Here is a 56,127-nt window from a genome sequence, read left to right as displayed (position 1 = left end):
ACAGCACCCAGACCGGCGTGGTCCCGTCGAACAGCGCGAACGCCGCCAGCCCGACCGCGACCAGCAGCATGCCGCCGGTACAGGTGGCACGCGCGCCGAAGCGGTCGACGAGCAGCCGGGCCCGGGGCGCGAAGATCATCTGGGTGGCGGCCAGCGGCAGCAGCATCGCGCCCGCCTGGAGAGCGGTCCAGCCGCGCACGCTCTGCATGTAGAAGGCGGAGAAGAAGGTCACCCCCATCAGCGCGAAGAAGACCAGCGCTATGGCGGCGACGGCCGCGGCGAACGAGGGCTCCTTGAAGTACGCGATGTCGAGAGCCGGGTGGGTGCTGCGCTTCTCGTGCCAGACGAACCCGGCCAGCACGAGCAGCCCGCCGAAGCTCGACAGCAGCACCACGGGGTCGGCGAAGTCGGCGAGCTGGCCGCCGCGGATGATGCCGTACACCAGCAACACCAGGCCGATGATGGAGAGCACTACGCCGATCGGGTCGGTCCGGCCCGGGTTCGGGTCCTTGGAGTCCGGCACCAGCAGCATCATCGCGATCAGCGCCACGATCACCACGGGCACGTTGACCAGGAAGATCGAGCCCCACCAGAAGTGTTCGAGCAGCAGCCCGCCGGTGATCGGGCCGATCGCGATGGCCACACCGACGCTGCCGGCCCACAGGCCGATGGCCCTGGGCTGTTCATCGCGCTCGAAGACGTTCATCAGGACGGCCAGGGTGGCGGGCATGACGAACGCGGCGCCGAACCCCATCAGCGCGCGCCAGGTGATCAGCTGGGTGGGCGAACCGGACATGGCGGCGAGCGCGGAGCCGGTACCGAAGATCAGGATGCCGAAGAGCAGCGTCTTCTTGCGGCCGATGCGGTCGCCGAGCAGCCCGGCGGTGAAGAGGAGTCCGGCGAAGACGAGGGTGTAGGCGTTGATCGCCCACTCCAGCTGGCTCTGGGTGGCACCCAGGCCGGTGGGTGCGGGGCTCGCGATGGTCTTGACCGCGACGTTCAGGATCGAGTTGTCCAGTACGACGATGAGCAGGCTGAACATCAGGACGACGAGGATCGCCCAGCGGCGACGGTGGACCGCCTCCGGAATCTGGGGCGCGGCGGCGCGAGCACCGGACGGCATCGACATGAAACGGAGCTTATCCGATTTCGATACGAGACCGTCTCGTATTGGAAAGCCGTTTGGGGAACCCTTTACGGGCGTGTGCGGGGCCCACTTCCCGTGGACCACCGCGGGATGCCACCATGGAACCGGTCCGGGGACGCCGTCAGGGCGCCTCGAGATGACGAAGGAGCCGTTGGCAATGTCGCTTCAGGCTGCGCAGAATCAGTCCGCAACACCCCCCACGGGTACCCGCACCGACAGCAGCAAGGCGCTGTACGGAGGCAAGAGCACCCGCCGCATCTCCATCCACGACATCGCCGCCGCCACCGAGCGCGGCGAGAAGTGGCCCATGCTCACCGCCTACGACGCGATGACCGCGTCCGTCTTCGACGAGGCCGGGATCCCGGTCATGCTCGTCGGCGACTCCATGGGCAACTGCCACCTGGGTTACGAGACCACCGTGCCCGTCACGATGGACGAGATCGCGATCCTCTCCGCGGCGGTCGTACGGGGCACCAAGCGTGCCCTGATCGTCGCGGACCTGCCCTTCGGGGCGTACCAGGAGGGCCCCGTCCAGGCCCTGCGCAACGCCACCCGGCTGATCAAGGAGTCCGGCGTCGGCGCGGTCAAGCTGGAGGGCGGCGAGCGGAGCCACGAGCAGATCAAGCTGCTCGTCGACGCCGGCATCCCGGTCATGGCCCACATCGGTCTGACGCCGCAGTCCGTCAACGCGATGGGCTACCGGGTGCAGGGCCGCGGCGAGGAGGCCGCCCAGCAGATGCTGCGCGACGCCAAGGCCGTGCAGGACGCGGGCGCGTTCGCCGTCGTCCTGGAGCTCGTACCGGCCGAACTGGCCGCCGAGGTCACCCGCACCCTGCACATCCCGACGGTCGGCATCGGCGCCGGTCCCGACACGGACGCCCAGGTGCTGGTCTACACCGACATGGTCGGGCTGACCGGCGGCAAGGTGCCGCGCTTCACCAAGCAGTACGCGAACCTGCGCCAGGTGCTGGGCGACGCGGCGAAGGAGTTCGCGGAAGAGGTCGTGGGCGGCGCCTTCCCGGCCGCCGAGCACACCTTCCACTAACTCCACCGGTCCCACCGGTTCGTTCCGTCCGAACCACTGCCGGCACCACCGACAGCCCGCCGACATCCCCCATCGGCGGGCTGTCGGCCTGCTGTCGGCGGACTGTCGGTGGCGGCTGGTCCCATGGTGGACATGACGCGAATCGACAAGAACCCCAGGAGCGGCTCGAACGCCGTCGAGGTCCGGGGGCTGGTCAAGCACTACGGCTCGACCAAGGCTCTGGACGGCGTGGACCTCGATGTCCGCGAAGGCACCGTGCTCGGTGTCCTCGGCCCCAACGGAGCGGGCAAGACCACTCTCGTACGCTGCCTGTCCACCCTGATCGTCCCCGACGCCGGACACGCCACCGTGGCGGGCTACGACGTGGTGAAGCAGCCCCGGCAGCTGCGCCGCACCATAGGTCTGACCGGGCAGTACGCCTCGGTCGACGAGAAGCTCTCCGGCTGGGAGAACCTCTACATGATCGGGCGGCTGCTCGATCTGTCCCGCAAGGCCGCCCGGTCCCGGGCCGACGAGCTGCTGGAGCGGTTCTCGCTCACCGACGCGGCGAAGAAGGCCGCGATGGACTACTCCGGCGGCATGCGGCGCCGGCTCGACCTGGCCGCCTCGATGATCGGCAACCCGGCCGTGCTGTACCTGGACGAGCCGACGACGGGGCTGGACCCCCGGACCCGCAACGAGGTCTGGGACGAGGTGCAGCGGATGGTCGCGGAGGGGGCGACCGTGCTGCTCACCACCCAGTACATGGAAGAGGCCGAGCAGCTCGCCAGCGAGCTGACCGTCATCGACAAGGGGAAGATCATCGCCCGGGGCGGGGTCGACGAGCTGAAGGCGAAGGTCGGCGGCCGCACCCTGCAGATCCGGCCCTCCGACCCGGCGCAGCTGGCCGCGATGGCGCAGGCGATCCGCGAGGCGGGGCTCGATGGGGTATCGGGTGCGCAGGCCGTCCCGGACGAGGGACTGCTGTACGTACCGATCCTCAGCGACGAGCAGCTGACCGCCGTGATCGGCCTGCTCGGCACCCGGGGCTTCCCGCTGGCGCACGTCGCCACCGCGCTGCCCAGCCTGGACGAGGTCTTCCTCGCCATCACCGGCGAGAAGTCCGCTTCCGCCACCGACACGATCCCCGAGGAGGTCGCGGCATGAGCACGGCGACTCTGACACCCACGCCCACGCCCACCGAGTCCGCCCGGGCGAGGACGGTCCACGACGAGGGCCGGATAGGGCTGCGGAACAACCTGCGCCACATCGGGGCGCTGGTGCGGCGCAACATGCTCCAGATCAAAAAGGATCCGGAGTCGATGTTCGACGCGCTCCTGATGCCCGTCATCTTCACCCTGCTGTTCGTGTACGTCTTCGGCGGATCGGTCGGCGGCAGCATGGGCGGCGGCCGGCAGGAGTACCTGAACTACCTGATCCCCGGGCTGATGGCGATGATGGGCATGAACATCGCCATGGCGGTCGGCTCCGGTGTCAACGACGACTTCCGCAAGGGCGTCATGGACCGGTTCCGGACGATGCCGATCGCCCGTTCCTCGGTGCTCATCGCGAAGATCGTGGTCGAGCTGGGCCGGATGATGGTCGCCACCCTCATCCTGCTGGCCATGGGCTTCGCGCTCGGCATGGAGCTCCAGGAGTCGGTGCTCGGGCTGGTCGGGGCGATCGCGCTGTCGGCCGCGTTCGGCGCCGCGATCATGTGGATCTTCATCCTGCTCGGACTGACCATGAAGACGGCCCAGGCGGTTCAGGGAATGGGGATGCTCGTGCTGATGCCGCTCCAGTTCGGTTCCTCGATCTTCGCCCCGACCAAGACGATGCCCGGCTGGCTCCAGACGTTCACCGACTACAACCCGCTGTCCAACCTGGCCGACGCCGCGCGCGCCCTGATGATGGGCGGCCCGCTCGCACACTCGGTCCTGGTGACGCTCGGCTGGACCGTGGTCATCACCGCGGTGATGGCGCCGCTCGCGGTCGCCAAGTTCCGCAAGAAGTCCTGACCGGCCGGGTCACTCCCGGTACGCGTCCACGAGGGCGGTGGCCTCCTCCAGACCGAGGCCGCCGCCCTCGGCGTACGCGCTCTCGTAGGCGGCCCGGCCGAGCACGGCGACGGCCAGTTCCTCCACCCGTGCCCAGTCGTCGCGCTCCATCGACGTCGGTACGTGCCCCAGGGGCAGCAGTTCCCGGCCCGCCCCCAGCAGCCGGGCCGCGGTGGTGGCCCGCCGCTCGCCGCCGATGCCGGCCAGCGAGCGGGCGAGGGAGACGAGGTTGATGACGGACATCTGCGGGGCCACCAACTGCGACAGCCGGTCGTGGGACCGCTCCAGCGCCACCAGGCCCCGGGGCAGGGCTTCCGCGTACCGCCCGTCCTGGTTGTCCAGCCAGGCCATCGCGCCCAGCACGACCCCGTCGAAGATCGCCATGGTCTCGGAGTGGAACTCCTCGCGCAGTACGGTGAGTTGCTCGCGCGCCTCGCCGGTGCGGTCGGTGCGCCCCAGCCACATGGCCAGATGGAGCCGGGCGATGGACCTCGTGTCGTGCCGCCCGGCGATCACCTCGCGCAGGATCGCCTCGCCCTCGGCACCGCGGTCCATCTCGGTGAGCACGGCCGCGTATCTGGTGCTCAGGACCGCCACCTGGGAGGCCGCGCCCAGCTCCTTCGCGTACCCGATGGCGACCTGGAAGTCCTCGGCAGCGCGGGCGTACTCGCCCCGGCGCTCGTTGGCCTCGCCCCGCGCCGAGAGCGCTTCGGCGACGCCCCAGTCGTCACCGATCCGGCCGAAGAGCTCCAGGCTCTCGTCGGCGTCCGTGCGCGCGTCGCCCGCCCACTCGGGCCGGTTGGCCAGCACGTTGGCCCGCATCTGGAGGGCCCCGGCGAGCTCCCATTCGTAGCCGAACTCCCGGCAGGCGCGGACCGTTTCGTCCAGCAGCTCGCGCAGCCTGCCGGTCTCCCCGACGAGCATGACCGCGAAGAACCAGAGCGATGCCGGGACCCGGCAGGTCTGCGGCTGGCCGGCCCGGTAGGTGTTCGCGATGACCCGCAGCCGGGCCATGCTCGCCTCGTCGGTCCACCGCTCCGCAGCGTGGTCCATGCTGACCAGCCGGATCAGCCCCGCCTGGCGGCGTGCCTCCTGGAGCAGTTCGGGCCGCATGGGCGGCGGTGCGTCGGTGCAGCGTTCGTGGATGGAGGGCGCGGGCTCGGCGGGCGGGGCGAAGGGGTCGGGGCCCAGCGCGGCGGCGGCGTCGGCCCAGTGCAGCGCGTCGCCGCTCAGGTTGCGCATCTGCCAGTACCAGCACAGCGAGAGCACCATGCAGAGCGCCTCCTGCTCGTCGCGGGCGGCGACGGCACAGCGCAGGGCGGTGCGGATGTTCTCGTACTCGCGCTGGAGCAGTTCGATGGCGGACCGCTGTCCGGCGCCGCGGAGCCGGGGCTCCGTGGTGCGGACCAGTTCCCGGAAGAACACCAGGTGGCGCCGGACCACGGGGTCGCGCTCCGCCGCCTCGTCGAGCCGGGCGGCGGCGTACTCCCCGACGGTCTCCAGCAGCCGGTAGCGCATCTCGCCGTCCTCGGCGGGCGCGGCGACGACGAGCGATTTGTCGACGAGGGAGCCGAGCAGCCCGGCGACCTCGCGCGCGCCCTGCGGCCCGTCCGCGCAGACCGCCTCGGCTGCGGTCAGGGTGCAGCCGCCCGCGAAGACGGAGAGCCTGCGCAGCACGGCGCGTTCGGCTTCGTCGAGCAGGTCCCAGGACCAGTCGACGACGGCGCGCAGGGTCTGCTGCCGGGGCAGTACGGTGCGGGCTCCGCTGGTGAGCAGACGGAACCGGTCGTCGAGCCGGTCGGCGATCTGGCGCGGGGTGAGCATCCGCAGCCGGGCGGCGGCGAGTTCGATGGCGAGCGGCAGTCCGTCGAGGCGGCGGCAGATCTCCGCCGAGGCGGCCGCGGTCTCCTCGTCCGTGTCGGTCCGGAAGCCCGGCCGGGCGGCGGCGCCGCGTTCGGCGAACAGGCGCAGCGCCATCGGGTCGGGCAGCGGTTCGACGGGGCGGACGAACTCGCCCGGCACGCCGAGCGGTTCACGGCTGGTCGCGAGCACAGTGAGCTGCGGGCAGTGGGCGAGCAGGTGGTCGGCGAGGGCGGCGGCCGCGTCGACGAGGTGTTCGCAGTTGTCCAGGAGCAGCAGCATGCGGCGCCGGGAACAGTGCTCGGTGAGGCGGGCGAGGGGGTCGTTCGCGCTTCCCTCGGCGACCCTGATCTCCTCGGCACCGGCGCCGCGCAGCACGGTCTCGCGGGCGCCGAGCGCGGTCAGTACGGCCTCCGGGACCGCCTCGGGGTCGTCGACGGGGGCGAGTTCGGCCAGCCAGACGCCGTCCGGCCAGGCAGGCCCGGCGGATTCGGCGGCCTCCTGGGAGAGCCGGGTCTTGCCCGCGCCGCCGGGGCCCAGGAGGGTGACGAGCCGGGCGTGCGAGAGGTCCTCGCGCAGGGTCTCGATGTCGTCCTCGCGCCCGACGAAACTGGTGAGCCTGGCCCGGAGGTTGCCGTGCCGTGCGGCGGAGGGCGCGGTGCGGGGAGCCGTCAACCGCGCGGCCGGGGCGTCGGGCGCGGGCGGGCGGACCGGGTCCTGGCGGAGCAGTTCGGCGTGGAGCGAGCGCAGTTCGGGTCCGGGGTCGGTGCCGAGGCGGTCGGCGAGCGAGGTGCGGACCTCGTCGTAGGCGGCCAGTGCCTGGGCGGTGCGCCCGGCGCCCCGCAGGGCCCGCAGCCGCAGTGCCTGGAGGGGTTCGTCGATCGGGTGCTCGGCGCACAGGGCGACCAGTTCGGGCAGGGCCTCGTCCGCGCGGCCGAGCGCCAGGACGGCGCGGAGCCGGTTGCGGCGGGCGTCCAGCCGCCGGGCCTCCCAGCGGGCCGAGACGGCGTCGCGGTCGGGCAGATCGGCCAGGACCGGGCCGCGCCACAGGCCGAGCGCGTCGTCGAGCACCGTCCTGGCCTTCGCCGCGTCGCCCTCCTCCAGCGCCCGCGCGCCCTCGCCCGCGAGCCGTTCGAAGCGGTACAGGTCGACGGTGTCCGGCTCGGCGGCCAGCCGGTAGCCGCTCTCGGCGGAGACGACCGCGTCGTGGCCGACGGCGCGCCGGAGCCGGCCGACGAGCGCCTGGAGTGCGCCCACCGCGTCGGCGGGCGGTTCGCCGTCCCACACCTCGTCGACGAGCACGGCGGCGGGGACGGTGCGGCCGGGGCGCATCGCGAGGACGGTGAGCAGGGCGCGCAGCCGTGCCCCGCCGACGGCGACGGCCGTGCCGTCGTCGCTCAGTGCCCGGGTCGTTCCGAGGATGCAGTAGCGCACCGGCCCATTCTCCGTGACCGGGATCGGGAAACGCACACCTGTCCGCGCGTACCCCTGTGCGGTGTGCTCCGGATCGCTCGTCATGCCCCCACCCTGTCCGGAACCACCGCCCCGGCGCGAGACGTTTGTGACGTGTCGGCGGTACGGTCGGGCTCGCCGCCCGCCGCACCGTCCCCCTTCCGGCCGTCCGTCAGGAGTTCGCCGATGACCACCGCAAGCGCCCGCAGCGACCGGCGGATCAGCCCGGTCTTCCTCGGGATCGCCGCCGTGACGGCGGTGTCGGGCTGGGCGGTGTGGACGGACACCGGGTATCCGTACGGGCTCGCGGTCTTCGTCTTCGTCACGGGGGCGTGGGTGGTCTCGCTCTGCCTGCACGAGTACGCGCACGCCCGCACCGCGCTGCACAGCGGGGACCTCTCGGTCGGTGCGAAGGGGTACCTCACCCTCAATCCGCTCGCCTACACGCACGCTCTGCTCAGCATCGTGCTGCCGGTGCTGTTCGTGATCATGGGCGGGATCGGGCTGCCCGGCGGCGCGGTCTTCATCGAGCGGGGGCGGATCCACGGGCGGTGGAAGCACAGCCTGATCTCGGCGGCGGGCCCGCTGACCAACGTGCTGTTCGCGCTGGTGTGCACGGCGCCGTTCTGGCTGCACGCGCTGGACGGTGTCCCGAGGGAGTTCCGGTACGCGCTGGCGTTCCTGGCCCTGCTCCAGGTCACCGCGGCGATCCTGAACTTCCTGCCGGTGCCGGGGCTGGACGGGTACGGGGTGATCGAGCCCTGGCTGTCGTACCGGATCCGGCGCAAGGTGGAGCCGTTCGCGCAGTTCGGGCTGATCGCGGTGTTCGCCGTGCTGTGGATCCCGGGGATCAACCACGTCTTCTTCGACCTGGTCCAGGGGGTGCTGGACTCGCTGGGCGTGAGCGGCCTGGGTACGGAGTGCGGCCGCGCCGCCTACCGGTTCTGGGAGAACTGGAACGAGGAGTATCCGGTCTGCGCCTTCGGCCCGTGACCGGCGGACCGGGCGGGACCGGCGGCCGGACCCGGAGGCGGTCGAGTGGCCTCCGGCAGCCTCAGCCCGCGGTCTGTGCGCGGTGCCGGCGCAGGTAGAACCACGCCATGTTGGACGAGAGCCCGGCCAGCAGCACCCAGACGATCCCGAGCAGGCTGCCCTGGACGAACGAGATCACGGCCGCGACGACGGCCAGGGCACAGACGGTGATGGCGTAGAGAGCGAGTCGGGGCATGGGGGGCGGCTCCTGTCGGGGGTGGTGCACGGTCCCGTCCAGTGTCCCCCATGCCCCTTTTCGCTTGCCGCAGGGTGGGCCCGGGAGCGGCTCGGACCCGGACGGCCGGTGGCGGCCCGGGCCCGGACCCCGGTGACGGTCCGGCTCAGACGTCGGTCGTGCGGAGTCCCGCGTGCGCCTTGTAGCGGCGGTTGACCGAGATCAGGTTGGCGACCAGCGACTCGACCTGGTGCGCGTTGCGCAGCCGGCCGGCGAAGATGCCGCGCATGCCGGGGATCCGGCCCGCCAGCGCCTGCACGAGGTCGGTGTCGGCGCGGGCCTCGCCCAGCACCAGCACATCGGTGTCGATCTCCTCGATGGACTCGTCCTGCAGCAGCACCGCCGAGAGGTGGTGGAAGGCGGCGGTGACCCGGGAATCCGGCAGCAGGGCGGCGGCCTGCTCGGCGGCGCTGCCCTCCTCGGGCTTCAGCGCGTAGGCGCCCTTCTTGTCGAAGCCGAGCGGGTTGACGCAGTCGATGACGAGCTTGCCCACGAGCTCGTCCCGCAGCGACTCCAGGGTCTTGGCGTGCCCGTCCCACGGCACGGCGACGATCACGACGTCGCTGCGGCGCGCGCACTCCGCGTTGTCCGCGCCCTCGACGCCGTGGCCCAGCTCCTCGGCGGCGCCCTTCGCACGGTCGGCGGCCCGGGAGCCGATGATCACCCGCTGCCCGGCGCGGGCGAACCGGTAGGCCAGGCCGCGCCCCTGGGGTCCGGTGCCGCCGAGCACGCCGACGGTCAGCCCGGAGACATCGGGAAGGTCCCAGGGGTCCTTGGCGGGGGGCTTGGCCGCGCTGTCACTGCCATTCGTAGTCATGGCTCCGACATTACTGCCCGCCACGGAACGGGACCCGGTGTCATCCCTTGTTCCCGTACTTGCTCTCGCCCTTGTTCCCGTTCGGCTGGTTCGGGGCCGTTCTCCGGCGCCGGGCAGGGGCCCTCGGGCAGGATGCCGGGCCATGGATGCCGTACGCGTCGCCCTGCTCCGTGAAGTGCTCGCCGGGACCGAGTGGCCCGCCGCGACCCGGCGGTTCGCCGGGGCGCTGCGGTCGTCCGTCGTGCCGCACGGCGGCGGCCTGCTGCTGGTGGGGACGGCGGCGTACGAGCCGTGGCATCTGGCGGCCCATCTGGTCGACGAGTCCACCTGGTCCGGGCTGCCGGAACTGGCCCCCACCCTGGTGCGCCACCGGGTGGAGCCGGGCGGCCCCGCGCATCTGGCCGTGGGCCTCGGCCGGATTGAGGCGGCGGGGCGGGGCGAGACGCTGCTCCTGGTGGCCCCGGAGCGGCCCGGCGCGGGGCTGCTGGAGCGGGTGCACGACGCGCGGCGCGCCGGGGCCACGGTGCTCTCGCTGAGCGACGGTGATCCGGAGGTGCGCGGGCTCGCCCACGAGACGCTCGCGGTGACCGGCGCGGACGACGTGGACCTGGACACCGTGCAGCATCTGGTGAGCGCGGCGGCCGGGGAGAACAGCGCCCCCGCGCCGCGCGGCCGCCGCGGCTTCCGGGACCGGCTGTCCCGGCTCGCCGACCAGCTGACGGCGCCGCCCCCGGCCCGGTGGTGACGGGCTGCCGATCACGGGCAGCGACGCCCGGGGCCGCCGTCGCCGCGGAAATCCCGTTGCGGCACTTCCCACGGCGCCGGAGCATGGCCTCCTGTGACCTCTGCTCCGTCCCCGGCCGCCCGGCTGGCCGCTCTGCTGCCCGACCTCACCCCCCTTCGCGCCTCCGCCGACTTCCGGCTGCTGTGGTTCCAGGGGGTGGTGACGTACTTCGGCAGCTTCATGGCGATGATCGCGCTGCCGCTCCAGATCAAGGAGCTGACGGGTTCACCGCTGGCCGTCGGGGTGATGGGCGCGGTCGAGCTGGTGCCGCTGGTCGTCTTCGGCCTGTACGGCGGGGCGCTCGCGGACGCCGCGGACCGCCGCAAGGTGATCCTGGCCACCGAGGCCGGGCTCGGGCTGCTCGCCCTCGTGCTCCTGGTGAACGCGGCGCTGCCCGGCCCGATGCTCTGGCCGCTCTACCTGGTCGCGGCCGGGGTCTCCGCGCTCGCCGGGCTCCAGCGGCCCGCGCTGGACTCCCTGATGGCCCGGATCGTGCCGCACGAGCAGCAGACCGCGGCCGCCGCGCTGAACTCGCTGCGCTGGCAGTTCGGCGCGATCACCGGTCCGGCGGTGGCGGGGCTCGTGGTGGCCTACGCCGGGCACGCCACGGCGTACGCGGTCACGGTGGCCACGTTCGCCGTCTCAGTGCTCCTGTGTCTGCGCCTCGCGCCGGCGCCGCCCGCCCGGGGCAGCAAGAAGCCCTCGCTGCGCGGCATCGCCGAGGGAGCCGGGTACGCCTGGAGCCGGCCGGTGCTGCTGGGAACGTACGCGGTCGACCTGGCGGCGATGTTCTTCGCCTTCCCGAACACGATCTTCCCGTTCCTCGCGGACGAGCTGGACGCCGACTGGTCGCTGGGCCTGATGTACGCGGCCGGGTCGGTCGGCTCGCTGGTGCTGGGGCTGACCAGCGGCTGGACGTCGCGGGTGCGGCGCCATGGGCTGTTCGTGGTGTTCGGGGCCGCGGTCTGGGGGCTTGCGATCGCGGCGGCCGGCTGGTTCGGCAACGTGTGGCTGGTGCTGGTCTGCCTGGCGGTGGCGGGCGCGGGCGACATGCTCAGCGGCCTGGGCCGCTCCACGATCTGGAACCAGACGATCCCGGAGGAGCTGCGGGGCCGGCTGGCGGGCATCGAGGTGCTCTCGTACAGCGTCGGCCCGCAACTGGGTCAGGTGCGGGCCGGTGCGATGGCGGGCTGGACGGGAACCCGGTCGGCGATCTGGAGCGGCGGTGTGGCGTGCGTGGCCTCGGTCGCGCTGCTCACGGCGGCGCTGCCGAAGCTGCTCACCTACGACTCCGAGACGGACGAGGACGCGCTGCGCAGGCGGGCGGCCAGGGAGGCCAGGGAGGCCAGGGAGGCCAGGGAAACCGCAGCCGGCGAATCCAGCCCCTCCGCGCCCTCGGCCGCCTGAGGAACGCCGGGGACGGGCCCCGGGGACGGGGCCCCGGCGCCCCCGGTCATGCCTGCTGGTCGGGCGGGGTGGCGCCCCCGTCGTGCCACTTGGGGTCGTTCTCCCACTCCAGGTTCCGCTCCCGCGCGGTGTCCATCGCGTGCTGCGCCTCCTCACGGGAGGTGTACGGCCCGAACCGGTCCTTGGCCGGGCACTCGGGGCCCTCCTCGACCTTGTGGTGTTCCAGGCAGTAGTACCACTCGCCCGGCTTGCCGACCGTGCGCTTCTTGAACAGGGCCATCATCGGCTCCTTCCCTCGGAGCCATGCTGCCCCAAGCGCGCTGGTTAGACTCGCTGACATGTCTGGCCAGTCGCTGCTCGTACCCGGGGAGATCACTCCCATTCGCTCCGTACCCGGAAACATCCGGCGCCCCGAATACGTGGGCAAGCCGGCCCCCACCCCGTACACCGGTCCGGAGATCCAGGACACCGACACCATCGAGCGCATGCGCATCGCCGGCCGGATCGCCGCGCAGGCGATGGCGGAGGCCGCGAAGCACATCGCCCCGGGTGTCACGACGGACGAACTCGACCGGGTCGCCCATGAGTTCATGTGCGACCACGGCGCCTACCCGTCGACGCTCGGCTACCGCGGCTTCCCCAAGTCGCTCTGCACCTCGCTCAACGAGGTGATCTGCCACGGCATCCCGGACTCCACGGTGCTGCGCGACGGCGACATCGTGAACCTCGACGTCACGGCGTACATCAACGGTGTGCACGGCGACAACAACGCCACGTACCTCTGCGGCGACGTGGACGAGGAGTCTCGGCTGCTCGTGGAGCGCACCGAGGAGTCGCTGAACCGGGCGATCAAGGCGGTCCGGCCGGGCCGGCAGGTCAATGTGATCGGGCGGGTCATCGAGTCCTACGCCAAGCGCTTCGGCTACGGCGTGGTGCGGGACTTCACCGGGCACGGGATCAACTCCTCGTTCCACTCCGGCCTGATCATTCCGCACTACGACAGCCCGCACGCGACCACCGTGATGCAGCCCGGGATGACGTTCACCATCGAGCCGATGCTGACGCTGGGCAGTCACGACTACGACATGTGGGACGACGGCTGGACCGTGGTGACGAAGGACCGCAGGCGCACCGCCCAGTTCGAGCACACGCTGGTGGTGACGGAGACGGGCGCCGAGATCCTCACGCTCCCGTAACCGCCCGGACCGTTCCTCCGCGAAAGCGGCCGCCCTCCTGGGTGGCCGCTTTCGCGTATCCCGCACGCGGAACCAGGCGTATCGTTTTTACCGACAGGTTGTCGGGAAGCTGTTGACTTAGGTAAGCCTAAGTAGGAAGATCGGAGTTGTCGACAGCGCCACCGCACCACGCGGTCGCTGCCGATTTTTCCGTCTCTTTCAGGACTTCCCGTCCCCTCTCGGTCCCAGGAGGCCCGCCTTGGACGCCACCGCCACCACGCCCTTCTCGACGCTCATCCGTACCGCGTCGCACGAGCAGCACACCGAGGCGGAGACCTCGACCTTCATGAGCGACCTGCTCGGCGGGCGCCTCGGAGTGGAGGCGTACACGCGGTACACGGAGCAGCTGTGGTTCGTGTACCGGGCCCTGGAGGAAGGCGCGCAGGCGCTGCACGGCGACCCGGTCGCCGGTCCCTTCATCCGGCCCGAACTCATGCGCACCGCCGAGCTGGAGCGCGATCTGGCCCATCTGCGGGGTGCGGACTGGCGCGAGGGCCTGGAGCCGCTGCCGGCCACGGCCGTGTACGCCGCCCGGGTCGTCGAGTGCGCCCGCGACTGGCCGGCCGGATACGTCGCGCACCACTACACCCGCTACCTCGGCGACCTCTCCGGCGGCCAGATCATCCGGGACAGGGCGGAGCGGACCTGGGGCTTCGCGCGCAAGGGCGACGGGGTCCGGTTCTACGTCTTCGAGGAGATATCCAACCCCGCCTCGTTCAAGCGGGACTACCGCGAGCTGCTGGACGCGGTGGACGCGGACGACCTGGAGAAGCAGCGCGTCGTCGACGAGTGCAAGCGCGCGTTCGCGCTGAACACGGCGGTGTTCCGGGAGCTGGGCGAGGTGTTCCCGCTCAGCGCGTAGTGGTGCCTCGGGCCCGGTTCAGCGCCGGGCCCGTACGGCGGCCAGTGCCACCCGGCCGCCGACCTCCACCGTGCCGTCGGGCGCGGGGGCGGTGAGGATCTGGGAGCCGCGGCCCTGTCTGATGTTGAGGGCGCGCCCCAGCTCCGCGCTGAGCAGCAGCGCCGCCGCTCCGGTCGCCTCGTCCTCCACGATGTTGTCGTCGCGCCGGGGGAACGCCCGCGCCCTGACCCGGCCGGCCGCCTCGTCCTCCCAGGCCCATACGTACAGCCAGCCCTCCCCCGGCGGCGGCCCGTCCAGCGCCTCGACCTCGGCGACGGACCCGTACCGCTCCAGCGTGCGCGGGGGTGCCCACTCGGGGCGGGCGGTGATCCAGGTGAACTCGCCGTCCTGGCGGGCGAAGATCTCCCCGACCGGAAGCTCCAGGATCTCCAGGTCGAGCAGCCAGGCCGTGCCGACGAGCGGATGCCCGGCGAACGGGAGGCGGAGTCCCGGGGTGTAGATGTCGACCTGTCCGCGCTCGGGGTCGTCGACGAACACCGTCTCGCTGAAGCCGAGCCGGCCGGCCAGCGCCTGCCGGGACGCCTCGTCCGGGTAGGTCCGGCCGTCGCGCACCACGCCGAGGGCGTTGCCGTGCCGCCCGTCGGGGCCGCAGAACACGCGCAGTACGTCGATGCCCTCGGGTACGTCGAAGTCGATGTCGCTCATGTGGGCATTCAAGCACCGCCCGGGTGGCGGCCGTTCGGCCGGTCCACCCGGGCGGTGCCGTCACGGGACCCGGACGGGTCAGACGGTACGGCGACGGCGGGCCGCGATCACGACTCCGGCGCCGGCCGCCACGACCACGCCCGAGGCGGCGAACAGGGCGCCCGCCGGAATGCCGGAGCCGGTGGCGGCGAGGGAGCCCGAACCGCCGACCGAGCCGCCACCGACACTGCCGCCGCCCACGGTCGCTGAGCCGCCCGTCGATCCGGAGCCGCCGGCCGATCCGGAGCCGCCCGCGGAGCCGGAACCGCCCGTGGCGCCCGGGAGTTCGGCGTCCTTGTCGAGGGCGACCGCGACGGTCAGCGCGTCGAGCTGCTCGCCGGCCTTGTACATGCCGCCGAATGCCTTGGTGCCGTCGGCGGTGAGGGTCGCCGGGACGGCGGAGAGGTTCACCACACCGTTCTTGACGGCGAGCTGCCCCTTCGGCAGCTTCAGGTCCGCGACGGCCAGACCGGTGTAGGTGGAGACCTCCTTGGTCTTGCGGTCCTTGCTGGAGACGTCCGCGATCAGGGTGCCCTTCGCGCCGTCGACCTGGATCTCCATGCCGCTCAGGGAGAGGTCGAGGGTGTACGCGCCGTCCTCCTCATGGCCCAGGAAGCGGACCTTGCCGTGGAATTCGGCGTTCAGGCTCTGCTTCGCGGCGTCGAAGTGTCCGCTCGCGTCGGGGAACCGGTAGCCGTCGCCGGACGCGGTGGCGCCTGCCGTCGTCTCGACCCTGCCGCCCGCGATCGGGCCCGTGACGTACGAGCGGAAGGACTTCTTGACGCCCCAGTCCAGAGTGCCGTCGACGATCTCGCCCGGGGTGGCGGCCGGCTTGTCGGTGGCCGTGACCGAGGGGGACGGGGATGCGGGCTTGGTGGGCTTCGTGCCCGGTCCGGTGGACGGGCTGCCGGTGGGCTCGGTGGAGGGCGTGCCGGTCGGTTCGGTGCCGGGCTCCTCGGTGGGGTCGGTGGACGGGGGCGTGACCGCCTTCACCGAGAGGGTGGCCGGGTCGAGCGCGTCGCCTTCCTTGTACTGGCCGTCGAACGCCTCGGAGCCCGCCTTGGTGAGCGTCGCCGGGATGTCCTTGAAGACCATCGCGCCGCCCTCGCCCTTGCCCGGCTTCACCGCCGAGAGGTCGAGGGCCGCGAACTCGACGTCGTCGCTGGTGCCCTTCGGGGTCGTGACGTCGACGGTGATCGCCCCGCCGGTACCGGTCGTGGCGAGCTTCACGTCGGAGAGCGTGATGTCGAGGACTCCCCCGTGGGCGTAGAAGTTCACGCCGCCCCCGAAGGCGGTGTCGGTGCCGTGCGTGGCCGTGTCGTACGTGCCCTTGCCGCCGGAGAAGGTGAACACCCCGTTGTCGGGCGCCTGGACGGCACCGTCCTGGACGGTGATCTTCCCGCCGGAGAACGACGAGGCGAGGTACTTGCGGAAAGACTCCTTGACGCCCCATTCCAGCGTGCCGTCCGTCAGCTCCAGCTTCGGTGCGGCGGCCGTGGCGCCGGTCGCGGCGCCGTCGGCGGCGAGCGCCGGAAGGGCGAACACGGTGGCGCCGAGGGCGGCCGCCGTGGCGACTGCGGCGGTGAGAGCTATGGGGCGGCGGTTGGTTGCTGCCATGGTCGTTGGTCTCCTCAGGAACACAGGAACAGGGGGTGGGATGGGGAAGGTCAGTTGTCGTTCTGCCGGGCGGTGCGGCGGCGGGCCAGATACAGCGCGCCCGCCGCGACGGCGAGGACGCCCGCGCCGCCGAGGACCGCGTACAGGACGGTGCCGTCACCGGTGTCGGACGCCGCTGCCTCGGCGGGCTTCGCCGTGGCCGGGGCGGACGGCGCGGACGAGGGGGCGGGGTCGCTGCCCAGGTCGGGCAGGGCGGGCAGTTCGGCCCCGGAGTCGACGGCGACGGCCAGGGAGACGGGGTCCATGGCGGTGCCCGCCCGGTAGAGCGAGCCGAACGCCTCGGCGCCGTCGGTGGTGAGGGTGGCGGGGGCTTCGGTGAGGACGGCGAGACCGTCCTTCGGTGCGAAGTCCTTCGCGGTGAAGGTGACGAGCGGGACGGCCTCGTCCCGGCCGCCGTCGCGGTGGACGTCGGCCAGGAGCGTGCCCCTGCCCGCCTTCACCCGGACCTTGACGGCCGAGAGTTCCAGGTCGAGCCCGTCGGCCCCGGTGAAGTGGACGCTGCCCGCGAAGCCGGCGTCCAGGGTCTGCTTCTCCGGGTCGTACGTGCCCTCGCCGCGCGGGAAGCGGAAGAGTGCCCCGCCGTCCTGGGCTCCATCGGCGAGGGTCCACTTCCCCTTGCCGATGGAGCCGGTGACGTACTCGCGGAAGGTCCGGCGGACGCCCCAGTCGACGGCGGCGTCCTCGAAGCGCCCGGCGGCCGGGGCGGTCTTCTTCGACTGCGGCTTCTTCTCGGGGGACTTGGTGGCGGCCGGCTTCCCGGCCGGGGCGGCGGTGTCCACGGAGAGGCTGACCGGGTCCAGCGGGGTGCCGGCGGTGTAGTAGCCGGCGAACGCCTTCGCCCCCTGGGCGGTCAGGGTCGCCGGGACGTTGCTCAGGGCGATGGGGGTGGAACCGCCCCTCATGTCGATCCCGGACAGGCCGAGCGTCGCGAGCGGCACCTGGGCGGCCGAGGTCACGCGCCCGCTCCCCCGGTCCTTGCTGACCACGTCGGCGTACAGAGTGCCGCTGCCGCCCGTGATGCGGACGGTGGGACGGCTGATGGTGAGGTCGAGTTCATGGCTGCCGTCGGCCTTCCGGTGGCCGAGGAAGTGGACCCCGCCCGCGAAGGCCGAGCCGAAGGCGCCGGTCGCCGGGTCGTAGGAACCGGTGGCGGAGTGGAAGCGGAACTGGCTGCCGCCGACCGTGGCGGCGCCGCCGGTCAGGCTCCAACTGCCGTTCGCGATCGGGCCGGTGACATAGCTCTGGAAGGAGGACTTGATCCCCCAGTCCAGCCTGCCGCCCTGCACCGTGCGGCCCGCCGCCTGCGCGGCGGTGGCCGGGAGCAGCGCTCCCAGCACGGCCGTGAGAAGCGCGACGGCGAGTGCGCGGGCAGGTCTGGACGGCAGCATGGGACCCCTCCGAGGTCTGGAAAGTCAGGTAAGGCTAACCTAAGTCACACGGGTTTCGCGGCGGCCCCCGGCCCCCGCATCCCTCAGATACCAGGACCAACTGCCTCTCGCGGGCGACAGGAACGACAGGACGGTGCCCCAGTGCGCTTCTCGCAGGACTTCGCCCCACCGGGCCGGGCCGACCGGCGGCCGGGGCGCCGGCGGGCTGCCGGGACCCGTGGACCGCTCGGCATCCTGACCGCCGCCCTCGCGCTGGCCCTCGCCCTGACGGGCTGCGGCGGCGGTACGGACGCGAAGGCTCCCACCACCGCCGCCAAGGCCACCGCCGACCGGATCGAGCCCCTCACCACCGCGCCGGATCCGCAACTGCCCGTCACGGTCAAGTCGGCGGACGGCGCCGAGGTCACCATCGCCTCGACGGACCGGATCGTTCCGCTGACCGGCGGGCTGAGCGAGATCGTCTTCACGCTCGGCCTCGGCAAGCAGGTCGTCGCCCGCGACATCACCGCCACCTTCGAACAGGCCGCGGAACTCCCGGTGGTGACCCGGGCCCATGACGTCTCGGCGGAGAGCGTGCTGTCGCTGAAGCCGACCGTCGTGCTCGCCGAGACCACGACCGGCCCGGCGGAGGCCATCGACCAGATCCGGGACGCCGGCATTCCGCTCGTCGTGGTCGCACCCGCCAAGCAGCTCTCCGATGTCGGCCGCCGGATCGACACCGTGGCCGCGGCCCTGGGTGTGCCGGATTCGGGCACCGAACTGAAGTCGCGCACCCAGTCGCGCATCGACGCCGTACAGAAGTCCGTGCCCGCCCCGGCGGACGGGGAGACGAAGCCCCGGGTCGCCTTCCTCTATCTGCGCGGCTCGGCCTCCGTGTATCTGCTGGGCGGCCGGGAGTCCGGGGCGAGTTCGCTGCTCGAAGCGGCGGGCGCCGTCGACGCGGGCAAGGCGTCCGGGCTGAAGAAGGACTTCACCGCCATCACCAGCGAGGCCCTCGCCAAGGCCGCCCCGGACGCCATCCTGGTGATGTCCAAGGGGCTCGAATCGGTGGGCGGCGTCGACGGGCTCGTGAAGATCCCGGGCGTCGCCGAGACCCCGGCCGGGATGGACCGGCGGATCATCTCCATCGACGACGGCGTGCTGCTGAACTACGGCCCGCGCACGGACCGGGTGCTGAGCGAACTGATCGCACAGCTCTACCCGAAGGACGGGGCGGACAAGTGACCACCTCCTCCCCGGAACGGCCCCGGACCGACACCACGGCCACCGCCACTGCCACCACCACCGGAAAGCCCCGGCGCTCCCCGTCCTTCGCGCTGACCGCCGGGCTGCTCGCCGCCCTCCTGGTGTGCTGCCTGCTCTCCGCCGGGCTCGGCGCGTACAGCATCCCGCTCGGCGACGTCCTCGGCTCCGTCCAGCACCGGCTCGGCCTCGGCGGGGCGGCACTGGACCGGGTCGGCGAGAGCGTGCTGTGGAACGTACGGCTGCCCAGGGTCGTCCTCGCCCTGCTGGTCGGGGCGTCGCTGGGCTGCGCGGGCGCCCTGATGCAGGGGGTGTTCGGCAATCCGCTCGCCGAGCCCGGAGTGATCGGGATCTCCTCCGGCGCCGCGGTCGGCGCGGTCGCCTCGATCGCGCTCGGTCTGAACTTCTTCGGCAACTGGACCGTCACCGTCTGCGCGTTCGCCGCCGGGCTCGCGACGGTGCTGCTGGTGTACGCGCTGTCCCGGTCGGGCGGCCGGACCGAGGTGGTGACGCTGATCCTCACCGGGATCGCGGTGAACGCCTTCGCGGGCGCGCTGATCGGGCTGTTCATCTTCTTCGCCGACAACGCGCAGGTCTCCCAGATCACCTTCTGGCAGCTGGGCTCGCTGGCCCAGGCGACCTGGCCCAAGGTGCTCGCCGTGCTGCCGTGCGCGGTGCTCGGGCTGCTCGTCGCACCGTTCCACGCCCGGAAGCTGGACCTGCTCGCGCTCGGTGAGCGGCCCGCCCGCCATCTGGGCGTCGATGTGGAACGGCTCCGGATCGTGCTCGTGCTCGTCGTGGCGCTGCTGACCGCCGCCGCGGTGGCGGTCGCCGGGATCATCTCGTTCGTGGGGCTGCTGGTGCCGCATCTGCTGCGGATGGCGAACGGCCCCGGCCATCGCTTCCTGATCCCCGGCAGTGCGCTCGGCGGCGCCCTGGTCCTGGTGGTGGGCGATCTCGCGGCCCGTACCGTCGCCGACCCCGCCGAGCTGCCGCTCGGCGTGCTGACCGCGCTCTTCGGCAGCCCGTTCTTCTTCTGGCTGCTGCGCAGGACCCGTCGCAAGCAAGGTGGTTGGGCATGAAGTCTCTGAGGAATCCCTTCCGGGTACGCGTACGGCGCCTGCTGCCCGCTCCCCTCTCCCCCGGCTCCCCCGTCGCCGAGGCGCGCGGGCTGCGGGTGCGGCTGGGGCAGCGGCCGGTGCTCGACTCCATCGACCTGACCGCCCGCGCGGGCGAGGTGCTGGCGCTCGTGGGGCCCAACGGGGCGGGCAAGTCGACCCTGTTGGCGGCGCTGGCCGCAGATCTGCCCGCCGAGCAGGGCGAGGTACGGATCGACGGGCGTCCGGTCACCGACTGGTCGCCCGCCGAACTGGCGCTGCGCCGGGCCGTGCTGCCCCAGTCCGCCTCGCTGTCGTTCCCGTTCCCGGTGGCGGACGTCGTACGGATGGGGCGGGCGCCGTGGGCCGGTACGGAGCGGGCCGACGAGGACGATCCCGCCGTCGCCTCGGCGATGGCGGCGACCGAGGTCACCGAGTTCGCCGAGCGCCCCTTCTCCGCCCTGTCCGGCGGCGAGCGGGCCCGGGTCGCGCTGGCCCGGGTGCTGGCGCAGCGCGCCCCGCTGCTGCTGCTCGACGAGCCGACGGCCGCGCTCGACCTGCGCCACCAGGAACTGGTGCTGCGGATCTGCCGGGAGCGGGCCGCCGCCGGGGACGCGGTCGTCGTCGTGCTGCACGATCTGGGGCTCGCGGCGGCGTACGCGGACCGGGCGGCCGTGCTGCACGGCGGACGGATCGCGGTGGTGGGGCCGCCCGCCGGGGTGTTCACGGGCGAACTGCTCGGCGAGGTCTACCGGCAGCCGGTCGAGGTGTTCCCGCATCCGCGGACCGGGGCACCCCTCGTCGTACCGACAAGAGGCTCTTGACCGTTGCTTGACCTTTCCGTGGGACGCCCATGAGCGGTCCGTGATCAGCCCGTTCCCGAGTCCGCGGGATGAGAGCTGAATCACGGCACGGGTGGGTATCGCTCAGGTAAGCCTCGGTTAAGTTAGGTCCGCCTCACCTGGCTTTGTCCTGTTCTTCTCCCGCTTCTCCTTCGTCCTCATGTGGAGCCCGTATGCGAGCCGTTCGTTTCTCCGTCGTCACCGCTGCCGCCACCGTGGCCGCTCTGACCGCCGTCACGGGCTGCGCACAGAAGAGCGACGGCAAGGGTGACGGCGCCGTCCAGGTCGTCGCGAAGGACGACTCCTGCGAGGTGTCGAAGAAGAAGCTCCCGGCCGGTCACATCGAACTGGCCGTGGAGAACAAGGGATCCAAGGTCACCGAGGTCTACGTCCTGTTCCCGGACGACCGCATCGTCGCCGAGCGCGAGAACATCGGCCCCGGCACCAAGGCCAACATCACGGCCGAGATCAAGGCCGGTTCGTACGAGATCGCCTGCAAGCCCGGCATGAAGGGCCACGGCATCCGGCAGAAGCTGGAGATCACCGGCGCCTCCGCGGCCAAGCGCAGCCCCGAGATGGACAAGGCCGTCGCGGAGTACCGCACCTACGTCCAGGCCCAGGCCGACGAGACGCTGCCGAAGGCCAAGAAGTTCACGGACGCCGTCGCCGCCGGTGACATCGAGGCCGCCAAGAAGGCGTACGCCGACTCCCGGCTCGGCTGGGAGCGCACCGAACCGGTCGCCGAGTCCTTCGGCGACATCGACCCGAAGGTCGACATCCGCGAGGACGGCCTGGAGGACGGCCAGAAGTGGACCGGCTGGCACCGCCTGGAGAAGGCGCTGTGGCAGGACAAGAAGCTGGGCGCCGAGGAGAAGGCCCTCGCCCCCGTCCTCTACAAGGACCTGCTCGACTGGCAGAAGCGGGTCGGCACCGCGGACATCACCCCGACCTCGATGGCCAACGGCGCCAAGGAGCTCCTGGACGAGGTCGCCACCGGCAAGGTCACCGGTGAGGAGGAGCGTTACAGCCACACCGACCTGGTCGACTTCAAGGGCAATGTCGAGGGCGCCGAGAAGTCCTACGAGCTGCTGAAGCCGATCGCCTCGAAGAACGACGCCGCTCTGACCACCACCCTGGACAAGCGGTTCGCGGAGCTCAACACGCTGCTGGACAAGTACCGCGAGGACAAGGGCTCCTACGAGTTCACCTCGTACGAGAAGGTCTCCAAGGCGGACCGCAAGGAACTGTCGGACGCGGTCAACGCGCTGGCCGAGCCGCTGTCCCGGCTCGCCGCCGCGGTGACGAAGTAACGAGCGGAGGGCTCCGGGTCATGTCCGATCAGACACAGGCCGCCGAAACCCCGGCGGGAACCGCCGGCCCCGCCCCGTCCCGCCGGGCACTGCTCGGCTGGGGCGGCGCGGGTCTCGCGCTCGGCGCCGTCGCGGCCGGTGGCGCGGTCGCCGCGGTGCGTCCGGGCAGCGACGCGGTGCCCGCCGCGGACAGTGGTGCGGCGGTGCCGTTCCACGGTGCGCACCAGGCCGGTATCGCCACCGCCGTACAGGACCGGCTGCACTTCGCCGCGTTCGACGTGACGACGAAGGACCGTGCCGAACTGATCGCGCTGCTCAAGGAGTGGACGCGGGCGGCGGAGCGGATGACGGCCGGTCACGCGGTCGGCGACGGGGCGTACGGCGGTCTCGCCGAGGCCCCGCCGGACGACACGGGCGAGGCGCTGGGGCTCAAGCCGTCCCGGCTCACCCTCACCATCGGCTTCGGGCCCTCGCTCTTCGCCAAGGGCCGGTTCGGCCTGGAGGACAAGCGGCCCGAGGCGCTCGTCGACCTGCCGAAGTTCCCCGGCGACAACCTCGACGCGGCGCGCAGCGGCGGCGACCTCTGCGTCCAGGCGTGTGCGGACGACCCGCAGGTCGCCGTGCACGCCATCCGCAACCTCGCCAGGATCGGCATGGGCCGCACCGCGATCCGCTGGTCCCAGCTGGGCTTCGGCAAGACGTCGTCGACGACGCCGGACGCCCAGACCCCGCGGAACATGTTCGGCTTCAAGGACGGCACCCGGAACATCTCCGGCACCGACACCGCCGCCCTGGACAAGCACGTGTGGGTGGGCGGGAAAGACGACGCGGGCTGGATGGCCGGGGGGTCGTACCTGGTGGCCCGGCGCATCCGGATGCACATCGAGACCTGGGACCGTACCTCGCTCCAGGAGCAGGAGGACGTCTTCGGCCGCGACAAGGGCGAGGGAGCTGCGGTCGGCAAGTCCAAGGAGCACGACGAGCCGTTCCTGAAGGCGATGCTGCCGACCGCGCACGTACGCCTCGCCCACCCGGACAGCAACGACGGTGCGACGATCCTGCGCCGCGGCTACTCGTTCACCGACGGTACGGACGGCCTCGGCCGGCTCGACGCCGGGCTGTTCTTCATCGCCTACCAGCGCGATGTCCGCAAGGCGTTCATTCCGTTGCAGCGGCGCCTCGCGGCGCACGACGCACTCAACGAGTACATCCAGCACGTGGGTTCGGCGCACTTCGCCGTCCCGCCGGGCGTCCGTGACAAGGACGACTGGTGGGGCCGGGCGCTGTTCTCGTAACGGGACTCGAAGCAGAAAAGGAGAACCGAGACGTGTTCAGCAACTTCCTGATCGGCCTGCGTGAGGGCCTTGAGGCCAGCCTGGTCGTCTGCATCCTCATCGCGTATCTGGTGAAGACCGGCAACAAGGACAAGCTGGTGCCGATCTGGACCGGCGTCGGGATCGCGATCGTCGTCAGCCTGGCGTTCGGCGCCGGGCTCGAATTCGGTTCGCAGGAGATGACGTTCAAGGCCCAGGAGGCGCTGGGCGGTTCGCTGTCGATCGTCTCCGTCGGCCTGGTCACCTGGATGGTCTTCTGGATGCGGCGCACCGCGCGGCACCTGAAGACGGAGCTGCACGGCAAGCTCGACGCGGCGCTCGCGATGGGGACCGGCGCGCTGGTCGCCACGGCGCTCCTCGCGGTGGGCCGGGAGGGTCTGGAGACCTCGCTGTTCGTGTGGCGTGCGGTGCACGCGGCGGACGACGGCTGGCACCCGATGATCGGCGCGCTCCTCGGGATCGCGGCCGCCGTCGTGCTGGGCTGGCTGTTCTACCGCGGCGCGCTGAGAATCAACCTGTCGAAGTTCTTCACCTGGACCGGCGGCATGCTGGTGATCGTCGCCGCGGGCGTGCTCGCGTACGGCGTCCACGACCTCCAGGAAGCGGAGTTCATCGGCGGGCTCCACAACCGGGCGTTCGACATCAGCGCCACGATCCCGCCGGACAGCTGGTACGGCACGCTGCTGAAGGGCACGTTCAACTTCCAGCCCGACCCGACCGTTCTCCAGATCACGGTGTGGGCGCTGTATTTGATCCCCACCCTCGCGCTGTTCCTCGCCCCGGTAGGGTTCGGACGGTCAGGAGGGGCCCTCTCGCGAGGGGCGACGGATCAGAAGGCGCGGAAAGCAACGGATGAGAAGCCTGAGGCCGATTCGGCTGGCGACGGGGCTCGCGACGGCGACGGTGCTGTCGATGACGGCGAGCGGTTGCGTGACGGTGCACGGCGAGCTGGCAGTGGTACCGGCGGCAACCAGGTCTGAGGCCGCTCAGGCCCTGAAGGCCTTCACCTCCGCGTACAACGCGGCGGACAAGGCCTACGACCCGGCCCTGGACGCGGACCGGGTCACCGGTCCGCTCGGTGCGATCAACCAGGCCGGGCTGAAGGCGCGGCAGAAGAACCATCCGGACGGCAACCCGAACCATTCGCCGCTGGAGCTGACCGACGCCGACTACCTCATCCCCAAGAAGGCCGGCTGGCCGCGGTGGTTCCTCGCGGACACCGACTCCAACCGCGACCAGGACGGCGGGAAGCTGGACACCCGCTGGCTGGTCGTCTTCGTCAAGTCCGGGCCCGGCGCCGGGTGGAAGGCGTCCTACCTGTCGGTCGTCACCCCTTCCCGGCTGCCCGCCCTCGCGAAGGACGACGACGGCCGGGCCAGGCCGGTGGCCGCGGACAGCAGCGGTCTGGCCGTGGCGCCGAAGGACCTGAGCACCCAGTACACCCAGTACCTGCAGAAGGGCGCCCCGGACGTCTTCGCCCCCGGCTCCGCCACCTCGGGCTGGCGGGAGGCGCGCCGGACCACCCGGCGGGCGGGCTTCTCGTACCAGTACATCGACCAGCCGCTGGACAGCGGTACGTACGGCCCGCTCGCCCTGGAGACGGACGACGGCGGGGCGCTGGTCTTCTTCAGCAGCAAGCACTTCGAGCGGCAGACCGCGGCGAAGGGGCTGCGTCCGCCGCTCAACGCCGACGTGGAGGCGCTGCTGACCGGTGAGGTGAAGTCCACCCTCACCAAGGAGCGGGTCTCCAGCCAGCTGGTGTACGTCCCGAAGAAGGGCTCGACGAAGGACGGCGGCAAGGTCGTCCTGCTGAACAGGCTGCCGGGCCTGACGGCGGCGAAGGGCTCGTGACGGAACCGGGGCCGCCCGCGGGCGGCCCCGGTCCTCCGCGGGACGGTGTCCTGCGGACAATGCCTAACGGCTCAGCGGCCAGGCCACCGAGTCGTGGTCGAGATCGCTCTGGTCCGCCGCGTCCGCGTACTGCGCGCACGCGTCGGTGAGCGTCTCCAGCAGGGTCAGCGGGTCGGGCAGCGGGTTCTCCGGCCCGCGCAGCCACTGCACGTCCAGCTCGCCGGGGAGCAGGGCCGGCGGCAGGAGCACGTAGCTGCCCCGGCAGTGCCACCGCAGCCCCGGATGTTCGTCCATGGTCTCGGGATGGCAGTCGAGCTCGCACGGCCACCATTCGTCCTCGTCCTCGGGCGTACCCCGGGTGGCGGTGAAGAAGAGCATCCGGTCGTCGCCGGAGCGGGCGACGGGGCCGACGTCGATGCCGGCGGCGAGAAGGCGTTCCAGTGCCTGGGTGCCCGCGGACAGCGGCACGTCGAGCACGTCGTGGATCATGCCGGTCGCGGTGATGAAGTTGGCCTGCGGCTGGCTGCGGGCCCAGCGCTCGATCTGGGCCCGGTCGGTGGTGGACTGCGTCTGCCAGGCGAAGGAGATCGGGTGCCGGGCGGGGGTGGGACAGCCGATGCGTTCGCACGAACATCGGTATCCGACCGGATGGGCGGCGGGCGCGATCGGCATTCCGGCCTCGGCGACGGCCAGGAGCAGCGCCTCCCGGGCGGTGTCGTCGACCGCGCTCTGCTGCGGTTTGGGTCGGCGTCGCAGCCATTGGGAAAATTTGCTCTCTGAGCCGCGATAACGGCCGAAATCGGCGCCCATCTATCCCCTTACCTTTGCGTTGCCCCTGCCCATGGTCCCATCATCCTGCGCCCCGGGTGGCCGGACTCCCGAAGCGGGGTACGGGCGACGATGCCGTGAGCTGGGGACTATGCCACTTCTTGTCGTGAAATGACGGGTGCGTCTCAGGGCACCGGCCCGCACATCGGGCGTCGGTGCACCGGCCCGCGCACCGCGTGGCCGGCGGCGGCGCCGAACCACCCGATCGGATCACTGTGCGCGGGGCCCTGGAGAGCGGACCATGGGCTCACGCACACACCCGTGCGATGCCCCCCGGCAGGCAACCCCTGCCTTTTCGTGAGGAGCCTCCGTTGCCTCGTGAAGCCCGTGAAGCCACAGCCCGCCGCTACCTGATGTGCGCGCCCACGCATTTCAGGGTGACGTACTCCATCAATCCCTGGATGGACCCCAGCAAGCCCGTGGATCTCCCCCTGGCCCAGACCCAGTGGGAGGACCTGCGCGACCGGTACCGCGCCCTCGGGCACACCGTGGAGCTGCTCGCCCCCCGCCCCGAGCTGCCCGACATGGTGTTCGCCGCCAACGGCGCCACCGTCATCGACGGCCGGGTGCTGGGCGCCCGCTTCGCGTACCGGGAGCGGTACGAGGAGGCCGGGGCCCACCGCGAGTGGTTCCGGGCCAACGGCTTCACCGAGATCCATGAGCCGGACCACGTCAACGAGGGCGAGGGCGACTTCGCGGTCACCGCGTCGTACGTGCTGGCCGGGCGGGGCTTCCGGTCCAGTCCGCTCTCGCACGGCGAGGCGCAGGAGTTCTTCGGGCGCCCGGTGATCGGGCTCGATCTGGTCGACCCGCGCTACTACCACCTGGACACGGCCCTTTCCGTGCTCGACGACGCGGGCGACGAGATCATGTACTACCCGGGGGCGTTCGCGCCGGGCAGCCGGTCGGTGCTGGCCCGGCTCTTCCCCGACGCGCTGATCGCCGAGGAGGCGGACGCGGCGGCGCTCGGGCTGAACGCGGTGAGCGACGGGCTCCATGTGCTGCTGCCGCAGGCCGCGACGGGGCTCTTCGATCCGCTGCGGGCGCGGGGCTTCGAACCGGTGCCGATGGACCTGGGCGAGCTGCTCAAGGGCGGCGGCAGCGTGAAGTGCTGCACGCAGGAGCTGCGGGGGTAGGGCCTGGGCGGCCGTCAGCCGTCCTCCCCGGGGGGCGGCCACTCGTCGCCCCACGCGATGTCCCGGGCGGCCCGGTACAGCTCGCCGTGCCGCTTGGTGACCGTGGCACGCCGCAGCGCCTCGTCGCGGGTGCACAGGTCCAGCAGCACCTGCCCCTTGCGGATCTGCGGCTTGCGGGTGACCCGCGCCGCCACGGGCTGTGTCCGGAAGCGGGTCGCCACCACGTAGCTGAACTTCTCGTCCTCGTACGGCAGCGAGCCGCCCTTGACCCGGCGGTGCAGCGAGGAGCGGCTGACCCGGGCCGAGAAGTGACACCAGTCCGTGCCCGGCTCGATCGGGCAGGCCGCGCTGTGCGGGCAGGGCGCGGCGACCGTCAGCCCGGCGGCGATCAGCCGGTCGCGGGCCTCGATGATCCGGGCGTAGCCGTCGGGGGTGCCCGGTTCGACGACCACGACCGCCTGCGCCGCCGCGGCGGCAGTGTCCACGAGGGCGGCGCGGACGTCCGCGGTCAGCTCGTTGAGTACGTAGGAGACGGTGACCAGGTCCGTGGGGGCGAGTTCGAGGCCCGCGCCGATCCGGGCCCGGCGCCACTCGGCGGCGCGCAGGGCGGGGATGCCGGAGAGCTCCGCCAGTTCACGGCCGAGGGCGAGTGCGGGCTCGGCCCAGTCCAGCACGGTGGTGCGCGGCTCCTCCCCCTCCCAGGCCCCTGCCACGGCCCAGCTCGCCGCTCCGGTGCCGCCGCCGACGTCGGTGTGCGTGACGGGCGCCCAGTCCGGGGCGGCCTCCCGGAGCGCGTCGAGGGCGGACCGTACCGCTTCGAAGGTGGCGGGCATCCGGTACGCGGCGTACGCGGCGACGTCGGAGCGGTCGCGGAGCACCGGCGCGTCGGTCGGGGTGGTCCCGCGGTAGTTGGCGATGAGCCGTTCGACGGCCTGGGCGGCCTGCTTGGGCGGCAGTCCGTCGAGCAGTCCGGCGAGCGTCGCGCGCAGGACTTCCGCGGAGGGGAGGGTGGCGTTCACCGACGAATTGTAGGCAAAGCCGACGGACCCGCCTCCGCCCCGGTATCCGCGCCGAACTGCACGGTAACCGAACTGCCGCGATGCCCACGCAAGTTGCTACGCTGACCGCCGCGAGGTCGGGATTGCCCATCGAGGGGAACCATGAGACAGAAGATCGTGCGCCTGGTTCTGGTCGGCGGAGTGCTCGTGCTGGCCATGCTTCTTCTGCTCGCCACCTGCGGCAGCGGTGAGAAGGAAACGGACGAGCCGGAGAAGCAGGCCAAGAAGAAGAGTCCGGCCGAGGTGACACAGCTCACCGTCCCCTCCGCGTACGCGCCCGAGCGCGGCTGGGAGCTCATCGGGACCTCGCCCGACTACGCGATCTCCCGGACCACGGGCCGCCTCGCCTACCTGGTACGGGAGTCGGAGACCAAGTACCAGCTGCGGACCATCGACTCCAAGACGGGGCAGACCGGCTGGCACGGCGAGAGCTGGCGGCCCCCGTCGCCGCACCAGTTCCCGAAGCTCCTGGCGGTGACCGTCGACGACCACGAGTACTTCGTGACCTGGGCGTACGGAAAGGTCGGCGAGAACGCGCTGACCCCGGCCGACACGATCGTCTCGCTGGACGTCTACGACGTGGAGGACGGCTCCCGGCGGCGCGTCGAGGTGCCGTGGAACTCGGTCCCGACGGTCTCCACCACCGGCCCCGGCATCCTCATCAGCGACGGCCGGACGAACAGCGCGGTGGTCGACCCGGTGACCGGCCGGGTGTCCAAGGTCACGGCGTCCGCGCTCAAGTACCCGAAGGGCTGCAAGACCTGCAAGCAGCTCACCGAGGTGCGCGGGCTGACGCAGAAGGGCCTGCTGGTCAGCGGGTCGAAGGAATTCTGGGTGCAGGGCGGCTGGTTCAGCCGCAATGTCGCCCCCAAGGGCACGGACAAGTTCAGCGGGATGCCGACGTCGGTGGTCCCGGGCCTGATCCTGGCGAAGTGGCAGCTGGACAAGAAGGCGAAGCGCGCCGCCACCCACGACATGTGGGTGGTGCACGACGTGGAGACGGGCAAGCCGCTGGCCTCGGTGGAGTGCAGCAAGCCCGCGATAAAGCCGGGCCAGTACCCGCAGCTCGTCGCCGCGCCCTCGGGTTCCTACCTGGTGGCCGGGCCGCTCGCCTTCGACCTGGCCACGAAGCGGGGGTTCTGCTTCGAGGGCGCGGACGGCACGAAGCCGCTGACCCTGGCCTCGGTGAACGACGAGGGCACCGCGTACGGCGCGGCGAGCGCGCGCAACGCGGCCGACGTCCTGGCCGGCGGCGGTGCCCCGGTCGCGGTCGCCGTCCGCAGCGGTTCGACGGGCGCCCTGCCCTCGAACGTGCGCGTCCCGGGCATGGAGACCGCGGACGGCGTCGGACTGTTCCGCTGGACGGACGAGAAGGACCGCCCGCACCTGATCGGGTACCCGAGGTCTTCGTAACGGCGTGGGGTGCCGGGGCGGAAACTCGTTCGCCCCGGCTCGAACCCCGCTGTTACAAGTGGGACATGGGAATCTGGACCGACGCCTTCATCGCGCCCCCGAAACCCGTTCTCCTGCGGCCGGAGGCGTTCGGCAGCCTCGCGGTCGAGCTGGCGCGCGAGCGTGTGGCCCGCACACCGTGGGCGCTCCTCGCGGGGAAGCTCTGCGTCAACGCCAGTCTCAACTGGGGCAGCGTCAGCGGGCAGGCCCGCTGGGACCGGCCCCCCGTCGGCACATTGCTGCGGACCGAGGAGTACCCGGCGGCGGTGCCGGACGACGACCCGCCGCCCTGGGGCCCCTCGCACGAGGAGGCCCGGCTGCTCGCGTCCGGGGACGCGATCCTCGATGTGCTGCCGGCGCTGCGGGCCGCCCCGTACGGCGCCGAGGACATCGCCGTCGTCTTCGACTGCATGGACTTCGGCAACCGGGCGGTCAGGGACCACCTCTGGTTCGAGGACCACCGCACGATGCTGGTCTGCTTCGCCCTGGCACGTCCGCAGCACCGGCCACTGTCCGCCAATCACTGCGGCAGTCCCGGCGGGCCCACTCATCCGGTGCGGACCTGTGTGGTCCACACCTTCAAGCACTCGATGGAGGAGGGACCGGTACCGGCACTCGCCTCCGTCGCCTCGCGCTGCTTCGGGCCGGACATGATCAGCGGCGAGACCTGGGGCTGAACCACGCCACGGCCCCGCCGCCCGCGTCACGGCATGCACATCACAGCGTGCGCGTCACGCCGCCCGCCGCCAGGGCCGGCACAGCCCCAGGAAGCAGGCCATCGCGCCCACCGCGCACACCAGCTGCACGACGGCCATCGGTACGGCCGTGTCCTCGCCCGCGATCCCGACGAGCGGCGAGGCGATGGCGCCGATCAGGAAGGACGAGGTGCCGAGCAGCGCGGAGGCGGAGCCGGCCGCGTGCTTCGTACGCATCAGCGCCTGCGCGTTCGTGTTCGGCATCGCCATCCCCATCGCCGACATCAGCACGAACAGCCCGGCGGCGACCGGGAACAGGCCCACCTCTCCGAAGACCCCGGTCGTCATCAGCAGCAGTGCGGCCGCGGCGAGCGTGATGACCGAGAGCCCGAAGGTGAGCGCCTTGTCCAGGCTGACCCGGCCGACCAGGATCTTGCCGTTGATCTGGCCCACGACGATCATGCCGACCGAGTTGATGCCGAAGAGCAGGCTGAACGTCTGCGGCGAGGCGCCGTAGATCTCCTGCATGACGAACGGCGATGCGCTCACGTACGAGAAGAGGGCGGCGAAGGCGAGGCTGCCCGCGATCATGTAGCCGGTGAAGACCCGGTCGGCGAGCAGTCCGCGCATGGTGCGCAGCGCGTCGCCGAGGCCGCCGGTGTGCCGGTCCTGCGGCGGCAGGGTCTCGCCCAGCCACTTCCAGACGACGAGGGTGAGCACCAGGCCGACGACGGTGAGGACGGCGAAGATCCCGCGCCAGTCGGTGAACCGCAGCACCTGGCCGCCGATCAGCGGGGCGACGATCGGCGCGACGCCGGAGATGAGCATCAGGGTGGAGAAGAACCTGGCCATCTCCACGCCGTCGTACATGTCGCGCACCACGGCACGGGCGATGACGATGCCCGCCGCACCGGCCAGGCCCTGGAGCAGGCGGAAGCCGATGAGGAGCCCGGTGGTGGGCGCGAAGACGCAGAGCGCGGTGGCGACGACGTAGATCATCATGCCGATGAGCAGCGGCCTGCGCCTCCCCCACCGGTCGCTCAGCGGGCCGACGACGACCTGTCCGAGCGCCAGGCCGGTCAGGCAGGCGGTGAGGGTGAGCTGGACGGTGGCGGCGGGCGCGTGCAGGGAGTCGGTGACCGCGGGCAGGGCGGGGAGGTACATGTCCATGGAGAGCGGCGGAACCGCGGTGAGGCCGCCGAGGACGAGGGTGACGAGAAGTCCGGTGCGCCTGGCCGCTTCGGCAGCGGCCGGCTTTCCGGGGGTCGTGCCGGTGGCTCCGGGCTCTGTGGCCCCGGTTCCGGCGGTCGATATGTGTGTGCGTTCCTGCTGGGCCCGGCTTGCGCCGCTCTCCGGCATTTCCATCTCCATGTCGTTGAATCCGCATCTATGCTCTCAGCTCAGCCGGACTGGTCGAGACCTCTTGGGGAGCAGGCATGACAGGCATGAGCGGCACTGTGCGGTGGGGTGTGCTGGCGACCGGCGGTATCGCCACGACGTTCGCCGAGGATCTCCGGTCGATGCCGGACACGGAAGTGGTGGCCGTCGCGTCTCGGACGGATGCCTCGGCGCAGGCGTTCGCCGAGCGGTTCGGGATACCCCGGGCGTACGGCAGCTGGGCCGCGCTCGCCGCCGACGACGAGGTCGATGTGGTGTACGTCGCCACGCCGCACTCGGCGCACCGGGAGGCGGCGGCGCTCTGTCTGGAGGCCGGGAAGCACGTGCTGTGCGAGAAGGCGTTCACGCTCAACGCCCGGGAGGCGGACGAGCTGGTGAAGCTCGCCCGGGACCGGGGGCTCTTCCTGATGGAGGCCATGTGGACGTACTGCAACCCGGTCATCCGGCGCATGACGGAGCTGGTGCGGGACGGCGCCATCGGTGAGATCCGCACCGTGCAGGCCGACTTCGGGCTCGCGGGCCCGTTCGGGCCCGAGCACCGGCTGCGCGACCGTGCGCTGGGCGGCGGCGCGCTGCTGGACCTCGGGGTCTATCCGGTGTCGTTCGCGCAGCTGCTGCTGGGTGAGCCGGACCGGGTGCAGGCCGACGCGGTGCTCTCCCCCGAGGGCGTCGATCTGCACACCGCGATGCTGCTGGGCTGGTCGGAGGCGGGCGCCTCGGCGCTGCTGAACTGCTCGCTCGTCGCGGACACCCCGCAGACCGCGGCGGTCACGGGCACGAAGGGCCGGATCGAGTTCCCGCGCGGCTTCTTCTACCCGGAGCGGTTCGTACTGCACCGGCCGGGACACGAGCCCGAGGAGTTCACCGCCAAAACCGGAGCCGGAACCGCAGGGCTGCGCGGGATGCAGTTCGAGCAGGCCGAGGTGGTGCGGGCGCTGCGGGCGGGCGAGACGGAGTCGCCGCTGGTGCCGCTGGACGGGTCACTGGCCGTGATGCGGACGCTCGACGCGGTACGTGACCGCATCGGCGTCCGCTACGCGGCGGACGGCATCACGCAGGGGTGAGGCCCTGGTTGCCCACCTCGGTGACGAACGAGGCGGCCGTCGCGAGGGGCGCGCCGGGGGTGGTGACGGCGGACACCGTGCGGTAGTCGGCGCGCGCCTGCTCCCGGCCCAGTGTGACGACGGCGTACCCGCGGCGGCCGTTGAAGAACTTCATGTGCGGGTTGGCCTGCATCTGGTTGTTCCAGCTGCCGGGCTTGTCCGAGCCGTCCTTGCCGCTGCTGATGGAGGTGGCGACGATCTCCGTACCGAGGGTGCGGGAGGCGGGGTCGTCGAAGTCCTTCTTCAGGTCGAAGCCGTAGCCGACGTGCACATCGCCGGTCAGCACCATCAGGTTGTCGACCCCGGCGGCCTCGGCGCCCTTCAGGATGCGGGCCCTGGAGGCGGGGTAGCCGTCCCACGCGTCCATGGACAGCTTGAACGCGTCGGTGGGGACGTCGCGCCGCTGGGCGAAGGTGACCTGCTGCGGTACGACGTTCCAGGTGGCCCGCGAGGCGTGCCAGCCGTCGATCAGCCAGCGTTCCTGGGTGGCGCCGGTCATGGTGCGCGACGGGTCCTCGGACTCCGGTCCGGGCGTCTGCCAGCCGTCGCCGTACGCCTGGTCGCTGCGGTACTGGCGGGTGTCGAGGATGTCGAACTGGGCGAGCCGGCCGAACTGGAGGCGCCGGTAGAGCCTCATGTCGGGGCCGGTGGGGCGCTGCGGGGCGCGCAGCGGCTGGTTCTCCCAGTAGGCGCGGTACGCGGCGGCCCGGCGCAGCAGGAACTCCTCCGGCGGGACGTCGTTCTCGGGGGTCTCGCCCGCGTAGTTGTTCTCGGTCTCGTGGTCGTCCCAGGTGACGACGAAGGGGTGTGCGGCGTGGGCGGCGCGCAGATCGGGGTCGGACTTGTAGAGGCCGTACCGCAGCCGGTAGTCCTCCAGCGTGACCGTCTCCCGGTTGTAGTGGGCGGGGAGCCTGCGGTCGGTGTAGTTGCGGGCGCCGCCGGTCGCGTTGACGGCGTACTCGTAGAGGTAGTCGCCGAGGTGGAAGACGACGTCGACGTCCTCCTGGGCGAGGTGCTTGTACGCGGTGAAGTAGCCGTCGTGGTACGCCTGGCAGGAGACGGCGGCCAGGCTCAGCGAGCTGTTGCGGGCGCCGCGGGCGGGCGCGGTGCGGGTCCGGCCGACGGGGCTGGTCCACGTTCCGGTGCGGAAGCGGTAGTAGAAGACGCGGTCGGCTTCGAGGCCCTTGACCTCGACGTGGACGCTGTGGTCGAACTCCGGGTGGGCGGTGGCCGATCCGCGCCGCACGACGCGGGAGAACCGCTCGTCGCGGGCGAGTTCCCAGCGCACCTGCACCCGGGCCCGGGGCAGTCCGCTGCCGGGCTCGTAGGGGCGCGGCGCGAGTCTCGTCCACAGCAGGACCGAGTCGGGAAGCGGGTCGCCGGAGGCGACGCCGAGGGTGAACGGGTCGTCGCCGATCTTCTTCGCGTCCAGCTCGGCGGCGCTCGCGGTGCCCGCGGCGGGCAGGTTGACCGAGAAGGCGAGCGCGGCGGCCGCGCCGGTGACGGTGAGGAAACGGCGGCGCCCGAGCTGCCTGGCCGCGTCGCGCATCTCCTGCTGGTGCGATGAGTGTGTCATCTGTCCCTCCCCTGGCTGGTGATGTACTGCGGCAGTTCACCGGCCCAGCGCATCGGGCGGCTGTCGTGTTCGCGTCGTCCGGGCGTCGGGGGGATGAGGAGTGCGGCAGCAATGGGTCCCCGGGGACAAAGCGCGCATCCCATGCGCCTCCTCGGCCCCGTGCGACCCTGGGCGGCCTCGCGCACCCTCGGGGCGGCAGGGCGTACGCTGCGGCGTCATGAGCAACAAACTGTTGAATTCCGATCGGGAGTCCGGTCCGGAGTCCGGCCCGAGGACGGCGGTCGTGACGGGCGCGGGCTCCGGCATCGGCCGCGCGGTGGCGCTCGCCCTGACCGGAGCCGGCTGGTCGGTGGCGCTCGCGGGCCGGCGGCCCGGACCGCTCGCCGAGACGGCCGCGCTGGCCGGGGAGCACGCCCGGGTGATCACCGTCCCCGCCGACGTGTCCCGCCCCGAGGACGTGACCGCACTCTTCTCCTCGGCACGGGAGTGCTTCGGCCGCCTCGATCTGCTCTTCAACAACGCGGGTACGTTCGGCCCGCGTTCCGTCCCCGTGGAGGACCTCTCGGTGGCGGACTGGCGAGCGGTGGTGGACGTGAACGTGACGGGCGCGTTCCTGTGCGCGCAGGCGGCGTACCGGCTGATGAAGGAACAGGACCCGCAGGGCGGCCGGATCATCAACAACGGCTCGATCTCCGCCCACGCGCCGCGCCCGCACTCGGTCGCCTACACCACGACCAAGCACGCCATGACGGGGCTGACGAAGTCGCTTTCGCTGGACGGGCGTCCGTACCGGATCGCCTGCGGGCAGATCGACATCGGCAACGCGGCCACGGACATGACCGAGCAGATGCGGACCGGCATCCTCCAGGCCAACGGCGAACTCGCGGTCGAGCCGGTGATGGCGGCGGCGGACGTGGCCCGGACGGTCCTCCACATGGCGGAACTGCCCCTGGAGGCGAACATGCAGTTCGCGACGGTACTGGCGACGGCGATGCCGTACGTGGGGCGCGGCTGACGGGGCGGCCCCGACGAGCAGCCCACGAAGGGCAGTTGCTGCCCGAATGACCGCACCCCGGGCGTAATGAGCACCCGCGCCCCGGGGCGCCGCGCGCTGCCCTTATGCTGACACCCCTTCACCAGAACTCCACACAAGGAACACAGCATGCGCATACGCACCGTGGCTCCCCTCGCCCTGGCGGCCGCCACCGCCCTGGCCGGCTCGCTGCTCGTCTCCGCCCCCGCCTCGGCCGCCTCGCACCAGGGCGGGCTGCACCTCGGCAAGATCCAGTACGACAGCCCCGGCAAGGACACCCGCAGCAACTCGTCCCTCAACGCCGAGTGGGTGGACATCCACAACAACGGCAAGTCGAAGCTCCAGCTCAAGGGCTACAAGCTCAAGGACAACACCGGCTACACGTACACCTTCGGCAGCTACACCATCGGCGCGGGCAAGACCGTCAAGGTCCACACCGGCCGGGGCAAGAACGCGTCGGGCAACGTGTACTGGAACCGCGGTTCGTACGTGTGGAACAACACCGGTGACAAGGCCCGGCTGATCAAGCCGAACGGCAAGCTCCAGGACTCCTGCTCCTGGACGAAGTCCGGCAAGGGCACCAAGAACTGCCACTGAGCCGGGCGACCGCGGCCCGGGGCGCTCCTGCCCCGCTCCGGCCGACCGGTGGGAATGCCCCGGGCCGCGAAACGGTTGACCTATGGCATGAGCCGTCATCCGGATACCCAGGTCCTGCGCTACACCGCGTTCTCCGCCGACCCCGAGGGCGGCAATCCCGCCGGGGTGGTCCTCGACGCGTCCGGACTCGACGACGCCGCCATGCTGGCCGTCGCGGCGGAGCTGGGGTACAGCGAGTCGGCGTTCCTGACCGGGCGGGGAGAACCGGCCGACAACGAACCGAGCGAGGGCAACCGGGACAGTGGCGGACCGGACGGTGCCGGGGCGCCGGGCGCCCGGGAGTACACCATCCGCTACTTCAGCCCCAAGGCCGAGGTCCCGTTCTGCGGCCACGCCACCGTCGCGACGGCCCTCGCCCTGGCCGAGCGCGACGGCCCCGGCGACCTGGTGTTCAACACGCTCGCGGGCACGGTGCCGGTCACCGTCGCCCGGGAGGGCGCCGAGCTCCGCGCCACGCTCACCAGCGTCGAACCGGACGTCATGGACATCGCCCCCGACGACCTGGCCGAGGCGCTCGCCGCGCTGGACTGGCCGGCCGCCGATCTCGACCCGGCCCTGCCGCCCCGGATCGCCTTCGCGGGCGCCCGCCACCTGGTGCTGGCCGCTGCGACCCGTGAACGTCTCGCCGACCTCTCCTACGACTTCGCACGCCTCGAAGCGCTGATGCACCGGCTGGACCTGACGACCCTGCAACTGGTGTGGCGGGCCGCGCCGGACGTCTTCCACGTCCGCGACCCGTTCCCGGTCGGCGGCGTCGTCGAGGACCCCGCCACGGGCGCTGCGGCGGCCGCCTTCGGCGCCTATCTCCGCGACCGGGGCCTCGTTCCCGAAGCTGCCGTCCTCACCCTCCACCAGGGCGAGGACATGGGCCGCCCCGGCACGCTCACGGTCGAACTGCGGACGGACGACGCCCGGGTGCGGGTGAGCGGAACCGGAACCCGCATCGGGGGCTGACCGGTCCTGGCAGGCTGGGCACCATGGACCAGCAGAGCACCCACGCCCACGAGGACCACGACCGCGAGGACCGTGACCACGGCACCTGGCGGACGATCGACGAGCTGCACGGCTGGCTGGACGCGGAGACCGGCATCCCGCCCGAGCAGGATCTGCTGCTGAGGATGCTGAAGCTGTCGGAGGAGGTGGGCGAGGTCGCCCAGGCCGTCATCGGGGCGGCCGGCCAGAACCCGCGCAAGGGCGCGAGCCATTCCTGGCAGGACGTGGAGGCCGAGCTCTGCGACGTCATCGTGACGGCGATGGTGGCCCTGCGCACCCTCACCCCCGACGCGGCAGCCGTCTTCGACCGGCATGTGCGACGCGTCGCGGCACGCCCGCGCACCCCCCTCGCCCCGTCCCCGCAGACCCCCGGCACCGCATCCTGACCCAGGGTCACGGGGCATGGCGGGGCGGCAACAGGTGGCTGAACAACGGGCGACCAGCTCTTGGGGCTACGATCGCGGGCACCGGAGCGAGACCAGGAGTGCCGACCGTGTCCGAACCACGCATCGCCGTATCCGTCATCACCATGGGCGATCGCCCGCAGGAGGTCGAGGCCCTGCTGGCCTCGGTGGCCGGGCAGGACGTCCGTCCGCACCGGCTCGTCGTGGTGGGCAACGGATCGCCCCTCCCCGACTTCAGCACCCTTCCCGGCCTGTCCGATCTGTCCGGCGGGGTGACGACGATCGAGCTGCCCGAGAACCTGGGCTGCCCCGGGGGCCGCAATGTCGCCCTGCAGAGGCTGGCGGAGTTCGGCGACGTGGATGTCGTCATCGAGCTCGACGACGACGGGCTCCTGGTCGACAACGGGGTGTTCCGCAAGGTCCGGGAGCTGTTCGCCGCCGACCCGCGGCTCGGCATCGTCGGCTTCCGGATCGCCGACGAGCACGGCGAGACCCAGCGCCGCCACGTGCCCCGGCTGCGCGCCACCGACCCGATGCGGGGCGGACCGGTCACCGCGTTCCTGGGCGGCGGCCACGCCTTCTCCATGAAGATGCTCGCCCAGACCGGTCCCTGGCCCGCGGAGTTCTTCTTCACCCACGAGGAGACGGACCTGTCCTGGCGGGCGCTCGACGCGGGCTGGAAGATCCTCTACGAGCCCGATCTGCTGCTCCAGCACCCCAAGACCTCCCCGGCCAGGCACTCCGTCTACTACCGGATGACGGCCCGCAACCGGGTCTGGCTGGCCCGCCGGAACCTGCCCCTCCCCCTGGTCCCGGCCTACCTGGGCACCTGGACCCTCCTCACCGTGGCCCGCACCCGCTCGGCGACGGGTCTGCGCGCCTGGGCCGGCGGCTTCGCCGAGGGCGTCCGTACCCCGTGCGGGCGAAGGCAGCCGATGCGCTGGCGCACGGTGTGGCGGATGACGAAACTGGGACGGCCGCCGGTCATCTGATCCGCCGGTCCACGGCTGGATCATGACGCCCGGATCCGCGTCCCGGCCCATGGTCCGGCTCAGCAGCTCGGCATCATGGGCCGCTGCTCCGGTCCTCGTCGTACGGGAGGATCTGCCGCAGCAGGCCCCTGGGGTGGCCGCGTCTGCGCCATTCCCTCGGGTATCCGACGGAGACCTCTTCGAAGCGCACCCCGTCGTACCAGGTCGTACGGGGTATGTGCAGATGGCCGTAGACCACCGCCGCCACGTCGAACCGCCGGTGCCAGTCGGCGGTGAGCCGGGTGCCGCACCACTGGGCGAACTCGGGGTACCGCAGGACGTCCGTCGGTTCGCGCACCAGCGGCCAGTGGCCGGCGAGGACCAGCGGGATCCTCGGATCGTGTGCGGCCAGCCGCCTCTCCGTCTCCGCCACCCGATCCCGGCACCAGGCGTCACGGCTCGGGTACGGGTCCGGGTGCAGCAGGAACTCGTCGGTGCACACCACCCCCGTCCGGTACGCGTAGGCCAGGGACTCCTCCTTGGTCGCCGTGCCCGGCGCCCGGAAGCTGTAGTCGTACAGCACGAACACCGGCGCGACGGCCACCGGCCCGTCCGGCCCGGACCACAGCGGGTACGGATCCTCCGGGGTGACCACCCCGAGGCTCCGGCAGAACCCGACCAGGTGCTCGTACCGCTCCTGGCCCCGCAGCCGGACCGGATCGCTCTCGGGCGTCCACAACTCATGGTTCCCCGGGGTCCAGATCACCCGCTTGAACCGGCCCGCGAGCAGCCGCAACGCCCACTCCACGTCCGCCATGCGCTCCGCCACGTCACCGGCGACGATGAGCCAGTCGTCGTCCGAACCGGGCCGCAGGGACTCGGCGAGGGGGCGATTGTCCGCCATACCCACGTGCAGGTCGCTCACCGCCAGCAGAGAACCGCGGCTTCCATCGGTGCGATCGGACATGCAGAACCCTCCCACGCAGTGACTGAACGAATAGTGCCCCACCGCGGACCGACCCGGCCGGTGGCGGCCGGAACCGGGCTGCCGGAACTGGCGACCGGAACGAGCCGAGAGATGATGGAGACGTCCGTGGACGCGGCGCGGGACCGTCGGCAGGGCAGGGCCGGGAGAGGGAGCTGAGTACGAGGTGGACGGCATGACCCTCCCGGGCGCCCCCGGGCACAACGGGCTCCCGTTCGCGGACGGCGCGGCCGGGGCCCTGCTCGACGGGGACGGACTGATCATCGGCTGGACACCCGCGGCGGAGGAGCTGTTCTCGCTCCCCGCCGACCAGGCCTGCGGCCGTTCCGCCATGGAGCTGCTCGCGGATCCGGACGGCTGGCCCGAACCTCCCGGCGATTACCGGACGAGCTCCTGGTACGGCGAGACCACGGTGCGTACCGGCCGGGGCGAGGAGCTGGGCATCGCCTACCAGGTGCTCCCGCTGACGGGCGACGGCGCCGGGACGTCCGCGGGCACGGCCCGGTTCTTCGTGCTGTGGGCGCCCGCCGGGACGGTCGCCCAGTGGCAGCAGGACCAGGCGTTCACCCGGGAGCTCTTCCTGCAGGACCGGCTGGGTCTCGCCGTGTTCGACCTGGAACTGCGGCTGGTCAGGACCAACACCCATCTGCTGCCGTACACCGGCCTCCCGCCGGATCTGCGCAACCATCGGCTGGGGGACTTCCTGGAGGCGCCGAGCGCGGCGGCGATCGAGCGGCGGCTGCGCGAGGTGCTGCGGACCGGCCGCCCGCTGATCCTGGCGGAGGAGACCGTACGGACCATCGAGGATCCCGGCGGCGGGGTGGTGATGGCCGTCTCGGCGTTCCGGCTCCAGGCGCCGGACGGGCAGGTCTTCGGCGTCACCGCGCTGTTCACGGACATCACCGAGCAGCGCCGCTCCGACGAGCGCCTGGCGATCCTGCACCGCGCCACCGCCGCCGTCGGCGGATCGCTGTCCGTCACCGGCACCGGCGAGGAGCTGGCCGCCGTGCTGGCGCCCGGCCTTGCCGACCTCGCCGTGGTGGAGATCGCCCGAGCGGTGTTCACGGGCGAGGAGCCGGCTCCCGGCAAGGACGGGACGGTGCCGCTCAGGCTGACCGCGGCGGCCGGGGAACGGGCCGGGGAGGTGGCGACCGGCACCGTGGTCCCGGCCGATGCCCGCTGTGCCCCGGCCGTCGGTGACTCCCCCGTGTCGATGACCGCCCCGCTGCGGGCCCGGGGCAGCTTCCTCGGCCGGGTGACCGTACGGCGCGGCCCCGACCGGCCCGCCTACACGTCGGCCGACCTGGACCTCCTGTGCGAGATCGCCGCCCGCGCGGCCCTCGCCCTGGACAACGCCCGCCGCTACACCCGGGAACACCGGGCCGCCATCGGCCTGCAGCGCAGCCTGCTGCCGCCCGCGCAGGCCGAGACCGTCGCCGTGACCACCTCCGGCTTCTACCTGCCGGCCGACACCGCCAGAGGCGTCGGCGGCGACTGGTTCGACGTGATCCCGCTGTCCTCCGCCCGGGTCGCCCTGGTCGCCGGGGATGTGATCGGCCACGGTCTTGGGGCCACCGCCACCATGGGGCGGCTCCGTACCGCCGTCCGCACCCTCGCCGATCTCGATCTGGAGCCGGACGAGCTGATGGTGCACCTCGACGACCTGGTCTCCCAGCTCCGCGACGAGCCCAGACAGCCGGACGGGCTGGACGAGCTGGACGAGCTGGACGGACTGGACGAGCCGGATGGACGGGACGGGCCGGACGGACGGGCCGGGCCAGACGGGCTGGGTGAAGCCTTCGGATCAGGCGGATCGGGTGGATCAGGCGTATCGGGCGCGCCCGGCCGGTACGACGGACCCGATCGGCCCAGCCCGGTCACCCCACCGGACGCAAGCGGGTCGCACAGCGGTCTTCTCCGGGCCGACCCGGTCGGCGCCACCTGCCTGTACGCCGTCTACGACCCGGTGTCACGGCGCTGCGCGATGGTCTCCGCCGGACATCCCCCGCCCGCCGTCGTGGCCCCGGACGGGACCGTCTCGTACGTGCCCCTCAACCCCGGGCCGCCGCTGGGCGTCAACGGTCTGCCCTTCGAGGTGACCGAGGTGGAACTGGCGCCCGGCAGCCTGCTCGCGCTCTACACCGACGGGCTGATCGAGGGCCGCGACAGCGACCTCGACGAGGGCATGGCCGAACTGAGCCGCCGGCTGGCCCGCCCCGGCGCCGCCACCGCACCGTTGCGCGAACTCGGCCAGGAGATCATCTCCGCCCGGCCCGCACACCAACTCGCCGACGACGTGACCCTGCTGCTCGCCCGCACCCATGCGGTGCCGCCCGGCAACACGTCCGCCTGGCCCGTGGCCACCGACCCGGCCGCCGTCGCCCAGGTCCGGCAGGACGCGGCGCAGCAGCTGCGCGAGTGGGGGCTGGAGGAGCTCGTCTTCACCACCGAGCTGGTGCTGAGCGAGCTGGTCACCAACGCCATCCGGCACGCCGGTGGCCCGGTCGAGGTGCGGCTGATCCGTGCGGGGCAGCTGACCTGCGAGGTCTCCGACCCCAGCGCCACGCAGCCCCGCATGCGCCGGGCCCTGCTCACGGACGAGGGCGGCCGCGGCCTGTATCTGGTCGCGCAGCTCACCACGCGCTGGGGCAGCCGCTACACCCGGCGCGGCAAGACGATCTGGGCCGAGCAGCCGATCCCGGACGCCGTGGACGCCCTGGACACCCTGGACGCCGAAACCATCTGACCGGCCCGTCACCTCCGTACCGGCCGAACCGGCCGAACCGGCCGCACGCCCGAACCGGCCGAGCCAGCCGCATGCCCGAACCGGCGGCACACCCGAACCGGCCGATCCGCTTCCCGCCACGCCGATCCGCTTCCCGTCGCGTCGGCCCGCCTCCGCCGCCTCCGTACCGGCTCTCTGAACTCCCGTACCCCTGAAGCCGGTTACCGGTATCCGACGTCCGGCCCACCCGTCAGACGGCTTCCGTCGGCGCGTACGCCCCCTGCGCGCACCGCCCTCGCCGTGCCGTACGGCGACCCGGACGACCCCTTGAGTACCCCAACGCCCCCATGCTAGAAAACGCTTACCACGCTGGCATTCCCGCACTGGCTCACTCTCCCCCGGAGCTTCGATGACAACTGCCTGGTCCCGTCGCGCCCTGCTGGCCACGGGCGGCGGTGCGGCGCTCGCCCTCGGCCTGCCGACCGCCGCGTCCGCCACCGGCTCCGCAGCCCTCCCCGCTTCCGCCGCCTCCACCACCGCCGCAGACGCCGCCGACGAGTTCGCCGCCCTGCGTGCCAAGTGGCGCGATCTGTACCTGGGAACCGGCTTCAGCCCGACCGCCGAGCCCTTCAAGTCCAAGCTCGCCGACCTCGGCGCCCAGGCAAGCGGTTTCCTTTCCACGATGGCCCCCGCGCGCGGCTCCCTCTGGCCGGACCTGGTCCATCTCGACCCCGAACCGGACACCGACACCGAGTCGTTCAACTTCTCCGCCAACATGAACACCGGCTACAACCGGCTGCGCACCATGGCGGAGGCGTACTCCCAGCCCGGCACCGGGGTCACCGGCGACATCGCTCTCAGGGACGCGGTCATCACCGGCCTCGACCACCTGTACGCCGACGTCTTCAACGAGTCGACCGCCCGTTACGGGAACTGGTGGAACTGGCAGATCGGCGCGCCCCAGGCCCTCATGGACACCTGCGTGCTGCTGTATGACGCCCTGTCGGACGCCCAGCGCGCCAACTACTGCAATGCGGTGGACAAGTTCCTGCCCGACTCCGCCGTCGGCTCGTACACCGGCACCAGCACCGGCGCCAACCGCGTCGACCTGTGCCGCGGCATGATCCTGCGCGGCATCGTCGGTGCCGACGCCGCCAAGGTCGCGCTCGCCGTCGACGCGCTCTCGCCGGTCTTCCCGTACGTCACGACCGGCGACGGCTTCTACCCGGACGGCTCGTTCGTCCAGCACACCTCCATCCCGTACATCGGCGGCTACGGCGCGGTCCTCAACGACGGTCTTGGCCGGCTGTTCGCCCTGCTGCGCGGTTCGACCTGGGAGATCACCGATCCGGGCAGCCGGCAGTTCCTCGACACCATCGACGCGGCCATCGCCCCGTTCATCTACGACGGTCTGATGATGGACAACGTCTCGGGCCGCGGCATCACCCGCGTCGGCGCCAGCGACCACACCCGTGCCCACGGCGTGATGGCCTCCATCGTGCTGCTCGGCATGGGCGCCGGCCCCGAGGAGAACGCCCGCTGGCGCGCCATGGTCAAGGGCTGGCTGCAGCGCGACTACTACGCCCCGGCGCTCAAGGCCGGGTCCCTGAGCCTGGTCAACACCGCCCGGCTGCAGACCCTGTTGGACGACACGACCGTCACCGCGTCGCCGGAGCCGGCCGCGCACCGGGTCTTCCACAACATGGACCGGGCCACCCACCGCCGACGCGGCTGGGGCGCCGGTCTGTCGATGGCCTCCGAGCGGATCGCCCACTACGAGTTCGGCAACGGGGAGAACAAGCGCGGCTGGCACACCGGCGCGGGCTGGCTCCAGTGGTGGGGCGACGGCGCGGGTCTCGAACAGTACTCGGACGCGTACTGGCCGACCGTCGACCCGTACCGGCTGCCCGGCATCACCGTCTCCCGGAAGAAGCTCGCCGACGGGCAGGGCGGCGCCTGGGCCAACCCGAAGCCGGGCACGAAGTGGGTCGGCGGCACCGGCGACGGCGAGTTCGGCACCACCGGCCAGCACCTCCAGGGCCTGGCGAGCACGATGCACGCCCGCAAGTCGTGGTTCTGGCTCGACGACTGCGTGGTCTGCCTCGGTTCCGGCATCACCTCCGCCGACGGCGCGGCCGTCGAGACGGTCGTCGACAACCGCTGCCTCGGCGCGAGCGGCACACAGCGGCTGCTGCTCGACGGCGTGGCCCAGCCCGCCACCCAGGGCTGGACCACCACCCGCACCACCACCTGGGCCCATCTCGACCGGCATGCCGGATACGTCTTCCCCGGCGGCACCGAACTGCACGCGCTGCGAGAGGAGCGCACCGGCGCCTGGAAGGACATCAACGACGGCGGCTCGGCCACGCCCAACACCCGCCGGTACGTGACCCTTTGGAAGGATCACGGCACCGATCCGGCGGACAGCTCCTACGCGTACATCCTGATGCCGGGCGCGAGCAGCAGGCGCACCGCCGACCGCGCCGCGGACACCGACTGGCTGCAGATCCTCGCCAATGACGCCGGGCGCACCGGCATCCGCGTTCCCTCCCTCGGCTTCACCGGCGTCAACTTCTGGGCGGCGGGCACGGCGGGCAAGGTCACGGCGAGTGCGCCGGTCTGCGTGCAGATCCACGAGAAGCGCGACGGCACCGCCACGATCAGTGTCTCCGACCCGTCCCGCACCGTCACCGGCCTCACCCTCACCTGGAAGCGGCCCGTCAAGTCCGTCCTGTCCAAGGCGGAGACGGTCACCGGCGTCCAGACCGGTTCGTCGGTGACCATGACCTTCGGCGACCTGAGCCGGAGCCGCGGCGCCACGCACACGGTGCGCGTCCGGGTGCGGTGACCACGGGCCTGATGCGGTGACCACGGGATGGCCCGGCGTGCCCTTCGGGGGCCGCCGGGCCATCCTGGGCTCCGGGGTTGCGGGCTCTGTGGCTCCGTGGCTCCGGGGCTGCGGTTGGCGCAGGGCTTCGGGGTTGCGGTTGCCGCAGCGGCAGCTTCTACCGTCCTGACCAGGGCCGGAGAGACCGGCCCGGTGAGGTGATCGTGAGGGGAGACGGCGATGGTCTGGCCTATCGCGGAAGTCGCCCGGATGTCCGGTGTGACGGCTCGGACGCTGCGGCACTACGACGAGATCGGCCTGCTGCCGCCCGCGGGGACCGGTTCCAACGGCCACCGCTGCTACGGGGAGGGCGAGCTGCTCCGGCTGCAGCAGATCCTCGTGCTGCGGGCGCTGGGTCTGGGTCTGCCCGAGATCGGGCGGATCCTGGCCTCGCAGGTCGATGAGGTGGAGGCGCTGCGCGGTCACCACCGCCGGCTCCTCGCCGAGCGCGACCGGATCGACGCGCTGGCCGGCACCGTCTCCCGCACGATCGCCGAACTGGAGGAATCCAGAAAGGACGGTGGCCCCATGACGGCGATCAACCGACCGGAGAATCTCTTCGAGGGCGTTCGGCCCGCCCAGATCCAGGAGAGCCTGCGCGACTTCCCGGAGCTGGCCGGGGACATCGACCGGCACACCTCGGCGATGAGCGAGGCGCAGATCGAGGCCGGACACCGCGAGCGCACGGCGCAGATGATCCGCCTGGCGGAGCTGCTGGCCGCCGGGGTGCCCGCCGACGCGGGTCAGGTGCAGGCCGAGATCGAGGCCCAGCACCGGGCCCTGACCGGGCTGCGCGCGGTCTCCGCCGAGGAGTACCGGGCGATCGGCCGCTCCTGTGTGGAGAACGAGCAGTGGCGCGCGGCGTACGAGGCGATCGCGCCGGGCCTGGCCGCGTACCAGCGGGACGCCATCGAGGCGTACGTGACGACCCGGCTGACGTAACGGCCGTGCTGACGTAACGACCCGGCCGGGCTGAACCGGATCGAGTGACAGGGGTGCCGCCGCGGACTACCGCGTTCCGGCCGCACCCCGTGTCGGGTTCACACGCTCAAGCTTGGTCCAGCCGGTCCAGCCTCGTTTCGTCAGCAATTCGATCAGCCGACGGGACGGCGGCAGGGTGTCGAACACATGCGTGTCCAGCAGTTGGGCGAACGGTGGCTCGATGTCGGTGTCGTCGACGTAGAACTCGCCCTGCTCGCTGGCCGTCTGCGTGATGTAGGCGGCCAGCTTGTCGGCCAGTTCGACCAGCCGTGGGTCGTCGTCGGTGCGGTCGAGAGCCTGGCTCAGGGTGAGATAGAAGTCGATGATCTGCGGGTCGGCGATCTGCTCCCGCTTGCGTGCCATCCACTCCGGGACGCGCTCGGGTGAGCGCGCGGCCAGCGGGATCCATCCGTCGCGTTCGACCTGGACGATCCGTTCGTCGACCCCGAGCGCCCGCAGCCGGTCGAGGAACTCGACCACCTCCTGGGGCAGTGCCAGGCTGTCCCCGGCGGCGAGGCGGGCGATCCGCTCGCGGTGTTGCTGCCGCTCCCGGATCTCCGCCCGCAGCCGCTCGTCGATATCTGCGACTGCCGCGGCGAACTCCTCCTCGTCGGCCTGCAGCAGCTCCCGTACGCGCGCCAGCGGGACCCCGGCCTCGGCGAGGGTCCGGATCCTGACCAACTCGACCACGGCGCCGGCGTCGTACCTCCGATAGCCGGAGTGGTCCCGCTCCGGCTCCGGCAGCAGCCCCTTGGCGTGATAGTGCCGCACCGCGCGCACCGTCACTCCGGCATACGACGCCAGCTCGCCGATGGTCAGCATCGGACCAGTCTCCTAGTTCGCGGCCCGGGTGCGGTAGAGACGCCGTGACCAGAGGTAGCCGACCAGCCCGATCACCACACACCAGCCGATGGCCCAGCGCACGTCCGAGCCATCCGGTGATCCGGCCAGCAGACCGCGGAAGGCGTTCATGACCGGCGTGAACGGTTGGTACTCGGCGAACCGTCCCAGCCCGGTCGGCATCGACTCGACCGGCACGAACCCGCTGCCCACGAACGGCAGCATGATGAAGATCATCGGCCAGTTGCTCGCGGTCTCAGGGTTTGGGCTGGCCAGCCCCAGCGCCACGGTGAACCAGGTCATCGCGAACGACAGCAGCGCGAGCAGACCGGCCAGGCCCAGCCACTGCATCGCCGAGGCGGCGGTCTCCAGACCGAGCAGGAACGCGACACCAAGGACCGTTCCGAGTGCCAGCGCGGTCTGGACCATCGCGCCGAGCACGTGGCCGGTGAGCACCGAGACCTTGGCGATGGCCATGGTCCGGAACCGGTCGATGATCCCGCCTGTCATGTCGGTGGCGACCGAGACCGCAGTGCTGATGGACACGCTCGCCACTGCCATCACCAGGATCCCGGGAGTGATGAACGTCAGGTAGTCGCCGCGGTCCCCCGCCGGGGCTCCGGGCAGACCGGCCCCCATGGTGCCGCCGAAGACGTACACGAACAGCAGCAGGAACAGCAGCGGCAGGCCGATCAGCATCAGCGTCTGCGACGGGTACCGGGCCATGTGCTTCAGGTTGCGGCGCAGCATGGTCGCCGAATCGCGGACGGCATACGTCGCGCTGTTCATGCCGGCACCTCCTCGGGAGACTCGACGGCGGTGGAGTGGTCGGTGAGAGCCAGGAACACGTCATCCAGGTCCGCGGTGTGCACCGCGAGCCCGGTGACCGCGTCGTCGTCGATCCCGGCCAACAGCCGTCGCAGCGTGGTGAGGCTGCCGTCGTACGGCAGGGTCAGGGTGAGCGCCGCGGTGTTCGGGTTCGCCTCGGGGAACCGGCGTGCCAGCTCGGCCAGCCGTTCACTGTCGGCGGCCTGAAGCTCGACATGACCGCCGGGGACCAGCCGCTTCAGCTCGGCCGCGGTGCCCTCGGCGACCAGCCGGCCTCCGTCGAGCACACCGATCCGGTCGGCGAGCTGGTCGGCTTCCTCCAGGTACTGGGTGGTGAGGAAGACGGTGACCCCGTCGGCCACCAGCTCCCGCACGATCCCCCACAGGTCACGGCGGCTGCGTGGGTCGAGGCCGGTGGTGGGCTCGTCGAGAAAGATGAGCCGTGGCCCGGCCACCAGGGTCATCGCCAGGTCCAGACGCCGCTTCATACCGCCGGAGTACGTCACCGCGCGCCGGTCGGCGGCATCAGCCAGGTGGAACCGCTCCAGCAGTCGCTCCACCACGCTCCCCGCATGGCGCCGGTCGAGGTGACCGAGGTCGGCCATCAGCCGCAGATTCTCCCGCCCGGTCAGTAACTCGTCCACGGCGGAGAACTGCCCGGTCACTCCGATCGACGCACGCACCTGGTCGGCCTCGCGGCGTATGTCGTACCCGGCGACCCGGGCCTCACCGGCGTCCGCGGGAAGCAACGTGGACAGGATCCGGACCGTGGTGGTCTTGCCGGCCCCGTTGGGCCCGAGCAGGGCGTAGACGGTGCCTGCGGGGACGGCCAGGTCGACTCCGGCGACCACCTCGTGGTCGCCGTACGACTTGCGCAGCCCGGCGACCTCGATCGCACTGGTTCTCGTCGTCATGCCCACCATGCTGAGAGGTTGCCCCTGCGTCAGGGTCAACTGTTGCGGCTGCACGGCCTCGCACACTCGGGACATCGGCCTCTGCCTCACACCGGCCACGGTCGGCTGTCGTACGAGCGCGCCGAGTACCTGGTGAGAATGCCGCCACGAAGCACGCCCCTGTGGTCAATTCCTCAGCCCGGAAAGGACCGTTCCCGCGGCGGCACCCTTGCCACTTCCCCCGGCTCACTCGGCGGCGACGCCCGGCCCGCGCCGGAGGGCGGCGTCGAGCAGGGTCACCAGTTGCCCGACCCGTTCCTGTGCCTGCTGCCGGTCGTGCGCGCCGGTCATGAGCAGGTGGTGGACGGTCCCGACCAGGGCGAGGGCCGCGGCGGCGGTGTCGGCCCGTTCCGCGATCCGGCCGCCCCGCCGTTCCGCGTCCAGGTAGTCGGTGATCGCGTCCTGGACCGTGTCGAAGCCCGGCGCACCGCCCGCCAGGGCCTCGCGGATGTGCGAGGAAGCCTCGGGGCGGGTGAGCGCCAGCCCGGCGACGGTGGGACCGGCCGAGGACAGCAGCGCGAGAGCGGTGCCGTGAAGGTTCTCCGCGACGGTGCCCTGCCCCACCCGCCCCCGGAGCTCCTCGGCGTGCCGGGCCACCCGCGCGAACCGGTCCAGGACCAACTCCGCGACGAACTGGTCCAGTCCGCGGAAGTGGGCGTGCAGAAGGCCCTTCGCGCAGCCCGCCTCGCCGGTGATCGCCCTGCTCGTCAGGGCGCCCGGCCCGTCCCGCTCCAGCACCCGCTCCGCAGCGGCGAACAGCCGCTCGCGAACGTCCGGAGTCGTCACACCACGCGGTGACACGGCGTCCCTCCCTCTCAGCCCGTTTACAGTATGGGCGATTGCCCATACCTTGAATGGGCGCCCGCCCATACTAGTTGCTCCGACCTCCGCGGGCGCCTGAATCCAGGGGGAGAGATCCGCATGCGCCACATCGCCAACAAGGACCAGGACCAGGCATGGAACGGTTACGAGGGGAGCTACTGGGCCGCCAACCAGGACCGCTGGGACGGGGTGAACGGAGGGTTCGACGAGCCCCTGCTCGCCGCCGCGGCCATCACCGGACGGGACCGTGTCCTCGACATCGGCTGCGGTGCGGGGCGCCCCACCCGGCTCGCCGCGCGACGGGCGAGCGGCGGGCAGGCGCTGGGCCTGGATCTGTCGGCCCCGATGCTGGCCCGTGCGCGGGAGTCCGCGCGGCGCGAGGGGATCGGCAATGTCGCGTTCGAGCAGGCGGACGTCCAGGTCCATCCGTTCGGGCCCGCGCTCTTCGACGTCGCGATCAGCCGCTTCGGGGTGATGTTCTTCGCCGATCCCGTCGCCGCCTTCGCCAACATCGGGCGGGCGCTGCGCCCCGGCGGCCGTATCGCCTTCGTCTGCACCGCGCGGGCCGACCGGAACGAGTGGCTCCAGGCCATCCGGGGGCTGGACGGCCTCCTGCCCGTCGGCGGGCTGGGCGCCCCGGGCCCCGGCATGTTCTCGCTGGCGGACCCGGAGGCCGTGCGTGACGTACTGTCCCGCGCCGGGTACGAGGCCATCGCCTCGACGCCGGTCGAGGCGTACGGGACCTGGGGCCGGGACGCCGCCGACGCCGCCGCCTTCCTGCTGGGCTCCGGCCCCGGCCGGCACCTGATGAGCCGGGCCGGGGAGGACGACCGGGATCGGGCCCGGCGGCGGCTCGTCGACCTCCTGCGGTCCCACGAGCAGGAAGGCGCACTCCAGCTGCGCAGTGCCGCCCGGCTGGTCACCGCGCGACGGCCCGGGTGAAACGAGGGGCGGCGTCCGCCGCCGGGGCGGACACCCACCCCCGGCAGCGGGCGCCGCCCGGCCGCAGTCGTCGAGGAACACCCGCCCCTTTTCAGGCCGCGGCCTTTTCCGGCCGTTCGCCCCTGCCGTCGCCCGCACCCTCACCCGCGTCCCCGGCGGCGGGTGCGGTGCGCAGGGTCAGCAGGGCGGCGAGACCGCCGACCACCGCGAGGGCCGCGGCGCCGAGGAAGGCGGCGGAGAAGCCGTTGGTGAGCGCCACCGGGTTCCCCTGCTCGCCGGCGCCGTGCGCGGCGGCCAGTGCCGTCATGGCGGCGAGACCCAGCGCGGAGCCGACCTGGTAGCTGGTGTTGACGATCCCCGAGGCGAGACCGCCCTCCTCCGGACGGGCGCTGGAGAGCGCGGTGCCGAGCGACGGTATGAACGCCAGCGACATGCCCACCGCCGAGAGCAGGGAGGCGGGCAGCACGTCGACGAGGAAGTTCCCGTCCGAGCGGGCGAGCGAGAGCCAGAACATGCCCGCCCCGAGCGCGAACAGCCCCAGGACGATGAGGGGCTTGGGCCCGAACCGGGAGATCAGCCGCGGCGCCAGGACGATCATCATGATCATGATGGCGACGGTCATCGGCAGCAGCGCGGAACCGGAGGCGAAGGCGCCCAGCCCCAGGACCTGCTGGAGGTAGAGGTTGAGGAAGAACCACATGGGGATCCACGCGGCGGCCATGAGCAGCTGGGCGATGTTGGCACCGGCCAGGTTGGGCGCCCGCCAGATGCCCAGCCGCATCAGCGGTTCGCGCCGCTTGGCCTGGATCGCGACGAACGCGGCGATCAGGGCCGCACCGGCCAGGAGGACCAGCCAGGTCTCGGCCGAACCCCAACCGGTCTCGGGAGCACGGACGACGGCGTAGACGGCGGCGGCGAGACCCGCCGTGACGGTGACCGCGCCGGCCAGGTCGATCGAGCCGCGCCGCCCCGCCCCCGAAGGCATGACGGCGGGCGTGGCGATCAGGACGACGAGGGCGACGGGGATGTTGATGTAGAACACCCAGGGCCAGCTGGCGTACTGGGTGATGACCCCGCCGAGGAAGACTCCGGCGGTGCCGCCGGCCGGGGCGGCCGCGCCGTACAGCGCGAAGGCCTTCCCCAGCTCCTGGGGCCGCGAGCCGAACAGGGTCATCAGCAGGGTGAGGGCGGACGGCGCGATCAGCGCGGCACCCACACCCTGCAGGGCCCGCCCCGTCAGCTCGATCCAGACCTCACCCGCGAGGCCCGCGGTCAGGGACCCCGCGGCGAGGACGACCCATCCGGCGCTGAACAGGCGCCTGGCGCCGAGCAGGTCCGACAGCCGCCCGCCGAGCAGCAGCAGCCCGCCGAAGGCGACGACATAGGCGTTGAACACCCACGACAGGTTCTCCTGGGAGAACCCCAGGTCGGCCTGCATCTCGGGCAGGGCCACGCCGATGATCGACGTATCCATGATGACGATGAACTGAGCCAGGGCGATCAGCGCGAGCGCGGACCATCTCCGCGAATCGGTTGACGCGTTGGGTGATGCCGACACGGCCATTGCAAGCACTCCTATACGGGAGGGGGGTATCTACGCATGGCGAATATACCCCCTAGGGGTATCCATGACCAGTGCCCGGCGACACGGGGCGGCCGACAGACTCCACCCGGAGCCGGATGCCCCGCCGAACCTCCGCCCGATAACTTGAGCAAGGCAGTTGACAGACCGTCAGGTATCCCGTCAACCAGATGCACCGCATACCGAAAAGGGCAAAAATGACAAAGATGTATCGCGCCGTGGAGTTCTCGGAGTACGGAGATCCCGAGGTCTTACGCGTGGTGGACCGCGAGGTGCCCCGCCCGGGTCCCGGGCAGGTACTGGTGGAGGTCCGCGCCGCCGGGGTGAATCCGCTGGACTGGCAGCTGCGCAGCGGGGCCGTCGCGGAGATGATGCCGGTGGAGTTCCCCTCGGTGCCCGGCGGCGATGTCGCCGGTATCGTCGCGGAGGCCGGTGCGGACGTGACCGGCTTCGCCGTGGGCGACGAGGTCTTCGGCTCGATCGGCTCCGGCGGCTACGCCGAGTTCGCACTCGCGCCCGCGGCGCAGCTCGCACGGAAGCCCGAAGGCGTGCCCTGGGAGGTCGCGGCCGGGCTGCCGGTGGCCGTCAACACGGCGTACCAGGTGCTCACGGACCTCGGGCTGAAGTCCGGGGAGACCGTGGTCGTGGACGGGGCCGCCGGTGGCGTCGGGTCCGTGGCCGTGCAGCTCGCCAGGCATCTCGGCGCGACCGTGATCGGTACGGCGAGCGAGCGCAACCACGCGTACCTGCGCTCACTCGGCGCCGAGCCCGTGACGTACGGCGAGGGGTTCGCCGAGCGGGTCCGCGCCGTCGCCGCGAAGGGCGTGGACGCGGCGTTCGACGCCGCCGGGAAGGGCTCGCTGCCGGCCCTCGTCGAACTCGCCGGCGGCCCGGACCGCGTGGTCACCATCGCCGATCACCGGGCGGCGGAGCACGGCGTGCGTTTCGCGTTCGCCGGCCCCGACGCGATCCGTGAGCGCCTTGAGCAGGCTGCCGCGCTGGTCGTGAGCGGCGGACTCACCCTCTCCGTGGCGAGGACGTACCCCCTGTCCCGGGCCGCCGACGCCCACCGGGAGAGCGCGGGCGGCCATGTACGCGGCAAGCTGATCATCACGCCGAACTGACGGAAGGAGCCGCCCCACCGGCAGGCTGCGGCCATCACGCCTATCGTTAAAGGATGATTAAAACCGAGCATGAGACCGGTCCCCAAGGGGCGCTTGTCTGCCCGGTCTGCAAGCAGCCCGTGACCGCGGTTGTGAAGAGACGGCACAAGAGTCTCGGAATCTTCGTACCCGTGTGGCGCCCCGGCCCCTGCCACAACCCCGAATGCCCCGAATACCTGGAGTCCCCGGCCCCGGAGGCCCCGGCGGCCCCGACCCCGGCCCCGGCCCCGGCCCCGGCCCCGGCCCCGGAGCAACCCGACCACCAGGACACCTGACACGGCCGAGTCCGGTGAGTCGCCCGCCTCCCGGCGTGCGGCTCATCGGGCGCGCCCCGAATCCGGCAGTACGCGCTCCTCCGCCACGTCGAAGCCCTCCGCGAATCCACGGAAGCCGCTTGCCCCGCTTGCCCCTACGGCCTTTTCGAACGGGTGAGCGCAAGATCCTTGAAGGCCACCGAACCACCTTCGACGGTCAAGGTGACCTTGTCCGACACCTTCTTCTTCTCGTTCGTGCCGTCCACCCACTCCCAGTCGCCCTCCACCCATGCATCATTCAAGCCCTCGCACCATTTCGGACGACCCGCTTGCTCCGTGGGGAAAACATAGAATCGGACACCGCTCTCCAGGATGGAGAATTGCTTCATACGGGCCGAACAATTCGCTTCCCCGAACTCAAGCCGAGATTCATCCTCTGTACGGGTCGGAACACGCAAGGTAACCACCGCCTCCCGCTCCTCGCCGGGCAACTTCGCCTTGGCCGTCCATAGTCCCGTGAAGTCGGAGGGCAACTCCTTGGGGTCTTCCGGTTCGCCGGTTCCGAGGGAGCCGTTGGCGGACATCAAGAAGACGATCAAACAGATCGGGACCCCGATGGCCAGAATGAAAAGAATGGCCCGGAAGATCGGGGGGTTGGGGTTGGGCCGCCAACTTCCGCTCACTCGCCCGGACGGCGATACGCTCCCCCTGAACTCGTAATCGTGCAACGTCGCCGCCTTCAGTCGACTGGTCCGGGTCCCGACGCTCGACGCCCTGCCCGTCGGGCTGCCGGCACGCCATCTCGTCTCGCATCGCCGACCCTTATGGGCAGAACCCAAGGTTCTTCGGACACTTGAGGTCACGGATCGTATTGAGTAACCGACGAGCACACTCGGACCGGTTTCGGCTGCGGCCTAAACCCTGAGGTCGCAGGCGCTGGTCAGCAGTTCAGCAACTGCTGGCCGCGCGGCGTCAGCATGTGCACAACGCGACTGCCCACGCGGCGGCTGTCGACCAGGCCGGCCGACCTGAGGATCTTTACATGCACACTCACTGCGGCACCGGAGACGGCCAGCCGAGCCGCGAGGCCTCCAGTGGTGTGCGTGGTCTTGAGCGCCATGAGCACGCGCGCCCGATTGCGTCCGAGCAGGTCCTCGAGCGCGTCGCTGTGGTGCTGAGGGCTCACCGGCGAGGTGTGGTGATTGACGGGATACACCACGACTGGGGGCAGGTTCGGGTCCACGATCGCCACCGGGTTCGTGTGACAGAAGAAGGACGGGATGAGGCGGAGGCCGCGCCCCTGCAGGTGAATGCTGTGATCCATCGGATACGGAGCGGACAGTACGGGATCGGACCAGGTGAAGGGCCTGATGGCACCCAGCAGAGCCCCCACCCCCTCCTCAAGAGCATTGAGCATGCGCACCCGGTCCACCTCCACCGTTGCCTCGACCTGGCTCCAATCGGGTTTGATCAGGCGGGTGTGGAACCTTTGGACAGCTCCGGCCAGATCCTCCAGGGTTCCGCGGTCACCGGCGGCGAGTCGATGAGTCCACGCAGGCAGGGTGCGCCGACGGGCGGCGTACTTCAGTTCCCTGGCCATCCGGTGTCCAGGCGTCGAGCGCAACGCCTCCAGGCCCGATTCCATGCCGTCGGCCGCCTCGAGCGGGGTCAGGAAGTCGGGGAAGTACGAAGCATCCGCTGGAGCCAGGGCGTTGAGCATGCCACACGCCGAACGCAGCTCGGAGTCGGCCAGTTGACGCCGAGCGCAGGTCCGCCAGACCTGAAGTCGTTCCGGTAGCGCGGAAACAGGTGTGGACAGCACGTGCAGCGCGAGCACCGCCTCCCACATCGGGTCCGGCGACTTCATCAGCTGCACACGACGAAAATCCAGGTCTGCGAAGTGGATGCGTAAGACTCCGACCATGGACCAAGGCTAAGGGCTGTCCCGTAATCCCTGGTGGATCAGCGTGCGGCGTCAGACGCGGTGCATCGCAAGGCGGAGGGACGCCCGAATACTGGATGTATTCGGGCGTTCCGACAACGCGGCGAGGTGCCGTGGCTGTCGTCGCACGCCCACCAGGGATTACGGGACAGCCCTTAGCTCCGCTGAGGGTCCGACCAGTTGGGCCGGCACAAACACCCGAGTTCATCTCTCCGGCCGCGAGCCGTTGCAGGAGATTCGGCGTGCCAATCCCGCAGCCGCCTGTACGCGCTCACGGCGAGTGTCCCCGATCCGACGGAAGAGGGCCCCTGACCAGAAAATTCACTGATCGGGGACCCTTGTGGCAGACGAGTCGGGCTGTACGCCGGGTTCTGTCACCCGGTCGCCTCGCGGCGGCCGGGGAGACGGCCATCCATCTAGGACCGGCATTGCTGCCGGCCTCGTGCGGTCTACCCGCGAACTCGGGCGGGCCGCCCTCGATCATTCGCGCAGGGCCGTCTCGCGACGGCCCCTCTTGACCTT

Annotated in this window: 49 protein-coding genes and 1 other RNA gene (2 of these 50 running past the window's edge); 29 read left to right on the top strand and 21 right to left on the bottom strand. The window is 71.6% G+C overall.

Features of this window, described 5'->3' with window-relative positions; translation table 11 throughout:
- Positions 1-1,129, bottom strand: the 5' portion of a protein-coding gene (locus ACFYY7_RS02830) for an MFS transporter (RefSeq protein ID WP_388656166.1). The gene continues 488 nt to the left of window position 1, outside the view; the window shows 1,129 of its 1,617 coding nt (coding positions 1-1,129); the start codon lies at positions 1,127-1,129; its stop codon lies off the left edge, out of view.
- Between the two features lie 175 nt (positions 1,130-1,304).
- On the opposite strand from ACFYY7_RS02830, the gene panB reads away from it, so the two are divergent.
- From panB to ACFYY7_RS02815, 3 genes are all read left to right on the top strand, one after another.
- On the top strand, positions 1,305-2,192 hold the full coding sequence (panB, locus tag ACFYY7_RS02825; protein ID WP_388656163.1) for a 3-methyl-2-oxobutanoate hydroxymethyltransferase: 888 nt from the start codon (positions 1,305-1,307) through the stop codon (positions 2,190-2,192).
- 123 nt (positions 2,193-2,315) lie between these two features.
- On the top strand, positions 2,316-3,338 hold the full coding sequence (locus ACFYY7_RS02820; protein WP_376314653.1) for an ATP-binding cassette domain-containing protein: 1,023 nt from the start codon (positions 2,316-2,318) through the stop codon (positions 3,336-3,338).
- A complete protein-coding gene (locus tag ACFYY7_RS02815; protein ID WP_388656159.1) occupies positions 3,335-4,189 on the top strand; it encodes an ABC transporter permease in 855 nt (284 codons plus the stop codon). Before ACFYY7_RS02820 ends, ACFYY7_RS02815 begins: the two co-directional genes overlap by 4 nt.
- Before the next feature lie 9 nt (positions 4,190-4,198).
- Here ACFYY7_RS02815 and ACFYY7_RS02810 read toward each other — a convergent pair whose 3' ends face one another.
- Positions 4,199-7,522 (bottom strand): BTAD domain-containing putative transcriptional regulator, encoded by a 3,324-nt coding sequence (locus ACFYY7_RS02810; protein WP_388657099.1) that lies wholly within the window; start codon positions 7,520-7,522, stop codon positions 4,199-4,201.
- 204 nt (positions 7,523-7,726) lie between these two features.
- Here ACFYY7_RS02810 and ACFYY7_RS02805 point away from each other — a divergent pair, with 204 nt between their 5' ends.
- Positions 7,727-8,533, top strand: a complete 807-nt coding sequence (locus tag ACFYY7_RS02805) for a site-2 protease family protein (protein WP_388656156.1) — start codon at positions 7,727-7,729, stop codon at positions 8,531-8,533.
- Positions 8,534-8,594: 61 nt separating this feature from the next.
- Here ACFYY7_RS02805 and ACFYY7_RS02800 read toward each other — a convergent pair whose 3' ends face one another.
- Positions 8,595-8,768: a hypothetical protein gene (locus ACFYY7_RS02800; protein WP_388656153.1), complete on the bottom strand. Its 174-nt coding sequence runs from the start codon at positions 8,766-8,768 to the stop codon at positions 8,595-8,597.
- Between the two features lie 145 nt (positions 8,769-8,913).
- On the bottom strand, positions 8,914-9,624 hold the full coding sequence (npdG, locus tag ACFYY7_RS02795) for an NADPH-dependent F420 reductase (protein WP_388656151.1): 711 nt from the start codon (positions 9,622-9,624) through the stop codon (positions 8,914-8,916).
- Positions 9,625-9,766: 142 nt separating this feature from the next.
- Between npdG and ACFYY7_RS02790 the strand changes: the two genes are divergently transcribed.
- A complete protein-coding gene (locus ACFYY7_RS02790; RefSeq protein WP_124718013.1) occupies positions 9,767-10,369 on the top strand; it encodes a hypothetical protein in 603 nt (200 codons plus the stop codon).
- 93 nt (positions 10,370-10,462) lie between these two features.
- On the top strand, positions 10,463-11,815 hold the full coding sequence (locus ACFYY7_RS02785) for an MFS transporter (protein WP_388656148.1): 1,353 nt from the start codon (positions 10,463-10,465) through the stop codon (positions 11,813-11,815).
- Between the two features lie 46 nt (positions 11,816-11,861).
- On the opposite strand, the gene ACFYY7_RS02780 is transcribed toward ACFYY7_RS02785, so the two are convergent.
- The gene (locus ACFYY7_RS02780; protein ID WP_388656145.1) at positions 11,862-12,095 is read right to left on the bottom strand and encodes a hypothetical protein; all 234 of its coding nucleotides are present in this window, start codon (positions 12,093-12,095) and stop codon (positions 11,862-11,864) included.
- Positions 12,096-12,153: 58 nt separating this feature from the next.
- Here ACFYY7_RS02780 and map point away from each other — a divergent pair, with 58 nt between their 5' ends.
- The gene (gene map, locus ACFYY7_RS02775) at positions 12,154-13,011 is read left to right on the top strand and encodes a type I methionyl aminopeptidase (RefSeq protein ID WP_351251708.1); all 858 of its coding nucleotides are present in this window, start codon (positions 12,154-12,156) and stop codon (positions 13,009-13,011) included.
- 238 nt (positions 13,012-13,249) lie between these two features.
- A complete protein-coding gene (locus ACFYY7_RS02770; RefSeq protein ID WP_388656142.1) occupies positions 13,250-13,912 on the top strand; it encodes a heme oxygenase (biliverdin-producing) in 663 nt (220 codons plus the stop codon).
- Positions 13,913-13,930: 18 nt separating this feature from the next.
- Here ACFYY7_RS02770 and ACFYY7_RS02765 read toward each other — a convergent pair whose 3' ends face one another.
- The 3 genes from ACFYY7_RS02765 to ACFYY7_RS02755 form a co-directional block, all read right to left on the bottom strand.
- Complete coding sequence (locus ACFYY7_RS02765) at positions 13,931-14,617, bottom strand: PhzF family phenazine biosynthesis protein (protein ID WP_376626190.1); 687 nt, start codon at positions 14,615-14,617, stop codon at positions 13,931-13,933.
- Positions 14,618-14,695: 78 nt separating this feature from the next.
- Complete coding sequence (locus tag ACFYY7_RS02760; protein ID WP_388656139.1) at positions 14,696-16,273, bottom strand: HtaA domain-containing protein; 1,578 nt, start codon at positions 16,271-16,273, stop codon at positions 14,696-14,698.
- A gap of 50 nt (positions 16,274-16,323) precedes the next feature.
- Positions 16,324-17,721 carry an HtaA domain-containing protein gene (locus tag ACFYY7_RS02755; protein ID WP_388656136.1) on the bottom strand — a complete coding sequence of 466 codons (1,398 nt, stop codon included), beginning with the start codon at positions 17,719-17,721 and terminating at the stop codon, positions 16,324-16,326.
- A gap of 141 nt (positions 17,722-17,862) precedes the next feature.
- Here ACFYY7_RS02755 and ACFYY7_RS02750 point away from each other — a divergent pair, with 141 nt between their 5' ends.
- From ACFYY7_RS02750 to ACFYY7_RS02720, 7 genes are all read left to right on the top strand, one after another.
- Positions 17,863-18,945, top strand: coding sequence for a hemin ABC transporter substrate-binding protein (locus tag ACFYY7_RS02750; RefSeq protein ID WP_388656133.1), 1,083 nt, complete (start codon positions 17,863-17,865; stop codon positions 18,943-18,945).
- Positions 18,942-20,045: a FecCD family ABC transporter permease gene (locus tag ACFYY7_RS02745; protein WP_388656130.1), complete on the top strand. Its 1,104-nt coding sequence runs from the start codon at positions 18,942-18,944 to the stop codon at positions 20,043-20,045. Before ACFYY7_RS02750 ends, ACFYY7_RS02745 begins: the two co-directional genes overlap by 4 nt.
- Complete coding sequence (locus ACFYY7_RS02740) at positions 20,042-20,884, top strand: heme ABC transporter ATP-binding protein (RefSeq protein ID WP_388656128.1); 843 nt, start codon at positions 20,042-20,044, stop codon at positions 20,882-20,884. Before ACFYY7_RS02745 ends, ACFYY7_RS02740 begins: the two co-directional genes overlap by 4 nt.
- A gap of 191 nt (positions 20,885-21,075) precedes the next feature.
- A complete protein-coding gene (gene efeO / locus ACFYY7_RS02735; protein WP_383768613.1) occupies positions 21,076-22,212 on the top strand; it encodes an iron uptake system protein EfeO in 1,137 nt (378 codons plus the stop codon).
- Between the two features lie 20 nt (positions 22,213-22,232).
- Positions 22,233-23,507: an iron uptake transporter deferrochelatase/peroxidase subunit gene (efeB, locus tag ACFYY7_RS02730; RefSeq protein ID WP_388656123.1), complete on the top strand. Its 1,275-nt coding sequence runs from the start codon at positions 22,233-22,235 to the stop codon at positions 23,505-23,507.
- Between the two features lie 32 nt (positions 23,508-23,539).
- Positions 23,540-24,526, top strand: coding sequence for an iron uptake transporter permease EfeU (gene efeU, locus ACFYY7_RS02725; RefSeq protein ID WP_388656120.1), 987 nt, complete (start codon positions 23,540-23,542; stop codon positions 24,524-24,526).
- A complete protein-coding gene (locus ACFYY7_RS02720; protein ID WP_388656117.1) occupies positions 24,459-25,397 on the top strand; it encodes a hypothetical protein in 939 nt (312 codons plus the stop codon). Before efeU ends, ACFYY7_RS02720 begins: the two co-directional genes overlap by 68 nt.
- Before the next feature lie 63 nt (positions 25,398-25,460).
- Here the strand turns inward: ACFYY7_RS02720 and ACFYY7_RS02715 are convergent, their stop codons facing one another.
- Positions 25,461-26,207, bottom strand: coding sequence for a bifunctional DNA primase/polymerase (locus tag ACFYY7_RS02715; protein WP_388656114.1), 747 nt, complete (start codon positions 26,205-26,207; stop codon positions 25,461-25,463).
- Positions 26,208-26,491: 284 nt separating this feature from the next.
- Between ACFYY7_RS02715 and ddaH the strand changes: the two genes are divergently transcribed.
- Positions 26,492-27,361 (top strand): dimethylargininase, encoded by an 870-nt coding sequence (gene ddaH / locus ACFYY7_RS02710; RefSeq protein ID WP_388656112.1) that lies wholly within the window; start codon positions 26,492-26,494, stop codon positions 27,359-27,361.
- Between the two features lie 14 nt (positions 27,362-27,375).
- On the opposite strand, the gene ACFYY7_RS02705 is transcribed toward ddaH, so the two are convergent.
- Positions 27,376-28,380 (bottom strand): small ribosomal subunit Rsm22 family protein, encoded by a 1,005-nt coding sequence (locus ACFYY7_RS02705; RefSeq protein WP_388656110.1) that lies wholly within the window; start codon positions 28,378-28,380, stop codon positions 27,376-27,378.
- A gap of 141 nt (positions 28,381-28,521) precedes the next feature.
- Between ACFYY7_RS02705 and ACFYY7_RS02700 the strand changes: the two genes are divergently transcribed.
- A complete protein-coding gene (locus tag ACFYY7_RS02700) occupies positions 28,522-29,832 on the top strand; it encodes a hypothetical protein (protein ID WP_388656107.1) in 1,311 nt (436 codons plus the stop codon).
- A 65-nt stretch (positions 29,833-29,897) separates the two neighbouring features.
- A complete protein-coding gene (locus tag ACFYY7_RS02695; protein WP_388656104.1) occupies positions 29,898-30,548 on the top strand; it encodes a hypothetical protein in 651 nt (216 codons plus the stop codon).
- A gap of 54 nt (positions 30,549-30,602) precedes the next feature.
- On the opposite strand, the gene ACFYY7_RS02690 is transcribed toward ACFYY7_RS02695, so the two are convergent.
- Positions 30,603-31,925 carry a multidrug effflux MFS transporter gene (locus ACFYY7_RS02690; protein ID WP_388656101.1) on the bottom strand — a complete coding sequence of 441 codons (1,323 nt, stop codon included), beginning with the start codon at positions 31,923-31,925 and terminating at the stop codon, positions 30,603-30,605.
- Between the two features lie 86 nt (positions 31,926-32,011).
- Here ACFYY7_RS02690 and ACFYY7_RS02685 point away from each other — a divergent pair, with 86 nt between their 5' ends.
- The gene (locus tag ACFYY7_RS02685; protein ID WP_388657097.1) at positions 32,012-33,028 is read left to right on the top strand and encodes a Gfo/Idh/MocA family protein; all 1,017 of its coding nucleotides are present in this window, start codon (positions 32,012-32,014) and stop codon (positions 33,026-33,028) included.
- On the opposite strand, the gene ACFYY7_RS02680 is transcribed toward ACFYY7_RS02685, so the two are convergent.
- Positions 33,015-34,643: an alkaline phosphatase D family protein gene (locus ACFYY7_RS02680; RefSeq protein ID WP_388656098.1), complete on the bottom strand. Its 1,629-nt coding sequence runs from the start codon at positions 34,641-34,643 to the stop codon at positions 33,015-33,017. The two genes, ACFYY7_RS02685 and ACFYY7_RS02680, sit on opposite strands and share 14 nt — an antisense overlap.
- 217 nt (positions 34,644-34,860) lie before the next feature.
- Here ACFYY7_RS02680 and ACFYY7_RS02675 point away from each other — a divergent pair, with 217 nt between their 5' ends.
- The 5 genes from ACFYY7_RS02675 to ACFYY7_RS02655 all read left to right on the top strand — a co-directional run bounded on the left by ACFYY7_RS02675 (position 34,861) and on the right by ACFYY7_RS02655 (position 38,722).
- Entirely contained in the window at positions 34,861-35,658 is a 798-nt protein-coding gene (locus ACFYY7_RS02675; protein ID WP_388656095.1) for an SDR family oxidoreductase, read from the top strand.
- 147 nt (positions 35,659-35,805) lie between these two features.
- A complete protein-coding gene (locus ACFYY7_RS02670) occupies positions 35,806-36,273 on the top strand; it encodes a lamin tail domain-containing protein (RefSeq protein ID WP_388656092.1) in 468 nt (155 codons plus the stop codon).
- A gap of 87 nt (positions 36,274-36,360) precedes the next feature.
- Positions 36,361-37,287 (top strand): PhzF family phenazine biosynthesis protein, encoded by a 927-nt coding sequence (locus tag ACFYY7_RS02665; RefSeq protein ID WP_388656090.1) that lies wholly within the window; start codon positions 36,361-36,363, stop codon positions 37,285-37,287.
- Positions 37,288-37,310: 23 nt separating this feature from the next.
- Positions 37,311-37,712, top strand: a complete 402-nt coding sequence (locus ACFYY7_RS02660) for a MazG-like family protein (RefSeq protein ID WP_388656088.1) — start codon at positions 37,311-37,313, stop codon at positions 37,710-37,712.
- Positions 37,713-37,819: 107 nt separating this feature from the next.
- Positions 37,820-38,722 carry a glycosyltransferase family 2 protein gene (locus tag ACFYY7_RS02655; protein ID WP_388656085.1) on the top strand — a complete coding sequence of 301 codons (903 nt, stop codon included), beginning with the start codon at positions 37,820-37,822 and terminating at the stop codon, positions 38,720-38,722.
- A gap of 73 nt (positions 38,723-38,795) precedes the next feature.
- Here the strand turns inward: ACFYY7_RS02655 and ACFYY7_RS02650 are convergent, their stop codons facing one another.
- A complete protein-coding gene (locus ACFYY7_RS02650; RefSeq protein WP_388656082.1) occupies positions 38,796-39,668 on the bottom strand; it encodes a metallophosphoesterase family protein in 873 nt (290 codons plus the stop codon).
- A 193-nt stretch (positions 39,669-39,861) separates the two neighbouring features.
- Between ACFYY7_RS02650 and ACFYY7_RS02645 the strand changes: the two genes are divergently transcribed.
- From ACFYY7_RS02645 to ACFYY7_RS02635, 3 genes are all read left to right on the top strand, one after another.
- A complete protein-coding gene (locus tag ACFYY7_RS02645; protein ID WP_388656079.1) occupies positions 39,862-42,432 on the top strand; it encodes a SpoIIE family protein phosphatase in 2,571 nt (856 codons plus the stop codon).
- A gap of 388 nt (positions 42,433-42,820) precedes the next feature.
- The gene (locus ACFYY7_RS02640) at positions 42,821-45,259 is read left to right on the top strand and encodes a polysaccharide lyase 8 family protein (RefSeq protein WP_388656076.1); all 2,439 of its coding nucleotides are present in this window, start codon (positions 42,821-42,823) and stop codon (positions 45,257-45,259) included.
- Positions 45,260-45,478: 219 nt separating this feature from the next.
- A complete protein-coding gene (locus ACFYY7_RS02635) occupies positions 45,479-46,240 on the top strand; it encodes a MerR family transcriptional regulator (RefSeq protein ID WP_388656073.1) in 762 nt (253 codons plus the stop codon).
- 66 nt (positions 46,241-46,306) lie between these two features.
- Here the strand turns inward: ACFYY7_RS02635 and ACFYY7_RS02630 are convergent, their stop codons facing one another.
- The 4 genes from ACFYY7_RS02630 to ACFYY7_RS02615 all read right to left on the bottom strand — a co-directional run bounded on the left by ACFYY7_RS02630 (position 46,307) and on the right by ACFYY7_RS02615 (position 49,701).
- Positions 46,307-47,101, bottom strand: a complete 795-nt coding sequence (locus tag ACFYY7_RS02630) for a MerR family transcriptional regulator (RefSeq protein WP_388656070.1) — start codon at positions 47,099-47,101, stop codon at positions 46,307-46,309.
- A 12-nt stretch (positions 47,102-47,113) separates the two neighbouring features.
- On the bottom strand, positions 47,114-47,908 hold the full coding sequence (locus ACFYY7_RS02625) for an ABC transporter permease (protein ID WP_388656067.1): 795 nt from the start codon (positions 47,906-47,908) through the stop codon (positions 47,114-47,116).
- On the bottom strand, positions 47,905-48,861 hold the full coding sequence (locus ACFYY7_RS02620) for an ABC transporter ATP-binding protein (protein ID WP_388656065.1): 957 nt from the start codon (positions 48,859-48,861) through the stop codon (positions 47,905-47,907). The genes ACFYY7_RS02625 and ACFYY7_RS02620 overlap by 4 nt, the downstream gene beginning before the upstream one ends.
- 225 nt (positions 48,862-49,086) lie before the next feature.
- Positions 49,087-49,701, bottom strand: coding sequence for a TetR/AcrR family transcriptional regulator (locus ACFYY7_RS02615; RefSeq protein ID WP_388656062.1), 615 nt, complete (start codon positions 49,699-49,701; stop codon positions 49,087-49,089).
- Between the two features lie 120 nt (positions 49,702-49,821).
- Here ACFYY7_RS02615 and ACFYY7_RS02610 point away from each other — a divergent pair, with 120 nt between their 5' ends.
- The gene (locus tag ACFYY7_RS02610; RefSeq protein WP_388656059.1) at positions 49,822-50,664 is read left to right on the top strand and encodes a class I SAM-dependent methyltransferase; all 843 of its coding nucleotides are present in this window, start codon (positions 49,822-49,824) and stop codon (positions 50,662-50,664) included.
- A 91-nt stretch (positions 50,665-50,755) separates the two neighbouring features.
- Here ACFYY7_RS02610 and ACFYY7_RS02605 read toward each other — a convergent pair whose 3' ends face one another.
- Entirely contained in the window at positions 50,756-52,228 is a 1,473-nt protein-coding gene (locus ACFYY7_RS02605) for an MFS transporter (protein ID WP_388656056.1), read from the bottom strand.
- Between the two features lie 224 nt (positions 52,229-52,452).
- On the opposite strand from ACFYY7_RS02605, the gene ACFYY7_RS02600 reads away from it, so the two are divergent.
- Positions 52,453-53,370, top strand: a complete 918-nt coding sequence (locus ACFYY7_RS02600; protein ID WP_388657094.1) for an NADP-dependent oxidoreductase — start codon at positions 52,453-52,455, stop codon at positions 53,368-53,370.
- Positions 53,371-53,818: 448 nt separating this feature from the next.
- Here ACFYY7_RS02600 and ACFYY7_RS02595 read toward each other — a convergent pair whose 3' ends face one another.
- The 3 genes from ACFYY7_RS02595 to rnpB all read right to left on the bottom strand — a co-directional run.
- A complete protein-coding gene (locus ACFYY7_RS02595; protein WP_388656053.1) occupies positions 53,819-54,391 on the bottom strand; it encodes a hypothetical protein in 573 nt (190 codons plus the stop codon).
- Positions 54,392-54,603: 212 nt separating this feature from the next.
- Positions 54,604-55,587 carry an ArsR/SmtB family transcription factor gene (locus tag ACFYY7_RS02590; protein WP_388656050.1) on the bottom strand — a complete coding sequence of 328 codons (984 nt, stop codon included), beginning with the start codon at positions 55,585-55,587 and terminating at the stop codon, positions 54,604-54,606.
- Between the two features lie 362 nt (positions 55,588-55,949).
- Positions 55,950-56,127, bottom strand: an RNA gene (gene rnpB, locus ACFYY7_RS02585) — RNase P RNA component class A; it runs 224 nt beyond the window's last position.

The organism is Streptomyces sp. NPDC001933 (genome assembly GCF_042890955.1).
Classification (GTDB): Bacteria; Actinomycetota; Actinomycetes; order Streptomycetales; family Streptomycetaceae; genus Streptomyces.
This window is presented reverse-complemented; position numbering and strand designations above follow the sequence as displayed.

What these genes read in the sequence shown, in the direction of transcription:
- panB (WP_388656163.1), top strand. Translation starts at nt 1,305, where the DNA reads ATGTCGCTTCAGGCTGCGCAGAATCAGTCCGCAACACCCCCCACGGGT.
- ACFYY7_RS02820 (WP_376314653.1), top strand. Translation starts at nt 2,316, where the DNA reads ATGGTGGACATGACGCGAATCGACAAGAACCCCAGGAGCGGCTCGAAC.
- ACFYY7_RS02815 (WP_388656159.1), top strand. Translation starts at nt 3,335, where the DNA reads ATGAGCACGGCGACTCTGACACCCACGCCCACGCCCACCGAGTCCGCC.
- ACFYY7_RS02805 (WP_388656156.1), top strand. Translation starts at nt 7,727, where the DNA reads ATGACCACCGCAAGCGCCCGCAGCGACCGGCGGATCAGCCCGGTCTTC.
- ACFYY7_RS02800 (WP_388656153.1), bottom strand. Translation starts at nt 8,768, where the DNA reads ATGCCCCGACTCGCTCTCTACGCCATCACCGTCTGTGCCCTGGCCGTC.
- npdG (WP_388656151.1), bottom strand. Translation starts at nt 9,624, where the DNA reads ATGACTACGAATGGCAGTGACAGCGCGGCCAAGCCCCCCGCCAAGGAC.
- ACFYY7_RS02790 (WP_124718013.1), top strand. Translation starts at nt 9,767, where the DNA reads ATGGATGCCGTACGCGTCGCCCTGCTCCGTGAAGTGCTCGCCGGGACC.
- ACFYY7_RS02780 (WP_388656145.1), bottom strand. Translation starts at nt 12,095, where the DNA reads ATGGCCCTGTTCAAGAAGCGCACGGTCGGCAAGCCGGGCGAGTGGTAC.
- map (WP_351251708.1), top strand. Translation starts at nt 12,154, where the DNA reads ATGTCTGGCCAGTCGCTGCTCGTACCCGGGGAGATCACTCCCATTCGC.
- ACFYY7_RS02765 (WP_376626190.1), bottom strand. Translation starts at nt 14,617, where the DNA reads ATGAGCGACATCGACTTCGACGTACCCGAGGGCATCGACGTACTGCGC.
- ACFYY7_RS02760 (WP_388656139.1), bottom strand. Translation starts at nt 16,273, where the DNA reads ATGGCAGCAACCAACCGCCGCCCCATAGCTCTCACCGCCGCAGTCGCC.
- ACFYY7_RS02755 (WP_388656136.1), bottom strand. Translation starts at nt 17,721, where the DNA reads ATGCTGCCGTCCAGACCTGCCCGCGCACTCGCCGTCGCGCTTCTCACG.
- ACFYY7_RS02740 (WP_388656128.1), top strand. Translation starts at nt 20,042, where the DNA reads ATGAAGTCTCTGAGGAATCCCTTCCGGGTACGCGTACGGCGCCTGCTG.
- efeO (WP_383768613.1), top strand. Translation starts at nt 21,076, where the DNA reads ATGCGAGCCGTTCGTTTCTCCGTCGTCACCGCTGCCGCCACCGTGGCC.
- efeB (WP_388656123.1), top strand. Translation starts at nt 22,233, where the DNA reads ATGTCCGATCAGACACAGGCCGCCGAAACCCCGGCGGGAACCGCCGGC.
- ACFYY7_RS02720 (WP_388656117.1), top strand. Translation starts at nt 24,459, where the DNA reads ATGACGGCGAGCGGTTGCGTGACGGTGCACGGCGAGCTGGCAGTGGTA.
- ACFYY7_RS02715 (WP_388656114.1), bottom strand. Translation starts at nt 26,207, where the DNA reads ATGGGCGCCGATTTCGGCCGTTATCGCGGCTCAGAGAGCAAATTTTCC.
- ddaH (WP_388656112.1), top strand. Translation starts at nt 26,492, where the DNA reads ATGCCCCCCGGCAGGCAACCCCTGCCTTTTCGTGAGGAGCCTCCGTTG.
- ACFYY7_RS02700 (WP_388656107.1), top strand. Translation starts at nt 28,522, where the DNA reads ATGAGACAGAAGATCGTGCGCCTGGTTCTGGTCGGCGGAGTGCTCGTG.
- ACFYY7_RS02695 (WP_388656104.1), top strand. Translation starts at nt 29,898, where the DNA reads ATGGGAATCTGGACCGACGCCTTCATCGCGCCCCCGAAACCCGTTCTC.
- ACFYY7_RS02690 (WP_388656101.1), bottom strand. Translation starts at nt 31,925, where the DNA reads ATGCCGGAGAGCGGCGCAAGCCGGGCCCAGCAGGAACGCACACACATA.
- ACFYY7_RS02685 (WP_388657097.1), top strand. Translation starts at nt 32,012, where the DNA reads ATGAGCGGCACTGTGCGGTGGGGTGTGCTGGCGACCGGCGGTATCGCC.
- ACFYY7_RS02680 (WP_388656098.1), bottom strand. Translation starts at nt 34,643, where the DNA reads ATGACACACTCATCGCACCAGCAGGAGATGCGCGACGCGGCCAGGCAG.
- ACFYY7_RS02675 (WP_388656095.1), top strand. Translation starts at nt 34,861, where the DNA reads ATGAGCAACAAACTGTTGAATTCCGATCGGGAGTCCGGTCCGGAGTCC.
- ACFYY7_RS02670 (WP_388656092.1), top strand. Translation starts at nt 35,806, where the DNA reads ATGCGCATACGCACCGTGGCTCCCCTCGCCCTGGCGGCCGCCACCGCC.
- ACFYY7_RS02665 (WP_388656090.1), top strand. Translation starts at nt 36,361, where the DNA reads ATGAGCCGTCATCCGGATACCCAGGTCCTGCGCTACACCGCGTTCTCC.
- ACFYY7_RS02660 (WP_388656088.1), top strand. Translation starts at nt 37,311, where the DNA reads ATGGACCAGCAGAGCACCCACGCCCACGAGGACCACGACCGCGAGGAC.
- ACFYY7_RS02650 (WP_388656082.1), bottom strand. Translation starts at nt 39,668, where the DNA reads ATGTCCGATCGCACCGATGGAAGCCGCGGTTCTCTGCTGGCGGTGAGC.
- ACFYY7_RS02645 (WP_388656079.1), top strand. Translation starts at nt 39,862, where the DNA reads ATGACCCTCCCGGGCGCCCCCGGGCACAACGGGCTCCCGTTCGCGGAC.
- ACFYY7_RS02640 (WP_388656076.1), top strand. Translation starts at nt 42,821, where the DNA reads ATGACAACTGCCTGGTCCCGTCGCGCCCTGCTGGCCACGGGCGGCGGT.
- ACFYY7_RS02635 (WP_388656073.1), top strand. Translation starts at nt 45,479, where the DNA reads ATGGTCTGGCCTATCGCGGAAGTCGCCCGGATGTCCGGTGTGACGGCT.
- ACFYY7_RS02630 (WP_388656070.1), bottom strand. Translation starts at nt 47,101, where the DNA reads ATGCTGACCATCGGCGAGCTGGCGTCGTATGCCGGAGTGACGGTGCGC.
- ACFYY7_RS02625 (WP_388656067.1), bottom strand. Translation starts at nt 47,908, where the DNA reads ATGAACAGCGCGACGTATGCCGTCCGCGATTCGGCGACCATGCTGCGC.
- ACFYY7_RS02620 (WP_388656065.1), bottom strand. Translation starts at nt 48,861, where the DNA reads ATGACGACGAGAACCAGTGCGATCGAGGTCGCCGGGCTGCGCAAGTCG.
- ACFYY7_RS02610 (WP_388656059.1), top strand. Translation starts at nt 49,822, where the DNA reads ATGCGCCACATCGCCAACAAGGACCAGGACCAGGCATGGAACGGTTAC.
- ACFYY7_RS02605 (WP_388656056.1), bottom strand. Translation starts at nt 52,228, where the DNA reads ATGGCCGTGTCGGCATCACCCAACGCGTCAACCGATTCGCGGAGATGG.
- ACFYY7_RS02600 (WP_388657094.1), top strand. Translation starts at nt 52,453, where the DNA reads ATGTATCGCGCCGTGGAGTTCTCGGAGTACGGAGATCCCGAGGTCTTA.
- ACFYY7_RS02590 (WP_388656050.1), bottom strand. Translation starts at nt 55,587, where the DNA reads ATGGTCGGAGTCTTACGCATCCACTTCGCAGACCTGGATTTTCGTCGT.